The 57,369-nt window shown below is 61.3% G+C and carries 50 protein-coding genes and 2 tRNA genes (1 of these 52 only partly in view); 28 read left to right on the top strand and 24 right to left on the bottom strand.

All coding sequences use genetic code 11. The annotated features are described in order from the left end of the window. From GFJ39_RS05805 to sucB, 3 genes are all read right to left on the bottom strand, one after another. Nucleotides 1–794, bottom strand: a 794-nt coding sequence (locus GFJ39_RS05805; protein WP_153430441.1) for a TonB-dependent receptor plug domain-containing protein, incomplete at its 3' end; no start/stop codon positions are given. Between the two features lie 143 nt (nt 795–937). Beyond that, nucleotides 938–1,948 carry a L,D-transpeptidase gene (locus GFJ39_RS05800; RefSeq protein ID WP_153430440.1) on the bottom strand — a complete coding sequence of 337 codons (1,011 nt, stop codon included), beginning with the start codon at nt 1,946–1,948 and terminating at the stop codon, nt 938–940. Between the two features lie 115 nt (nt 1,949–2,063). After that, nucleotides 2,064–3,149, bottom strand: a complete 1,086-nt coding sequence (gene sucB, locus GFJ39_RS05795) for a dihydrolipoyllysine-residue succinyltransferase (RefSeq protein ID WP_153430439.1) — start codon at nt 3,147–3,149, stop codon at nt 2,064–2,066. A 168-nt stretch (nt 3,150–3,317) separates the two neighbouring features. Here sucB and GFJ39_RS05790 point away from each other — a divergent pair, with 168 nt between their 5' ends. The 3 genes from GFJ39_RS05790 to rho all read left to right on the top strand — a co-directional run bounded on the left by GFJ39_RS05790 (nt 3,318) and on the right by rho (nt 7,100). Further along, on the top strand, nt 3,318–3,965 hold the full coding sequence (locus GFJ39_RS05790; protein ID WP_153430438.1) for a gluconate 2-dehydrogenase subunit 3 family protein: 648 nt from the start codon (nt 3,318–3,320) through the stop codon (nt 3,963–3,965). A gap of 14 nt (nt 3,966–3,979) precedes the next feature. Further along, complete coding sequence (locus GFJ39_RS05785; protein WP_153430463.1) at nt 3,980–5,509, top strand: GMC family oxidoreductase; 1,530 nt, start codon at nt 3,980–3,982, stop codon at nt 5,507–5,509. A gap of 289 nt (nt 5,510–5,798) precedes the next feature. After that, on the top strand, nt 5,799–7,100 hold the full coding sequence (gene rho, locus GFJ39_RS05780; RefSeq protein ID WP_153430437.1) for a transcription termination factor Rho: 1,302 nt from the start codon (nt 5,799–5,801) through the stop codon (nt 7,098–7,100). 91 nt (nt 7,101–7,191) lie between these two features. Here the strand turns inward: rho and GFJ39_RS05775 are convergent, their stop codons facing one another. Continuing rightward, entirely contained in the window at nt 7,192–7,638 is a 447-nt protein-coding gene (locus tag GFJ39_RS05775; RefSeq protein WP_153430462.1) for a methylated-DNA--[protein]-cysteine S-methyltransferase, read from the bottom strand. A gap of 463 nt (nt 7,639–8,101) precedes the next feature. Between GFJ39_RS05775 and GFJ39_RS05770 the strand changes: the two genes are divergently transcribed. The 8 genes from GFJ39_RS05770 (at nt 8,102) to GFJ39_RS05735 (ending at nt 17,590) form a co-directional block, all read left to right on the top strand. After that, nucleotides 8,102–10,375 (top strand): PQQ-dependent dehydrogenase, methanol/ethanol family, encoded by a 2,274-nt coding sequence (locus GFJ39_RS05770; RefSeq protein WP_153430436.1) that lies wholly within the window; start codon nt 8,102–8,104, stop codon nt 10,373–10,375. 29 nt (nt 10,376–10,404) lie between these two features. Next, entirely contained in the window at nt 10,405–11,841 is a 1,437-nt protein-coding gene (locus GFJ39_RS05765; RefSeq protein WP_153430435.1) for a cytochrome c, read from the top strand. Between the two features lie 129 nt (nt 11,842–11,970). Further along, nucleotides 11,971–13,284 carry a tRNA uridine-5-carboxymethylaminomethyl(34) synthesis GTPase MnmE gene (gene mnmE, locus GFJ39_RS05760; protein ID WP_153430434.1) on the top strand — a complete coding sequence of 438 codons (1,314 nt, stop codon included), beginning with the start codon at nt 11,971–11,973 and terminating at the stop codon, nt 13,282–13,284. A 3-nt stretch (nt 13,285–13,287) separates the two neighbouring features. Further along, nucleotides 13,288–15,144: a tRNA uridine-5-carboxymethylaminomethyl(34) synthesis enzyme MnmG gene (mnmG, locus tag GFJ39_RS05755; protein ID WP_153430433.1), complete on the top strand. Its 1,857-nt coding sequence runs from the start codon at nt 13,288–13,290 to the stop codon at nt 15,142–15,144. Further along, nucleotides 15,141–15,722 carry a 16S rRNA (guanine(527)-N(7))-methyltransferase RsmG gene (rsmG, locus tag GFJ39_RS05750; RefSeq protein WP_153430432.1) on the top strand — a complete coding sequence of 194 codons (582 nt, stop codon included), beginning with the start codon at nt 15,141–15,143 and terminating at the stop codon, nt 15,720–15,722. Before mnmG ends, rsmG begins: the two co-directional genes overlap by 4 nt. Next, entirely contained in the window at nt 15,712–16,515 is an 804-nt protein-coding gene (locus tag GFJ39_RS05745) for a ParA family protein (protein ID WP_325062847.1), read from the top strand. Before rsmG ends, GFJ39_RS05745 begins: the two co-directional genes overlap by 11 nt. 6 nt (nt 16,516–16,521) lie before the next feature. After that, on the top strand, nt 16,522–17,397 hold the full coding sequence (locus GFJ39_RS05740) for a ParB/RepB/Spo0J family partition protein (protein ID WP_153430431.1): 876 nt from the start codon (nt 16,522–16,524) through the stop codon (nt 17,395–17,397). Between the two features lie 117 nt (nt 17,398–17,514). Next, nucleotides 17,515–17,590 (top strand) — tRNA-Lys (locus GFJ39_RS05735). A 109-nt stretch (nt 17,591–17,699) separates the two neighbouring features. Here the strand turns inward: GFJ39_RS05735 and GFJ39_RS05730 are convergent. Together GFJ39_RS05730 and GFJ39_RS05725 are read right to left on the bottom strand one after the other, a co-directional pair. Then, nucleotides 17,700–18,386, bottom strand: coding sequence for a histidine phosphatase family protein (locus tag GFJ39_RS05730; protein WP_153430430.1), 687 nt, complete (start codon nt 18,384–18,386; stop codon nt 17,700–17,702). Further along, nucleotides 18,383–20,431, bottom strand: a complete 2,049-nt coding sequence (locus tag GFJ39_RS05725) for a hypothetical protein (RefSeq protein WP_153430429.1) — start codon at nt 20,429–20,431, stop codon at nt 18,383–18,385. The genes GFJ39_RS05730 and GFJ39_RS05725 overlap by 4 nt, the downstream gene beginning before the upstream one ends. A 195-nt stretch (nt 20,432–20,626) precedes the next feature. Here GFJ39_RS05725 and rfbB point away from each other — a divergent pair, with 195 nt between their 5' ends. The 5 genes from rfbB to GFJ39_RS05700 all read left to right on the top strand — a co-directional run bounded on the left by rfbB (nt 20,627) and on the right by GFJ39_RS05700 (nt 25,184). Beyond that, nucleotides 20,627–21,682, top strand: coding sequence for a dTDP-glucose 4,6-dehydratase (gene rfbB, locus GFJ39_RS05720; protein ID WP_153430428.1), 1,056 nt, complete (start codon nt 20,627–20,629; stop codon nt 21,680–21,682). Nucleotides 21,683–21,702: 20 nt separating this feature from the next. Beyond that, nucleotides 21,703–22,569: a glucose-1-phosphate thymidylyltransferase RfbA gene (rfbA, locus tag GFJ39_RS05715; RefSeq protein ID WP_153430461.1), complete on the top strand. Its 867-nt coding sequence runs from the start codon at nt 21,703–21,705 to the stop codon at nt 22,567–22,569. A gap of 102 nt (nt 22,570–22,671) precedes the next feature. Then, nucleotides 22,672–23,235 (top strand): dTDP-4-dehydrorhamnose 3,5-epimerase, encoded by a 564-nt coding sequence (rfbC, locus tag GFJ39_RS05710; RefSeq protein WP_153430427.1) that lies wholly within the window; start codon nt 22,672–22,674, stop codon nt 23,233–23,235. An 8-nt stretch (nt 23,236–23,243) separates the two neighbouring features. Continuing rightward, nucleotides 23,244–24,134, top strand: a complete 891-nt coding sequence (gene rfbD / locus GFJ39_RS05705) for a dTDP-4-dehydrorhamnose reductase (RefSeq protein ID WP_194285304.1) — start codon at nt 23,244–23,246, stop codon at nt 24,132–24,134. A gap of 111 nt (nt 24,135–24,245) precedes the next feature. Beyond that, nucleotides 24,246–25,184 (top strand): glycosyltransferase, encoded by a 939-nt coding sequence (locus GFJ39_RS05700; RefSeq protein ID WP_153430425.1) that lies wholly within the window; start codon nt 24,246–24,248, stop codon nt 25,182–25,184. Here the strand turns inward: GFJ39_RS05700 and GFJ39_RS05695 are convergent. Further along, nucleotides 25,176–25,616, bottom strand: coding sequence for an HIT family protein (locus GFJ39_RS05695; protein ID WP_153430424.1), 441 nt, complete (start codon nt 25,614–25,616; stop codon nt 25,176–25,178). The genes GFJ39_RS05700 and GFJ39_RS05695 overlap by 9 nt on opposite strands. A 34-nt stretch (nt 25,617–25,650) precedes the next feature. Then, complete coding sequence (locus tag GFJ39_RS05690; RefSeq protein ID WP_153430423.1) at nt 25,651–27,135, bottom strand: sugar porter family MFS transporter; 1,485 nt, start codon at nt 27,133–27,135, stop codon at nt 25,651–25,653. Between the two features lie 151 nt (nt 27,136–27,286). Here GFJ39_RS05690 and GFJ39_RS14440 point away from each other — a divergent pair, with 151 nt between their 5' ends. Next, nucleotides 27,287–27,415, top strand: coding sequence for a hypothetical protein (locus tag GFJ39_RS14440; RefSeq protein ID WP_267902332.1), 129 nt, complete (start codon nt 27,287–27,289; stop codon nt 27,413–27,415). Here GFJ39_RS14440 and GFJ39_RS05685 read toward each other — a convergent pair. From GFJ39_RS05685 to GFJ39_RS05670, 4 genes are all read right to left on the bottom strand, one after another. After that, nucleotides 27,402–28,208, bottom strand: coding sequence for a metal ABC transporter permease (locus GFJ39_RS05685; protein WP_153430422.1), 807 nt, complete (start codon nt 28,206–28,208; stop codon nt 27,402–27,404). The genes GFJ39_RS14440 and GFJ39_RS05685 overlap by 14 nt on opposite strands. Beyond that, complete coding sequence (locus GFJ39_RS05680; protein ID WP_153430421.1) at nt 28,195–28,884, bottom strand: ATP-binding cassette domain-containing protein; 690 nt, start codon at nt 28,882–28,884, stop codon at nt 28,195–28,197. The genes GFJ39_RS05685 and GFJ39_RS05680 overlap by 14 nt, the downstream gene beginning before the upstream one ends. Continuing rightward, nucleotides 28,871–29,758, bottom strand: a complete 888-nt coding sequence (locus GFJ39_RS05675) for a metal ABC transporter solute-binding protein, Zn/Mn family (protein ID WP_228391815.1) — start codon at nt 29,756–29,758, stop codon at nt 28,871–28,873. Before GFJ39_RS05675 ends, GFJ39_RS05680 begins: the two co-directional genes overlap by 14 nt. Nucleotides 29,759–29,833: 75 nt before the next feature. Continuing rightward, nucleotides 29,834–30,241 (bottom strand): lytic transglycosylase domain-containing protein, encoded by a 408-nt coding sequence (locus tag GFJ39_RS05670; protein WP_153430420.1) that lies wholly within the window; start codon nt 30,239–30,241, stop codon nt 29,834–29,836. An 81-nt stretch (nt 30,242–30,322) separates the two neighbouring features. Between GFJ39_RS05670 and GFJ39_RS05665 the strand changes: the two genes are divergently transcribed. Beyond that, on the top strand, nt 30,323–30,826 hold the full coding sequence (locus GFJ39_RS05665; RefSeq protein ID WP_153430459.1) for an aminoacyl-tRNA deacylase: 504 nt from the start codon (nt 30,323–30,325) through the stop codon (nt 30,824–30,826). A 51-nt stretch (nt 30,827–30,877) separates the two neighbouring features. Here GFJ39_RS05665 and GFJ39_RS14485 read toward each other — a convergent pair whose 3' ends face one another. The 3 genes from GFJ39_RS14485 to GFJ39_RS05650 all read right to left on the bottom strand — a co-directional run bounded on the left by GFJ39_RS14485 (nt 30,878) and on the right by GFJ39_RS05650 (nt 32,480). After that, nucleotides 30,878–31,315 (bottom strand): YjjA family protein, encoded by a 438-nt coding sequence (locus GFJ39_RS14485; RefSeq protein ID WP_325062844.1) that lies wholly within the window; start codon nt 31,313–31,315, stop codon nt 30,878–30,880. 387 nt (nt 31,316–31,702) lie between these two features. Next, a tRNA-Ala gene (locus tag GFJ39_RS05655) sits at nt 31,703–31,778 on the bottom strand. 90 nt (nt 31,779–31,868) lie between these two features. After that, nucleotides 31,869–32,480 carry a Maf family protein gene (locus tag GFJ39_RS05650; RefSeq protein WP_153430419.1) on the bottom strand — a complete coding sequence of 204 codons (612 nt, stop codon included), beginning with the start codon at nt 32,478–32,480 and terminating at the stop codon, nt 31,869–31,871. Nucleotides 32,481–32,833: 353 nt separating this feature from the next. On the opposite strand from GFJ39_RS05650, the gene hemE reads away from it, so the two are divergent. Genes hemE through hemJ form a run of 3 tightly spaced genes read left to right on the top strand, consistent with a single transcriptional unit; the run spans nt 32,834 to nt 35,051 of the window. Beyond that, the gene (gene hemE / locus GFJ39_RS05645) at nt 32,834–33,895 is read left to right on the top strand and encodes a uroporphyrinogen decarboxylase (RefSeq protein ID WP_153430418.1); all 1,062 of its coding nucleotides are present in this window, start codon (nt 32,834–32,836) and stop codon (nt 33,893–33,895) included. Nucleotides 33,896–33,903: 8 nt separating this feature from the next. Further along, nucleotides 33,904–34,608, top strand: coding sequence for an HAD family hydrolase (locus GFJ39_RS05640; RefSeq protein WP_153430417.1), 705 nt, complete (start codon nt 33,904–33,906; stop codon nt 34,606–34,608). After that, the gene (gene hemJ, locus GFJ39_RS05635; protein ID WP_153430416.1) at nt 34,605–35,051 is read left to right on the top strand and encodes a protoporphyrinogen oxidase HemJ; all 447 of its coding nucleotides are present in this window, start codon (nt 34,605–34,607) and stop codon (nt 35,049–35,051) included. The genes GFJ39_RS05640 and hemJ overlap by 4 nt, the downstream gene beginning before the upstream one ends. Before the next feature lie 116 nt (nt 35,052–35,167). On the opposite strand, the gene GFJ39_RS05630 is transcribed toward hemJ, so the two are convergent. After that, a complete protein-coding gene (locus tag GFJ39_RS05630; RefSeq protein WP_153430415.1) occupies nt 35,168–36,139 on the bottom strand; it encodes an SDR family oxidoreductase in 972 nt (323 codons plus the stop codon). Between the two features lie 23 nt (nt 36,140–36,162). After that, complete coding sequence (locus GFJ39_RS05625; RefSeq protein WP_153430414.1) at nt 36,163–36,804, bottom strand: DedA family protein; 642 nt, start codon at nt 36,802–36,804, stop codon at nt 36,163–36,165. A 114-nt stretch (nt 36,805–36,918) separates the two neighbouring features. On the opposite strand from GFJ39_RS05625, the gene GFJ39_RS05620 reads away from it, so the two are divergent. Beyond that, on the top strand, nt 36,919–38,823 hold the full coding sequence (locus GFJ39_RS05620) for a S9 family peptidase (RefSeq protein WP_153430413.1): 1,905 nt from the start codon (nt 36,919–36,921) through the stop codon (nt 38,821–38,823). 19 nt (nt 38,824–38,842) lie between these two features. Here GFJ39_RS05620 and GFJ39_RS05615 read toward each other — a convergent pair whose 3' ends face one another. Continuing rightward, nucleotides 38,843–39,190, bottom strand: a complete 348-nt coding sequence (locus GFJ39_RS05615) for a hypothetical protein (protein ID WP_153430457.1) — start codon at nt 39,188–39,190, stop codon at nt 38,843–38,845. 395 nt (nt 39,191–39,585) lie between these two features. Between GFJ39_RS05615 and GFJ39_RS05610 the strand changes: the two genes are divergently transcribed. After that, complete coding sequence (locus GFJ39_RS05610; RefSeq protein ID WP_228391814.1) at nt 39,586–40,551, top strand: DMT family transporter; 966 nt, start codon at nt 39,586–39,588, stop codon at nt 40,549–40,551. A gap of 72 nt (nt 40,552–40,623) precedes the next feature. Here the strand turns inward: GFJ39_RS05610 and GFJ39_RS05605 are convergent, their stop codons facing one another. Further along, on the bottom strand, nt 40,624–42,009 hold the full coding sequence (locus GFJ39_RS05605) for an MATE family efflux transporter (protein WP_228391813.1): 1,386 nt from the start codon (nt 42,007–42,009) through the stop codon (nt 40,624–40,626). A gap of 168 nt (nt 42,010–42,177) precedes the next feature. Here GFJ39_RS05605 and flgE point away from each other — a divergent pair, with 168 nt between their 5' ends. The 5 genes from flgE to GFJ39_RS05580 all read left to right on the top strand — a co-directional run bounded on the left by flgE (nt 42,178) and on the right by GFJ39_RS05580 (nt 48,448). After that, nucleotides 42,178–43,464, top strand: a complete 1,287-nt coding sequence (gene flgE / locus GFJ39_RS05600; protein WP_228391818.1) for a flagellar hook protein FlgE — start codon at nt 42,178–42,180, stop codon at nt 43,462–43,464. 25 nt (nt 43,465–43,489) lie between these two features. After that, entirely contained in the window at nt 43,490–45,019 is a 1,530-nt protein-coding gene (gene flgK, locus GFJ39_RS05595) for a flagellar hook-associated protein FlgK (RefSeq protein WP_153430412.1), read from the top strand. Between the two features lie 2 nt (nt 45,020–45,021). After that, nucleotides 45,022–46,083, top strand: a complete 1,062-nt coding sequence (locus GFJ39_RS05590) for a flagellin (RefSeq protein ID WP_153430411.1) — start codon at nt 45,022–45,024, stop codon at nt 46,081–46,083. A 66-nt stretch (nt 46,084–46,149) separates the two neighbouring features. Further along, nucleotides 46,150–48,021, top strand: coding sequence for a molecular chaperone HtpG (gene htpG / locus GFJ39_RS05585; protein ID WP_153430410.1), 1,872 nt, complete (start codon nt 46,150–46,152; stop codon nt 48,019–48,021). A gap of 103 nt (nt 48,022–48,124) precedes the next feature. Next, complete coding sequence (locus tag GFJ39_RS05580) at nt 48,125–48,448, top strand: PfkB family carbohydrate kinase (RefSeq protein ID WP_325062843.1); 324 nt, start codon at nt 48,125–48,127, stop codon at nt 48,446–48,448. On the opposite strand, the gene GFJ39_RS05575 is transcribed toward GFJ39_RS05580, so the two are convergent. From GFJ39_RS05575 to GFJ39_RS05555, 5 genes are all read right to left on the bottom strand, one after another. Further along, complete coding sequence (locus GFJ39_RS05575) at nt 48,445–49,323, bottom strand: helix-turn-helix domain-containing protein (RefSeq protein ID WP_325062842.1); 879 nt, start codon at nt 49,321–49,323, stop codon at nt 48,445–48,447. The genes GFJ39_RS05580 and GFJ39_RS05575 overlap by 4 nt on opposite strands. Before the next feature lie 211 nt (nt 49,324–49,534). Further along, nucleotides 49,535–52,945, bottom strand: coding sequence for an ATP-binding protein (locus GFJ39_RS05570; RefSeq protein ID WP_153430409.1), 3,411 nt, complete (start codon nt 52,943–52,945; stop codon nt 49,535–49,537). Further along, entirely contained in the window at nt 52,945–54,183 is a 1,239-nt protein-coding gene (locus tag GFJ39_RS05565) for a metallophosphoesterase family protein (protein ID WP_153430408.1), read from the bottom strand. The genes GFJ39_RS05570 and GFJ39_RS05565 overlap by 1 nt, the downstream gene beginning before the upstream one ends. An 89-nt stretch (nt 54,184–54,272) precedes the next feature. Then, the gene (locus GFJ39_RS05560) at nt 54,273–54,791 is read right to left on the bottom strand and encodes a DUF892 family protein (protein WP_325062841.1); all 519 of its coding nucleotides are present in this window, start codon (nt 54,789–54,791) and stop codon (nt 54,273–54,275) included. A gap of 155 nt (nt 54,792–54,946) precedes the next feature. Continuing rightward, nucleotides 54,947–57,369: the 3' portion of a TonB-dependent receptor gene (locus GFJ39_RS05555; RefSeq protein WP_153430407.1), read on the bottom strand. Its footprint extends 94 nt past the window's final position; only the last 2,423 of its 2,517 coding nucleotides appear in the window; its start codon lies beyond the right edge, outside the window — the gene reads right to left on this strand; it ends in the stop codon at nt 54,947–54,949.

Raw genomic sequence — 57,369 nt, 5'->3', positions numbered from 1 at the left:
ACCCCCTGTCCGAAAAACCGGGACCACCTCTGATCAATCACATCCTTGAACATCAGATTGCTCCGGCGCTCGGCCGAATTGGTCAGATATCCGTTCGTCTCTTCATGCTGCATGTCGAGAAACGCACGACCAAAACGCGTCTTGCCGCTGTCGAATTCGATGCCACCGGCGCGCGTGTTGAAACTGCCATAAGTCCCGTAGAGCGACACCCCTCTTTTGGCCGAAGGCGTCTTGGACATGAACCCCATCGTTCCACCGAACGTGGCATTTCCGATCGTGGACCCCGTTCCGGGACCGCGATCAATCTGCGCTTCTCCCAGAAAGTGCGAGATGAACAGGGACGATGTCGTGTGATGCAGATCGCTGGCATCCCCGAACGGAATACCATCGAACGTCATGTTGTACTGGCCGTCCTGAAAGCCACGAAGGCTCATCGCCTCGGCCTTACCCATTCCGGGACCGTTAGGATTTTGCGAATAAACGCTCGGCTGGAACCGGATGATATCGTCGATGCTGGCAAGCGGAATAATGTTGTTACTCAGAAAGCCGGACTGGATTTTTGATGTCGGCTCCGTAATATCCAGCGGGACCGTCGCAGGCGCAATCCGCGCGGCATGACCAAGAACGGTAAGGTTTTCCACTCCCGGTGTCGCATCTTTTTCTTTTCTGGTTTTATGCTCTACATGCTTTTTCTGTTTTGAATCAAGAACATGAGCCTGCGCGCCGCCCCCCAGAAACAGAGCGCCGGCAAAGCATCCGGAAAGCAGAATATGGTTACGCATCTTGAACGTCATGGGGAGTGGGCTCCAGTGATTGGCGCGCACTCCATACGGAAGGCTTCAGGTCAGGAAAACCGCTTTACCGTTCCTGAAATAAAATATTCATATGCTTTACTTCAAATCTTCATACTTATTTTGAAATATTTCTTATTCTATACTTACGGTAACGGTCTTTTATCCGCAATCGGGTCGATCTTCGGCTCTGTCAACGGTCCTGAATCGATCACCACGACCAGATCCCCGGCAATCCGCGTCGGCTGCCGGTCTTTGGGAAGCAGCGCCTGAAAACGCGGATCATAACTCGCAGCCTGCTCATACAGCGCGTCGATCAGCCCGTAATGGTCCATGAATTTATTCATGGTCCCCGGAATACGGATACATCCTTCCGAAGCCGGATGTCCCAGTCGCCATTCCAGAAACTGCGGGTCCGTCGCATGGATCTCCAGCCGGATCTGTCCGGTTTCATGGCGCGGCAGCCAGCCCTTCATCGCCGTCTGCCATCCCATGTCCCACACACGCGATCCCTTGGCGCCGATCCCGCGGATTCCGTACTTGTTCTTCGTGCCTTCCGCCCGATACCCCAGACGATCCGCCGTGTTCTGAAATACACCAGTCGGTGTGATATAGTAATATTTGCGCCCCGTCGTCCCGGTCGAAACCGGCGTCCCTCCAAGAGATTCCCAAGGGGCATCCGGCAACGCCAGAACATAATCCAGATGCTGGATCTTCTCGTTACGATCCACGACCATGACAAGCTGCGGCCGCGAAACCGGCATATCAGCCTGCGTCACCGCATCCTTCGCAAGCGTCAGGAACGCCTTGCGACGCTCCGGCGTGTACGTGCTGAACCCTTTGACATTGTGCTTCATCAGCACCGCCAGCCGGGACGCCTCCTGCCGCGCCACCTCATCCGACACAACCGGCAGATCCGGAATATCGATCGGCGGCGGCGCAAGATCAGGCTGCGGCGGCGTATCCGTCGGCGGATTGCTGGCAGGCGGGGGTACTGAAGCGCCAAGCGATGGCGTCGTATCGGGCTGCTGTGTCGACAGTTCAGGCCCCGCACTGTCCGGCCGCGCACAGGCCACCAGCGGCGCAAACCCCATAACCATCGCCGTGGACGCAGATAGCAGGGCCACAAACCGCGTCAGTCTGGAAACATCACGCATCTTCAGAAAACCATCCCCGGGTTCAGAACAACAGACAGAACGCGAGGGAACAGTTTCCTGTCCGGCGTTCGGCATGACTGGTACGCTTTTCAACGCCCCAGCCACGCAAAAGGCATCACAGATCCAGAAGCAGACGCCTCGGATCTTCCACAAGCTGCTTGATCCGGACGAGGAAGCTCACCGCCTCCCGCCCGTCCACGATCCGGTGATCGTAAGACAGCGCCACATACATCATTGGCCGGATCACGATCTGTCCCTCCCGCACGACCGGGCGCTCCTGAATGGCATGCATCCCCAGAATGCCCGACTGCGGCGTGTTCAGGATCGGTGTGGACAGCAGAGACCCGAAAATCCCGCCATTCGTGATGGAGAACGTCCCGTGCGACAGCTCTTCCAGTTTCAGCCCGCCCGTCCGCGCCCGTTTGCCATAATCGGCGATCCGACGCTCCAGCTCGGCAAAGCTCATCTGATCGGCATCATGCAGCACCGGCACCACAAGTCCGCGCTCCGTCCCCACCGCAATGCCCAGATTGACGAAATCACGATAAACGATCTCATCACCTTCGATCTGCGCATTGATCGCCGGATAATCCTTCAGCGCCCCGACGACTGCCCGCGCGAAGAAGGACATGAAGCCCAGCCGGGCCCCGTCATGCTTCTTCTCGAACTCTTCCTTATATTGTGCCCGCAGCGCCTTGGCGGCGGACATGTCGATCTCGTTGAACGTCGTGAGAATGGCCGCCGTGTTCTGCGCCGCCTTCAGATTCCGCGCGATCGTCTGACGCAGGCGGCTCATGGGAACCCGACGTTCCCGCGCTTCATGCGAAGACAGCTTGGCGGCCGGGGCAACGGAGACAGGCTTCGGCGCTTCAGGAGCAGGAGGCGTGACGCGCGCAGATGACACGGCAGGTTCGGGAGTCGGAGCAGCAGGCACAGGAGTTGGTTCAGCCGCAGCAGGCGCCTCCGCCGTCTCATCGACAGACCCGAGCAGACCGCCGATCTCCACTTCCGTCCCCACCGCCACACAGTCTTCCAGACGCCCGGCGGACGGCGCGGTCACTTCAACGCTGACCTTGTCCGTCTCCAGTTCCACGATGGTCTCGTCATGCTGCACATAGTCGCCGGAGTGTTTGAGCCACCGCGCGACAGTCGCAGTCGTCAGGCTTTCTCCAAGCGCCGGAACCCTGATTTCGACCGTCATGCTGCTTCCCTGTCTTGCGTCCCGCCGCGAAGCGGGGAAATGTCTGTGCGGTATCCGGCATCCTGTCCGGACCAAGGTCAAGGATGCAGGATACCGCATCTTCGTCCCCAGCGGGAGGCGGAACCATCCCCGTCGCCGGACTTTGAAACCAAAACGCAGGAGGCCGCAATGTCCCACCCGCCCGACCGTCCTGAGATTCTGGACTCCGACCATCTTTCCGCCCGCACCCGCGAGATCCTGACAGCGCGGCTTTCCGTATCGGCCACACAGCCGCAGACACTCTCGTTTCAGGCCTATGCCGTCCTTGATGCGCTCCTGCCCGTCCTGCTCCCGCTGGACGAAATCCTGCCTGCCAGTACCGACATCGCCATGACGGCCCGGATCGACGCCGCGCTCTCCGGCCCCCGCGACGGCTGGCGTTTCGCGGACCTCCCGCCCGATGCCGAAGCCTGGGAATCCGCCCTCCTGACCCTCGACGACGTCGCAGCCGACCAGCACGGACTCCGCTTCATCCATCTGACCCCGGATCTGCGCGGCGCGCTGCTCGATGCCGTCATGGACGGACAGATTGGCCTCGACCGTGCAGGCCGCCTCACGGCATCCCAGATGAAACGCTGGAGCGGAGACCTGCGTGGCGAGATCGTGGACTGCATCATGAGCGACCCGCGCATCCAGCAGGCACTCGGTATTTCCTCCAGCCTCACCGGCGGCGACACCGTCTTCCAGGGCTTCACGAATGTCGGCCCTGACAGCCGCGAAGACTTCGAACCCAAAGCCACCGCCCCCCTTCTCCAGATGGCAGACTCCAGCGAATGAGCAGCAGTACCCTCATGAAGACATTCGCCGAAACGGACATCGCCGATGTCGTCATTATCGGCAGCGGCGCCGGTGGGGCCCCCCTCGCCGCGGAACTCGCCCGCAATGGCAAAAGCGTCGTTGTGCTGGAAGCCGGGCCCGCCTTCTCCGCCATGAGCCACACCCCCGATGAAGTAGCCGCCCGCGAACTCTACTGGCTGCACGAACGCCTCTCCGCCGGCACAAACCCACAGGCGTTCGGCGGCAATAACAGCGGCACCGGCCTCGGCGGCTCCCTGCTGCATTATGGCGCCTTCATGCCCCGCATGGACGCCCGCGACTTCCACCTGCACACCGAAACCGGCAAAGGCGTGGACTGGCCCTTCGGTCTGGACGAACTGCTCCCCTATATCGAGCGCGTGGAATCCTTCATCGGAGTTTCCGGCCCCGCCCATTACCCGTGGGACCCGGACCGCCGCTACGCCTATCCGCCCCCGCCCGCCAATTCCGCCGCCCTCAAGATGCGCGAAGCCTGTGACGCGCTCGGCCTGCGCCACGCAGACGGCCCCGCCGCCCTCATCACCCGCGATATCGAACAGCCGCATTTCGGCACCCGCCATGCCTGCGCGAACTGTGGCGCCTGCCATCAGGGCTGCCGCAACGGAGCCAAGTCAGGCACGGTCAACACCTGGCTCCCCATGGCCGTCGCCTATGGCGCTGAACTCCGCCCCGGCTGCTTCGCCCACACGATCGAACGCGACAGCTCCGGCCGCGTGTCCGGCGTGGTCTATCGCCAGGATGGCCTCGAACACCGCCAGAAATGCACGATCCTCGTCCTAGCCGCCGGTGCCGTCGAAACCCCGCGCCTGCTCCTGACCAACGGCCTCGCCAACAGCTCCGGTCAGGTCGGCCAGAACTACATGACCCATGTCTCCACCCAGGTCTGGGGCGAGTTCGACGAGGACATCCGCCCCAATCGCGGCTACCCGTCCCTGACCATCACCGAAGACATGATGCGCCCCAAAGACGCGGATTTCGTCGGCGGCTACCTTGTGCAGTCGCTGGGCATGATGCCCGCAACCTGGGGCCAGAACCTCGCCCGCGGCACCACGACACGCGGCCCGGCCTTCGCCCGCGCGCTTGCCGGATACAACCGCTCCGCCGGCATGGGCATTAATGGTGAATGTCTACCCCGCCCAGAAAACCGCGTGACCCTCTCGAATGAGAAGGACGCATTCGGTATCCCCAAACCCCTGATCGAGCACTCCTACGGCCCCAACGAATGGGCCATGCACCACCACGCTGCCCGCCTGCTGACGCAGATGTGGGAGGCCGTGGGCGCAAAGGACATCCGCGTCATCGACCGCGCCGCCCACATGATCGGCACCTGCCGCATGGGCACGGACGCAGGCAGCAATGTCGTCAATCCGGTCGGCCGCAGTTTCGATATCGACAATCTGTGGATCTCCGATCATTCGATCTTCCCCAGCGCCGCCGCCGCCAACCCCGCACTGGCCATCATGGCTCTGTCCCTGCGTACGGCGGACGCCATGCTCAAAACCTGACTCTGAAAAACCGCCCCCCGAAACTGACATGGATCAAAGTGTTCCGGAGCACGCGCACCAGCCTTGACACCGGCTCGCGCGCTCCGGTAATCGAAGGACGACTTTCCGGTGACGTCCTGTCACCCGGTCTCCCTTTCCATCCGGATGACGCCCGCTTCACTGTCCTGCGAAATCTTTACGGATCCCCGCCTGACACAAGAAGCCCCCGCCCAGTCGCCCTGTCTTCTGTGTGGTCGCGCATCCTCCCCTATCAGGTCTGCCACTACCGGCACATCAAGGCGCGTCTTTCATGCATCTCGCCGAACTCAAGAAGAAATCTCCCGCCGATCTGCTGGCTTATGCAGAGGAACTGGAGATCGAGAACGTCTCGTCCATGCGCAAGCAGGACATCATGTTCGCCATCCTCAAGACCCTTGCCGAACGCGATCAGGCGATCTACGGCGAAGGAACGCTCGAAATCCTGCCGGACGGCTTCGGTTTCCTGCGCAGCCCGGAAGCCAACTACCTTCCCGGCCCTGACGACATCTACATTTCCCCCACGCAGGTCCGCCGCTTCGGCCTGCGCCCGGGCGACACGGTTGAAGGCCAGATCCGCGCCCCGCGCGACGGCGAGCGCTATTTCGCGCTGCTGAAGGTCAACACCATCAATTTCGAGGCCCCGGAAACCGTCCGGACGCGCATCAACTTCGACAACCTCACGCCGCTCTACCCCGAGCGTCGCCTGAAGATGGAAGTCGAACAGTCCGAAGCCGCCGTCACGGAAACCTCCCCGCGCGGCAAGGGCAAGAAAGACCAGCGCGACTACACCCCGCGCGTGATCGATCTCGTGACGCCGATCGGCATGGGCCAGCGCGCCCTGATCGTCGCCCCGCCCCGCACCGGCAAGACCGTGATGCTCCAGAGCATCGCAGCGTCGATCTCCGCCAACCACCCCGAAGTGTTCCTGATCGTTCTGCTGATCGACGAACGCCCGGAAGAAGTGACGGACATGGCCCGCTCGGTCCGCGGCGAAGTCGTCTCCTCCACCTTCGACGAACCGGCAACCCGCCACGTCCAGGTAACGGAAATGGTGCTGGAAAAGGCCAAGCGCCTCGTCGAGCACAAGCGCGACGTGGTCATCCTGCTGGACTCCATCACCCGTCTCGCCCGCGCCTACAACACCGTCGTCCCCTCCTCGGGCAAGGTGCTGACCGGCGGTGTGGACGCCAACGCCCTGCAACGCCCCAAGCGCTTCTTCGGCGCCGCGCGTAACATCGAGGAAGGCGGCTCGCTCACGATCATCGCAACAGCCCTGATCGACACGGGCTCGCGCATGGACGAAGTCATCTTCGAAGAGTTCAAGGGGACCGGTAACGCCGAGCTCATCCTGGACCGCAAGCTGGCCGACAAGCGCACCTTCCCCGCCATCGATATCACCAAGTCGGGCACGCGTAAGGAAGAACTGCTGGTGGACCGTGCCGAACTGTCCAAGATGTGGGTCCTGCGCCGCATCCTGGCTCCGATGGGCACGATGGACGCCATGGACTTCCTGCTGGACAAGCTCAAATACAGCAAGTCCAACCACGACTTCTTCGAGGCCATGAACAACTGATCCACGATCAGCACGGCCGACATGAAAAAGGGGAGCTTCGGCTCCCCTTTTTTGTTGCCCGGTCACCCGGAATGACGGGAAAAGCCTCCCGTTACAGCACACCTTCCAGATGCAGCATGGCATGCTTGTCCGCGATGCCACCGAGCCCCGAATACCCGCCAAGCCCCGCCCGGCCGACAACCCGGTGACAGGGGATCAGGATCGGAATCGGATTCGCCCCAACCGCCCCCCCGACCGACCGTGCAGACCCGCCGACCTCAGCCGCGATATCCGCATAGGTCCGCGTCTGCCCATAGGGGATCCGGCGCAGCGCGTCCCAGACCTTCTGCCGGTACGGAGTCCCGTAGGGGCGATAGGGCAGCGTGTCGAAATCGACCGATTCCCCGTCAAAATAGCGCTCCAGAAGATCGCGGGCCTTCAGAAGGAGTGGAGTCTCCTCCTGATCGCGCCCCCAACCCCAGTCCAGAGCGACGATCTGGCCCTCATCTTCACTGATGGTAAGGGCCCCGAAAGGTGAGTGGCAGGATAGCTGTGGCATGAACGCCACGGTGCCCGAGCCGCTCAAAACCGTCAATCCGGCGATGTCACCATCAGGACGAGACTTTTTAGCCATGCTATAAACGCATATCGAGTCATAGAAACATGCAGAAAACACATACTGTACCGCTCCTGTAGGCTTTGCAGCAATATTCTGTAATGTGTTGGAAAACTGCCATTTTTTGTATTCGAAAAGCAGCCGGAAGATTTCCGGAACGGCAGTGTAATTATTCGGTGAGCCGCATCACGCCCCGTTTCTGAGCAATCCTGTCCCTTCCCTCACGGAAACGTCAGAAGCCGTGTTTGTCTTAAGCAATAGAATAGGCTCAGTAAGTTCTCATGCTGCCGATGTCTGGTACTGATCGCTGGCTTGAGAGGAGGAAGATGTCCTTCGTTCCTTTCAAGACTTCACAGGTCCAGAATATCACAGCGGAAACAGTCTTTACAAAAAGGACAGTTGGATCATGACTTCTGGTCTACTGACGCCGATCAAGGTTACGAAAAAGCGCCTCCTCAGCTGCGCCGCCGCACTGGCATTCTCAGCAGCTGTGCCCGTCGCTTTCGCCCAGGAAGATACCGGCGCAGCAATCACAAGCGCCGACAATGGCGGCCATCCCGGGGACTGGATGTCCTATGGCCGTTCCTATTCCGAGCAGCGCTACAGCCCGCTCGACCAGATCAATACGAACAACGTCGGCAAGCTGAAGCTTGCCTGGCACTATGATCTGGACACGAACCGCGGCCAGGAAGGCACTCCCCTGATCGTCAATGGCGTCATGTACGCCACGACCAACTGGAGCAAGATGAAGGCGCTGGATGCGGCGACCGGCAAGCTCCTGTGGGCCTACGATCCGAAAGTTCCCGGCAACATCGCCGATCGCGGCTGCTGTGACTCCGTTAACCGTGGCGCGGCCTACTGGAACGGCAAGGTCTATTTCGGCACGTTCGACGGACGCCTGATCGCGCTCGACGCCAAGACCGGCAAGCTGGTCTGGAGCGTCTACACGATCCCCAAGGAAGCCCAGCTCGGCCATCAGCGCTCCTACACGATTGACGGTGCTCCCCGTATCGCCAAGGGCAAGGTCCTGATCGGCAACGGCGGTGCCGAGTTCGGTGCCCGCGGCTTCGTTTCCGCCTTCGACGCCGAGACCGGCAAGCTCGACTGGCGCTTCTTCACCGTTCCGAACCCCGACAACAAGCCTGACGGCGCGGCATCCGACGACATCCTGATGTCCAAGGCCTATCCGACCTGGGGCAAGAACGGCGCATGGAAAAAGCAGGGCGGCGGCGGTACCGTCTGGGACTCGCTCGTCTATGACCCGGTGACCGATCTCGTCTATCTGGCCGTCGGCAACGGCTCGCCGTGGAACTACAAGTTCCGCTCCGAAGGCAAGGGCGACAACCTGTTCCTCGGCAGCATCGTCGCGATCAATCCTGATACCGGCAAGTATGTCTGGCACTTCCAGGAAACGCCCATGGACGAGTGGGATTACACCTCCGTCCAGCAGATCATGACGCTCGACATGCCGGTCAACGGCGAGATGCGCCATGTGATCGTTCATGCCCCGAAGAACGGCTTCTTCTACATCATCGATGCGAAGACCGGTAAATTCATCACCGGCAAGCCCTACACCTACGAGAACTGGGCCACGGGCCTCGATCCGGTCACGGGTCGTCCGAACTACGTGCCTGACGCCCTGTGGACGCTGACGGGCAAGCCCTGGCTCGGCCTTCCGGGCGAACTGGGTGGCCATAACTTCGCTGCCATGGCCTACAGCCCGAAGACGAAGCTGGTCTACATCCCGGCACAGCAGATCCCGCTCCTGTACGATGGCCAGAAAGGCGGCTTCAAGGCGTATCATGACGCCTGGAACCTCGGCCTCGACATGAACAAGATCGGCTTGTTCGACGACAAAGATCCGGCACACGTCGCCGCCAAGAAGGACTTCCTGAAGGTTCTCAAGGGCTGGACGCTCGCCTGGGATCCGGAGAAAATGGCACCGGCCTTCACGATCAACCACAAGGGTCCGTGGAACGGCGGTATTCTCGCCACGGCCGGTAACGTGATCTTCCAGGGTCTGGCGAACGGCGAATTCCACGCCTATGACGCCACGAACGGCAACGATCTGTATTCCTTCCCCGCACAGAGCGCGATCATCGCTCCGCCGGTGACCTATACGGCCAACGGCAAGCAGTATGTCGCGGTCGAAGTGGGCTGGGGTGGCATCTACCCGTTCCTGTACGGCGGCGTTGCCCGGACCTCGGGCTGGACGGTCAACCACTCCCGCGTGATCGCCTTCTCGCTCGACGGCAAGGACAACCTTCCGCCGAAGAACGAGCTGGGCTTCACCCCGGTCAAGCCGGTTCCGACCTACGACGAAGCCCGCCAGAAGAACGGCTACTTCCTGTACCAGACCTTCTGCTCGGCCTGCCATGGCGACAACGCCATCTCCGGCGGTGTTCTGCCTGACCTGCGCTGGTCCGGTGCGCCGCGCGGCAAGGAAAGCTTCTACAAACTCGTTGGTCGCGGCGCCCTGACAGCCTACGGCATGGACCGTTTCGACACGTCCATGACGCCTGACCAGATCGAGGATATCCGCAACTTCATCGTGAAGCGCGCGAACGAATCCTACGACGACGAAGTCAAGGCACGTGAAAACTCAACTGGCGTTCCGAACGATCAGTTCCTCAATGTCCCGCAGTCCACGGCCGATGTTCCGACCGCGGATCACCCCTGAGGCAGCGGTTTGCATAAGGAGCACGTGACATGCTGAACGCATTAACTCGGGACAGGCTGGTATCTGAGATGAAACAGGGATGGAAACTCGCGGCCGCTATCGGCCTCATGGCGGTGTCTTTCGGCGCCGCCCATGCCCAGGACGCCGATGAAGCCCTGATCAAGCGTGGCGAATATGTCGCCCGCCTGTCGGACTGCATCGCCTGCCATACGGCCCTTCACGGACAGCCCTATGCGGGCGGTCTGGAGATCAAGAGCCCGATCGGCACGATCTATTCGACCAACATCACGCCGGACCCGGAACACGGTATCGGCAACTACACCCTGGAGGACTTCACGAAGGCCCTCCGCAAAGGCATCCGCAAGGATGGCGCAACGGTCTATCCGGCCATGCCCTATCCTGAATTCGCCCGTCTGTCCGATGACGACATCCGTGCGATGTATGCCTTCTTCATGCATGGCGTGAAGCCGGTGCCCCGTCCGAACAAGGCACCGGACATCTCCTGGCCCCTGTCCATGCGCTGGCCGCTGGGCATATGGCGCGCCATGTTCGTCCCGAGCATGACGCCGGGCGTGGACAAGAGCATCAGTGATCCGGAAGTCGCCCGCGGCGAATATCTCGTCAACGGCCCGGGCCATTGCGGCGAATGCCACACGCCCCGTGGCTTCGGGATGCAGGTCAAGGCTTACGGCACGGCTGGCGGCAACGCCTACCTCGCCGGCGGCGCACCGATCGACAACTGGATCGCCCCGAGCCTGCGCAGCAACAGCGACACGGGTCTGGGCCGCTGGTCCGAAGATGACATCGTCACCTTCCTCAAGAGCGGCCGTATCGACCACTCCGCCGTCTTCGGTGGCATGGCCGACGTGGTGGCCTACAGCACGCAGCACTGGACCGATGACGACCTGCGCGCCACCGCCAAGTACCTCAAGAGCATGCCAGCCGTGCCGGAAGGCAAGAACCTCGGTCAGGATGACGGTCAGACGACCGCTCTGCTGAACAAGGGCGGCCAGGGCAACGCAGGTGCGGAAGTCTATCTGCACAACTGCGCCATCTGCCACATGAACGATGGTACGGGCGTCAACCGCATGTTCCCGCCGCTGGCAGGCAACCCGGTCGTCATCACCGACGATCCGACGTCGCTCGCCAATGTCGTGGCCTTCGGTGGCATCCTTCCCCCGACCAACAGCGCGCCTTCCGCTGTTGCCATGCCCGGGTTCAAGAATCACCTCTCCGACCAGCAGATGGCCGATGTCGTGAACTTCATGCGCAAGGGCTGGGGCAACAACGCACCAGGCACCGTGTCCGCTGCTGATATCCAGAAGCTGCGTACGACGGGTGCACCGGTCTCCACTGCGGGCTGGAACGTCTCCAGCAAGGGCTGGATGGCTTACATGCCGCAGCCTTATGGCGAAGGCTGGACCTTCTCCCCGCAGACCCACACCGGCGTGGACGACGCACAGTAAGCGTCCCCCCCCCTGTCAGTCTGAGAGAAAGGGCGGATCGGAAACGATCCGCCTTTTTTCATGCCTGCGCTTTTCATGTCTGTCCGCAGGGCATTTCACCGCGGGGCCACCTGCACTACATAGAAACCCATGACGCGCTCATCCCTTCCGGACGCCCCTGACAACACACCACAGGTCATTTTCGCGCTGGCCACGGGTCCCTCCTGCGCTGCCATCGCGATCATGCGTGCCAGCGGCCCAGGCAGCGATGCGATCCTGAAGGCACTCTGCAACGGACGCCTGCCCGAACCCCGCCGCGTCAGCCTGCGCACCCTGCGTCATAACGGAGAGGTGCTCGATCGTGCCGTCGCCCTCTGGCTCCCCGGCCCCAATTCCTACACCGGCGAAGACGGCTTTGAACTGCATCTCCACGCCGGCCCCGCCATCATCGCCCGCGTCGCCGACGCCCTGACCGATCTGGGCGCCCGCCCTGCCGAACCGGGCGAATTCACCCGCCGCGCCGTGCAGAAGGGACGACTGGACCTGCTTCAGGCCGAAGCCATTGCCGACCTCGTGGACGCCGAAACCGAAAGCCAGCGCAAACAGGCACTCCGTCAAGCCGACGGTGCCCTGAGTCGCCTGTATGATGACTGGGCCCAACGCCTGCGCCTCGTCCTCGCGCATCAGGAAGCCCTGATCGACTTCCCAGACGAAGAGCTGCCGCAGGATGTGGAAGACGGCCTGATCGAAGAACTCTCGAAGCTCCAGATCGAGATGTCCGCCCATCTTCAGGACAACCGCGGCGAACTCATGCGCCAAGGCCTGACCGTGGTAATCGCAGGCTCACCAAACGTCGGAAAATCCAGTCTTCTCAATGCGTTATCCGGAACAGACGCCGCCATTGTCACCCATCGCGCAGGCACCACACGTGACGCCATTGCGCTCGACTGGGTTCTGGACGGCGTGCGCCTGCGCCTGATCGACACGGCCGGCCTGCGCGAGACCGAAGACGAGATCGAAGCCGAAGGCATCCGCCGCGCACTGTTTCACGTGAAACAGGCCGACGTCGTGCTGCATCTGATCGGCCCGGATGAGAGTCTCGAATCCCTTTCCGGAGAGGAAATTCCCATCCGGACGAAAATCGACATCGCGCCCGCCCCGCCCGGCATGTTAGGGATCAGCACGCAGTCCGGCGAAGGTCTCTCTGCACTGCGTCAGGTCCTGTCCGAACGGGTGGCAGAACTTATGGCCGGTTCCGCCGCGCCGCCGCTGACCCGCGCCAGACACCGCGCCGGAATCCAGGAGGCCGCAACCCATCTGGAACGCGCGCGAACCGCAACCTGGCCGGAGCTTCGGGGCGAAGAACTCCGCCTGTCCATGCTGGCTCTGGGGCGTCTGACGGGACGTGTTGATGTTGAATCCCTGCTCGATGCAATTTTCGGGCAGTTCTGTATCGGGAAGTAGGCTTTGAGCGATTTCGATGTCATCGTGATCGGCGGCGGTCATGCCGGATGTGAAGCCGCAGCGGCATCGGCCCGCTTCGGCGCGCGCACCCTGCTGCTCACCCATCGGCTTGAGACGATCGGCGCCATGTCCTGCAACCCGGCCATCGGTGGGATCGGCAAGGGCCACCTCGTGCGCGAAATCGACGCGCTCGATGGCCTGATGGGCAAGGCCGCAGATCGCGCGGGCATCCATTTCAAACTGCTCAACCGCTCCAAGGGCCCGGCCGTTCACGGCCCCCGCGCCCAGGCGGACCGTTCGCTCTACCGCGCAGCCATTCAGGATCTGCTCGCCGCCACACCCAACCTGACGATCCGCGAAGGCGCTGCCGGTGACCTGATCGAAGAAAACGGCCACATCACTGGCGTTATCTGCGAAGAGGGCCGCGCGTTCCGCTGCGGTGCCGTTGTCCTGACCGCCGGAACCTTCCTGCGCGGCGTCATCCATGTCGGCCACACCCAGACGGAAGCCGGACGCATCGGTGAAGCTCCGGCAAAACGTCTGGGCGAACGGCTCTATGCGCTCGGTCTCCAGATGGGGCGCCTCAAAACCGGCACACCGCCGCGCCTGGCCAAAGACAGCATCGACTGGGAAAACCTCCCGGCTGATCCTGGCGATGCCGAACCCGAGACGTTCAGCCCCATGACGACGGCCATCACCAACCCGCAGGTCGTCTGCCGCATCACCCAGACCACCGCCGAAACCCACAGGATCATCACCGAGAACCTGCACCGCTCGGCCATGTATGGCGGCGCCATCGCTGGACGCGGCCCGCGCTACTGCCCGTCTATCGAGGACAAGGTCGTCCGCTTCGCCGACCGCAGCTCGCATCAGGTCTTTCTCGAACCCGAAGCCCTGCCCGGCAATCCGGGCGGCGATCTGGTCTATCCCAACGGCATCAGCACCAGCCTGCCCGCCGACGTGCAGGCCGCCATGATCGCAACCATGCCCGGTCTGGAAAACGCCCGCATCGTCACCGCGGGCTATGCCGTCGAATATGATTACGTAGACCCCCGCGAGCTTCTGCCGTCCCTGCAACTGCGCCGCCTGCCGGGCCTGTATCTGGCCGGACAGATCAACGGCACGACCGGCTACGAAGAAGCAGGCGCACAGGGGCTCCTCGCAGGCCTGAACGCCGCCCGCTCCACGGCTGGAAACGAACCCCTCACGCTGGATCGAAGCGACGCCTATCTCGGCGTCATGATAGACGATCTGACCCTGCACGGCATCAGCGAACCCTATCGCATGTTCACGTCCCGCGCCGAGTATCGTCTCACTCTGCGCGCCGATAACGCCGACCTGCGCCTGACGCCCAAAGGCATCGCCGCAGGCTGCGTTCTGTCCGAACGCGAAGCCGCTTTCACCGCCCAGAAAGCCAAACTCGACGCCGCCATGGCCCGCGCCGCCGAGACGACCTTCCTGCCACAGACCCTGCGGGATGTCGGTTTTGAGGTCTCTCTGGACGGTCGCAGACGCACGGTTCTCGATGTCCTCGCCAGCAATGGCGACCATACGAAACTGGACACGCTGGCCCCCTGGTTCGCCGAACTCCCCCTGCGTGTGCGTCGTCATGTCGAGACCGAAGCCCGCTATGGCGGCTATCTTCACCGGCAGGATCGTGAAATTCGACAGCTCGCATCGGAAAGTGCCATCGCCCTTCCGGCAGATCTGGATTACACTGCCATCGGTGGCCTGAGCAGCGAAATGCGCGAGCGTTTTTCCCAGGCCCGCCCGACCAGTTTCGCCGCAGCACAGCGCGTGCGCGGGGTCACACCTGCCGCGCTGGTCGTCCTGCTGGCCCATGTAAGGACCCTGTCATGACCACCGTTTCACGTGAAACACACGAAAGGCTGGAGCGCTTCGCCGACCTGCTCGTGCAGTGGAACGCGAAAATCAATCTCGTCAGCCCGCGTGACATTGCCCAGCTCTGGCCCCGCCACATCGAAGACAGCCTCCAGCTCGCCGAACTGATCCCCAAAGGTGCCACCATCACCGATCTGGGTTCAGGCGGCGGTTTTCCGGGTATCATTCTGGCCATCGCCACAGACAGCCCGGTGACCCTGATCGAATCGGACCAGCGCAAATGCGCCTTCCTGCGGGAAGCCGGGCGCATCTGCTGCGCGAAGGTCACGGTCATCGCCAAGCGTATCGAAGCCGCCAGCCCGCCTCCGGCCGACATCATCACGGCCCGGGCGCTGGCTCCCCTCAATAAGCTCCTCGACTGGGCGCGGCCATTGCTGAAAGAAGACGGGTTCTGCCTGTTTCTGAAGGGTCAGAAGGCACAGGCCGAGTTGACCGAGGCAAGCGCAGACTGGCACATGAACCACAGCATGTTCCCCAGCCGCACCGACCCCGACGGAGCCATCATCAAGGTCAGTGATTTCAAGCGTGTCGCCTAAAACCGAATCCCCCACCACCCGGATCATTGCCGTCACCAACCAGAAGGGAGGCGTCGGCAAGACCACCACCACCATCAATCTGGCCGCAGGTCTGGCCCGTCAGGGGCAGCGCGTGCTGCTCGTGGATCTGGACCCGCAGGGCAACGCTTCCACCGGCCTGGGCATCGACTACGACCAGCGCAACACAGGCACCTATGCCGCGCTGATGGTGGAAGCCGAACCCCACGCCCTGTCCCAGCCGACCGCATTCGAGAATCTCTCGATCATCACGGCCAACAACGAATTGGCCGGCGCTGAGCTGGAAATGATCGGGGACGAGCGTCGCGAATACCGTCTACGTGACGCCCTGCATGCGCTGCAAGGCGATTACGACACGATCCTGATCGACTGTCCGCCAAGCCTCGGCCTGCTGACGCTCAACGCGCTGGTGGCGTCCGACAGCGTGATCGTGCCGCTGCAATGCGAGTTCTTTGCGCTCGAAGGCATCAGCCAGCTCGTCCGCACCATCGACCGCGTCCGCCGCGCCTTCAACGCAGACCTGCATCTCGAAGGCATCATCCTGACGATGTACGACCGGCGCAACAACCTCTCCGAACTTGTGGCGCAGGATGCGCGCGGCTTCTTCGGCGATCAGGTGTTCGAGACGATCATTCCGCGCAACATCCGCATTTCCGAAGCCCAGAGCCACGGCAGCCCGGTGCTGGATTACGACGCCCGCTCCACAGGCGCCATCGCCTATCTGGCGCTGGCGGACGAGCTGATCAAACGCAACAAGAACAAGACAAAGGCGTAACCGGCGATGGCCAAAAAGGACAGTTCCCCGCGTCTTGGTCGCGGCCTCGCAGCCCTTCTGGGCGATCAGGCGCCGCAACTGGCCCGCGCCACACGCGCAAACGCCCAACCGCAGCAGCATTCGTCCCTGCCCGTGGATGTTCTGGCTCCAAGCCCCTTCCAGCCGCGACAGGACATGAACCCCGAGCGCCTGTCCGAACTGGCCGATTCCATTCGCTCACGCGGCGTCCTGCAACCCCTGCTCGTCCGCCCCGATCCGGAAAAGCCGGGTCATTACCAGATCATCGCCGGTGAGCGCCGCTGGCGCGCCTCACAGCTCGCAGGCCTGCACAGCGTCCCCGTCCATATCCGGGAACTGGATGACACGGACGCGATGGCCGCAGCCCTGGTCGAGAACCTCCAGCGCGCGGATCTCAACCCGATCGAAGAAGCCGAGGGCCTGCAACGCCTCGTCACGGACTATACCCTGACGCAGGAAGAACTGGCCGGTGCCGTCGGCAAGTCCCGCCCGCACATCACCAACACCATGCGCCTGCTGAACCTGCCGCCGGAAGTCCGCGCGCATGTCCGCAACGGCGACCTCACAGCCGGTCACGCCCGCGCCCTGCTCACCCATCCCGATCCGATCGCCGCCGCCAAACTCGTCATCGCCCGGGGCCTGAACGTCCGCCAGACGGAAGCCCTGACCGGCGGCAAAACTGAGCAGGCCCCGGCCAAAAAGGCGCGGGACGCGGAAATCCTCCAGATCGAAAACGACCTTTCCTCCCGCCTCGGCCTGAAAGTCCATATTTCCTATAACGGCAAAAAAGGCGGCTCCCTGAAGATCGACTATACGTCCCTGGAGCAGTTCGAAAGCGTCATGCGCCTCCTCAACCGGAAATAAAGCATTGAAAAGAAAGGCTTTTCTTCTTTTTCAGACCAGACGCGAAGAAAAGAAAAAAACCTCTTGCAGCTTCCCGATGAATCCCGCTATAAGCCGCTCCACCGGTAGACGGGCCATGGGCACATAGCTCAGTTGGTAGAGCAGCTGACTCTTAATCAGCGGGTCCAAGGTTCGAGCCCTTGTGTGCCCACCATGCCCGTCTCCGGTTATTCCCAGAAATTTCATACTGAATTTCCAAAGCCCGCCAAGGGTCTTTTCGTGCTTTTCGGCAGCCCCGGAAATCCAGAGGCTGCCCCACAAGTTCAGCCTCGGAAATCTGGCAGTTCGTTAACCGTCACGACGCGCCACAGGCAGTCAATACGCTCCAGAATGGTGATGGACAGGTTCTGGATCGAAAAACGCAGCGCCGTATCGGGGTGAACGCTCAGCGCATGCGCCAGAGCCGCGCGGATGGCCCCCCCATGACTGACGACGACCATGTCCTCACCTTCATGGGTATTCGCCAGATCCTCCAGACCATGCGCCACACGCGCACAGACATCCAGCATGCTCTCCCCGCCCGGCGGCAGTTCACACGCGGAAATGGACCAGAACGGATTAGGCGGCAGTCGCAGCAGAGACATGAACTCCGTATGCGGCGTGCCATGCCATTCCCCGATCGACTGTTCGATGAAACGGCCGTCAATCGTCACATCCTGCGAAAATGCTCCCGCCTTACGGATCTCGCTCGCCGTGTCACGCGCGCGCTGGAGCGGCGAACTATACCACAGCGCATCCTTCGGCAGACGCCGCGCCAGCGTGGCATAGCCGCCCTGCTGGCTCGCCATCGCCTCCCGGCACAACGGCACATCGAGCGCCCCATACATCGTCTTGCGCGCACTGGCTTCCACGACCGCATGGCGGATCATCCAGAACCGGGTGACGCCTTTCGGCAGTTCCGGCGTATCGAGAAAATGCCCGTGCGGGACCGCTTTGTCTGTCTGGGTCATACTAATGGGGCGTAACGGGGGACGGGGTTCACGTCCAGCAGAACATCCCAGTGTTTCAGGATCAGTTCCAGTTTTCCAAGTACCCGGCGCGCATCCATGCATTCGCGCTGAAGCCGGCGCTCCTCGTCCAGCCCTTCATGCGACGGCTCACCCGACACAAGCCGCGCCCCCGCACACAGACGCAGCGCTCCCGCCGGCCCATCCACCAGCGGATGCGGCACCGGGACGGGCTGTCCCAGAACACAGAGCAGACTGCCCTCCCCTTCCGTCACCCAGGGCGACAGATCCGCATTCAGCCAGCGATGCAGCCGTCGCGCATCTTCCAGCGCAAGAGGCAGGCCGGGCGCATGCGGGTCCTCCACCAGAAACGACAGGATGGTCGGAACCGCATCCCAGCGCCCGTCATCGAAAGGCGTTCCCATGGGCAGCATGGTCAGGACGGGACGGGCCTTAACCATCGCCACGGCTTCCGTCATGAACCGGGTCAGACGTCCATGAATGACAGGATCGGGCAGCGCAAACAGTGCATCCATTTCCGCCAGAGCCGCATACCAGCGCAGCGCCAGTCCGATATTGTGACCGTTATTGAGCGCTGACGCATCCGCACCCTCCGGCCACTCATCCCGGTTGCCATAGGCTCGCAATCCCTTGGGGAGTGACAGGGACGGCAGGCGGCGGCGAATTGCGGGGGGAAGAAGAATGGCCCCGCAGAACGGTGGGCCGGTAAAGAACTTGGAGCCGGTCACCATGACGATGATTCCCCGCTCCACCCAGTCCGCCACCCGCGACGGACTCAGTCGCGCCTGACAGACATCCACAACCACGCTGAGCTGATCGCCCAGCTCGCTACCCAATTCCCAGACAAGATCCATGTCCGGCGCCGCAAGCCCGGTCTTGGACTGATCCAGCCGATGCAGCAGCACATGCCGCCCCTCGGCCGCTTCGCGTCGCACAAGAGCCGCACATTGCGCATTGATCTCCGCGACAGGCCGCGCCGTGCCATCAGCCGCACGGATATCAACACCAATCAGCCGCGTCTCCGGAGAAAACCCTTCGATCACCTCGCCTTTGCCCACCAGCATGGAACAGGCACTGTCCGTCGCGAAATGCCGTCCACAGGCCGCAAGAGGCACCCCGCTGCCCGTTTCATCGGGGGCCAGAAGGATGGACGTTACCGGACGCTCTGTCCCCGCCGCGACAAGCGCCAGAACCGCAAGCTCACAGTCCGTCCCGGACGCCGACAGCAGAACCGCATCTTCCGGCAGCTCATAATGGGCCCCGATCGCCGCGCGGGCCCGGCGCACAACACCTTCCTGCACCAGATCCGGGTCCTGCTTGGCCAAAAGCGCACTCATCATGGTGCGTCGGGCGGATTCCGCGCCTCCGAAACCGCGTTCGGACAGCGAAGACGCCGTCGATGACCCAAAAGTGATCGCCCAGGGCCGGGGACGATGGGAGCTGGAATACCGGTTCAGCCCGGTATGCGGATCAACGGCCAGCCGGGAATCTCCGCCACCGCTCATCAAGGTCTCGGCTGGCGCGAGAACAGGCCACAACCGGGTCAGAACCCCTTGCAGACGCTCGGCCTCATGCTGCGTGAAGGACGGCACATCCGGCAGGAACGCACTGAGCGTCTCCCAGCTCTGCATAAGACCCCGTGCATCCGGCACATCATCACTGAAAACGACAAGCCAGGCCGGAAGCGGCGCAACATCTCCTGTATCCAGAGCATGAAACAGTGCCGCCACCCGCGCTGCGGCAAAACTGGCCAGATACGGATTGGCACCCGGTTCCAGCAGCCGCATCAGTTCGACGGCATGCCGCAGGAAAGTCGGCGCCAGACGCGGCGCCTCAAGACACAGCCCGCCAAGCTTGAGCGTTGCCGTGCGCAGACAGAAAGGCTGCCCCGGTTCCAGCGCTCCCTCGATCCTGAACGGAAGTGGCAGTGACACATCCAGGATCGGGACCAGCCCATCCGCAATCACCCGCAGATCGGGCCGCTCCAGAACATCCGTCAGGGAGCGTGTCAAAGTATCAGCCAGCATGTCTGCCTCTCCTGCCTCCGCACGCCTGTGGGATTAGCCCATCAGCCCGGTTAGCGCGAGAGTGAAAGCATTCCCCGACACCCTCTCTCAAGTATGGAAAGAAACATGCCGGCGTTGTTTGCGCTGTTTCAACAACACTGTAAGATAAATTTACTCTGCCGGGGTCTAACCCAGATATTAACCAATGAGGTTCAAATGCGGATTTTGCTGACAGGCGGCTGTGGCTTCATAGGATCGGCCGTAGTGCGCCATCTGATCCGGAACACTGAACATTCGGTTCTGAACGTCGACTGCATGACCTATGCGGCGTCGGAAGACACGGTCAGCGAAGTCGCAGACGATCCCCGGTATTCCCATGCCCGCGCGAACATCGTGAACGGCGTGGAAATGCAGCGCCTGTTCGAGGAATACCGCCCGGACGCCGTCATGCATCTCGCAGCGGAAAGCCATGTGGACCGATCGATCGACGGACCCGGCGTCTTCATCCAGACGAACATCGTCGGCACGTATTCCCTGCTCGAAGCCGCCCGGAAATACTGGAACACACTGGGAGACGCCGAAAAGAAGACCTTCCGCTTCCATCACATTTCCACGGACGAAGTATTCGGCCATCTCGAGCCGAATGACCCGCCATTCACTGAAACCACACCCTACGATCCGCGCAGCCCGTATTCGGCGTCCAAGGCCTCGTCCGACCATCTGGTCCGCGCCTGGTTCCACACCTACGGCCTGCCGACCTTCGTGACCAACACCACCAACAATTACGGCATCTGGCACTTCCCCGAGAAGCTGATCCCGCTGGTCACGATCAATGCCATCGAAGGGCGTGAGCTTCCGGTCTATGGCAAGGGCGAGAATGTCCGCGACTGGCTGTTCGTCGAAGACCATGCCGAGGCACTCGTCAAGGCTGTCGAAATCGGCAAGCCGGGCGAGACCTACGCCATCGGCGCCCGCCAGCCCCGCACCAATCTTGAAGTCGTCAAGAAAATCTGCGCCGTTCTCGACGAGCTTCAGCCGGACCCGGCCGGCCCGCGCGAACGCCTGATCCGCTTCGTCACCGACCGCCCCGGCCATGATTTCCGCTACGAGATCGACCCATCCCATGCCGAGAAGGAACTCGACTGGAAAGCGACGCATGATTTCGAAAGCGGTCTGCGCAAGACCGTTCAGTGGTATCTCGACAACCGCGCCTGGTGGGAAGGAATCCGCTCCAAGCGCTATACCGGCCAGAGACTGGGAGCCAGCAAGTGAGCACCATCGAAACCAAGCCCATGAAGGGCATCATCCTCGCCGGCGGTTCGGGCACACGCCTGTATCCGATGACGATGGCAGCCTCCAAGCAGCTGCTTCCGGTCTATGACAAACCGATGATCTATTACCCTCTTTCCACGCTGATGCTGGCGGGAATCCGGGACATCATGATCATCACGACGCCCCATGACATGCCGCAGTTCCAGCGCCTGCTGGGTGACGGTTCCCAGTTCGGCGTCACCTTCGAATATCGCGTCCAGCCCTCCCCGGACGGTCTGGCGCAGGCCTTCCTGATCGCCGAAGACTGGATTCAGGGCGCCCCCTGTGCCCTGGCGCTGGGCGACAACCTGATCTTCTCCGAACATCTGGGCGTTCTTCTGCGTGCCGCGTCGAACCGTCCGCAGGGTGCCACGGTCTTCGCCTATCAGGTCCGTGACCCCGAGCGTTACGGCGTGGTTTCCTTCGACGAGAGTGGCCGGGCCCTGAAGGTCGAGGAAAAGCCGACCCATCCGGACTCCAACTGGGCCATCACGGGTCTGTATTTCTACGACAACCGCGTCGTGGACTTCGCCAAAAAGGTGAAGCCCAGCGCCCGGGGTGAACTGGAAATCACCGATCTCAACCGCATGTATCTCGAAGAAGGCACCCTTCAGGTGGACCGTCTGGGCCGCGGCTGCGCCTGGCTCGATGCCGGAATGCCCGACAGCCTGATGCAGGCCGGAACCTTCGTGCAGACCATCCAGTCCCGTCAGGGCATGCTGGTCGGCTCCCCCGCAGAAGTGGCTTTCCGCAACAAGTTCATCACGGCCGACCAGCTTCGCGAACACGCGAAGGAAATGGGCAAGACCGAACTCGGTCGCCTTCTGCGGGAACTGGCCGACAGCTGATTTCTTCATACGGTTCCGGTTTTCTGCATCTTTTTGCATCCGGAACCATTTTTTCGTGACCATTTTTCACGACATGATTTTCGAAACAGGGATTTTCAGAGCATGAAAGTCGAACGTCTTTCCATTCCAGAGGTCATTCTCGTCATGCCTCCCCGTTTTGGTGACAATCGCGGCTTCTTCTCCGAAACCTACAATGTGGAGAGCATGGGCGAGGCCGGCATCGACCTGCCTTTCGTCCAGGACAACCAGAGCCTCTCCCGCCCGAAAGGCGTCGTGCGTGGCCTTCACTGCCAGCTTGCCCCTTACGAGCAGGGCAAACTCGTCCGAGTCACCCGTGGCGCAATCTGGGACGTGGCCGTCGATGCCCGCATGGGGTCGCCGACCTACGGCAAATGGGTCGGCGCCGAGCTTTCCGCCGACAACTGGTCCCAGCTCTGGATTCCACCCGGCTTCCTGCACGGCTTCGTCACGCTCGAAGAGAACACCGAAGTGCAGTACAAATGCACCTCGCTCTACAGCAAGGCTTCCGAACGTGCCGTCATCTGGAACTGCCCGGAACTGAAGATCGACTGGCCCGTTTCTGAAACTGACGCCATCCTGTCCGACAAGGACAAGATCGCACCGCATTTTGCAGAATCCAGGAGCTGGTTCTCGTACGAAAAGTGAGCATGACGATGTCCAGCACAGGTCCCATTCTCGTCACGGGCGGCAACGGCCAGCTTGCGACGTCCTTTCAGAATCTCAGCAATGAGCGCATCACCCGCGTCGGCCGTCCGGAATTCGATTTCGACCGCCCGGAAACCATTGCCGCCACGATGGAGAAGTACAAGCCGTCAGTGGTCGTGAACGCTGCCGCCTGGACGGCTGTTGATCTGGCCGAAACCAAGAAGGATGGCGCCGAACGCGCCAACAACACCGGGCCGGCCGCGCTTGCCGCAGCCTGTGCGAAAGCGGACATCCCGTTCATCCACGTCTCGACCGACTATGTCTTCTCCGGCGACAAGGGCACGCCCTATACCGAAGACGATGCCACCTCTCCCGAGACGGTGTATGGCCGCACCAAAGCCGAGGGCGAACAGGCCGTCCTGACCGCCAACATCAAGAGCATCATCCTGCGTACGGCCTGGGTCTATTCGGCCCACGGCAAAAACTTCGTGCGCACCATGATAAATGCGGGCGCGAAAAATCCCGTGCTCAAGGTCGTAGGAGACCAGAAAGGCAACCCGACCAGTTCGGACGATCTGGCCGAAGCCATTCTCGCCATCATCGCCCTGATCGAGCGCGATGGCTGGAAGCCGGAATATCGCGGCATTTTCCACGCCAGTGGAACCGGCGAAACCACATGGCACGGCCTGGCCGTCGCGGCACTGGAAGAAGCCGCGAAACATGGCCAGACCATGCCGCGGGTCAACGCCATCCGCACCGAGGACTGGCCCACGCCTGCCAAGCGTCCGCAGGACTCCCGGATGGACAATTCGAAACTGCATCGCATTTTCGGCATAAAAATGCCAGATTGGCGTCACAGCGTGAAAACCATCGTTCACAGGCTGTTTTCCGAAGCCTGACCTGTTACCGCCCTTTTCAAACAGAAGGGCAACCAACTGCCACCCTTTCTTTCGTTGCGTCCGAATGATTCCCTTTTCCCCTCTTTCGGCCTCATACCCAGGTGCCGGAACATGACACAGAAAAGGGCGGAATTTTCACGTCAGGTCGCCATTCTCCTGTCGCTCTACAATGGCGAGACCTATCTGGACGCGCAGCTTTCGAGCATTCTGGCCCAGACCCACCCTGACTGGACGCTTTACTGGCGCGATGACGCCTCAACCGATTCCTCTCGGGAGCGGATGCGTGCCTTTGCCGAAGGCGCCGGAAAGGGGCGATGCGTCGAAATCACGACCTCTCACCGCCGTCTGGGCGTCGCGGGATCCTACACGCATCTGCTCGACGCCATCCCCACCACGCCGTATGTCGCCTTTGCCGATCAGGACGACATCTGGGAACCACGGAAGCTGGAATGGGCCCTCGATGCCATCAGCCGTCGCCCGGCCGAAAAGCCGACCCTGTATTGCGCCCGGCAGTATCTGACAGATGCGGATCTCGTCATTTTCCAGGAATCCGCCCCCCTGCGCCGCAGACCCGATTTTCCGGCGGCCCTGACGCAGAATATCGCAACCGGCCACACCATCCTGCTGAACGCCGCAACCCACAGCCTGATGCGGAACACGCCGCCCCCGCCTTCGGTCCTGCATGACTGGTGGGCCTATCTCCTGACGGCCGCAGCCGACGGAGAGATCATTTTCGACAACCGCTGCGTCAGCTACTACCGTCAGCACGCCCACAACACCGTTGGTGCAACCGGTTCCTTCATCAGACGCGCCTGGGCCGCCTGCCGTCGTGGACCGAAAGTCTTCATGACGATCTTCCACTCCAACGTGACGCATCTGCTGAACAATCCGGAAAACCTGTCCGCTCCGGCCTTGAGCCTGCTGAAAGACATTGCAGCCGCGCGGACATTCGCGGCCCGACTGCGCATGCTCGTCAAGCACCGCGATCTCAGGCGGCAGAGATTCTCCGAAACCACCGTCTTCCGGATCTGGTATCTGCTCTCACGCTAGATCCAGATAACGCCGCATGGCCTCCATGAACGATCCGTCCTGCTCCAGACTGAACGGCCGCGCTGCATCGTAGTCATAGACCGTCCCCGCCGGGCGCGTGGCTTTCTCCGGATCTTCGGAGGCATAGCGCGGGACAATGTGGGTGTGCAGGGACGGTGCCAGATTGCACCAGGTCTCGTAATTGATCCGCACGGCGTCGGTAACGGCCAGCAGCGCATCTCCAATCGCCGCCATGTCCGCGAGATACTGTGTTCTGGCTTCACCCTGAAGATCATTGATCGTCGGCACGACCGGGTCGGCCAGAAGCTGGCAATATCCCGGCAGCGGCTGCGTCTCGCCAATCACGAGCCAGCCCGATTTCATACGCCCGATAACAGAAGGGTTGCTGCCACATCGTGCGGCAGCAACCCTTTGCGCGATAACATCCGTCATAGCCACTCCCCTCCGTTATGAAGGGGAAAGCCTATCATGCAGCGGCTTCAACGTCCTCGTCCTCGCTCTGCACGATACGCGTATTCCCCCGCGTCGGACGGAAACGCTTTTCGATCAGCGCCTCCTCAATGTCTTCCAGAGACGCTCCGGCCGTCTCCGGTACGAAGAAGAACACGAAAACCACAGACGCGATATTGACGAACGCATAGAACCACATCGTCCAGCTCAGCCCGATGGCTTGGGCCATGCTCAGCGCCGTGCTGGTCACCAGCAGGTCAGCCCCCCACAGCGTCGCGGCATGAAGCGACGTCGCCTGTCCACGCATCGAGAGCGGGAACATCTCCGCCCCCAGCAGCCAGCCACAGACCTGAATGCCACCGGAATTGAACATCATGAACAGCAGCAGGAACACGACGATCATGTAGGCGCCTACACTGCCTGGAGCCGGATGGCTCAGGAACATCACGCCAAGCCCCACGAGCGACAGCGCAGCACCCGGCCCCATGATGAGCATCAGGCGGCGACGACCAATCCGGTCCACGAACATACAGCCCAGGAACGTCATGATGCAGTAGATCACCGCCACACCCAGCGATGCCAGAAGAGCCGAGGACGTGCCAAAACCCGCATCATTCAGGAAGGTCGGCGTATAGTAGATCATCATCTCCAGCCCGCCGCACTGCGTGAAGAACGCAACGCCAAGGGCCGCCACGAGCGCAGGCCGTACCCAGGGCTGGAACAGACCGCGCCAGCCACGGTTCTTCTGCTCGATCCCTTCCGCATTCTCGCGAATGGTTTGGACTTCCCGGCGGATGGCCCGCTTGGTCGTACGAATGCGCCCAAGCTGGATGATGGCATTCTTCATGCCTTCATTTTCAGCCACCCAGCGCGGGCTCTTGGGCATGAAGAACATGGAAACGAACACGATCGCCGCCGGAATAGCCGCAATGCCCACCATTGGGCGCCAGCCCCAGGCCACGCGTTCCGTAAAGCCGATAATGTTGGCGATCAGAATGCCCAGGCCAATCGCCACATTGAACATCGTGACCAGCGTGCCACGACGCTCCTGCGGCGCCAGTTCGGAAATATACATCGGTACGACCTGCGTCGAACCACCAACAGCCAGTCCCAGCACAAAACGCGCCGCAATCAGGCTCCAGACATCCGGCGCCAGCGAACAGGCCGTTGCCCCTGCCACGAACACGCCACTGACCAGACAGGTTGTATTCCGCCGTCCGAATTTCTCCGACAGGCTGCCCGCCCCGAATGCCCCGAAGATCGCTCCCAGCAGAATAGCCGATGCAACCCATTCCTTCATGGCCGCATTCAGGTGGAAATCATCACCGATCAGGGGCAGGGTTCCGGAGATGATGCCGGTATCATAGCCGTAAAGACCGCCACAGATCGCAGCGACCACGGCAGCCAGAATCAGCATCAGCTTGGCATTGGGAGAAACTTCGACGGAAGCGGGATCAACTGTCTCCCGTCCGGTTCGGACTGTTTTCGTATCGTTTTCCATGACGACATAACATATCACGAAACGGATGGTTTTTCAGTCCCGCCGGAAAAACGTCCGAAAACCACCTGGAAAATATCGGAAAACAGTACAAAATGATCCAGTGATGCGATCAGGATTGACGCAACCACCCCAATCCCGTCAGGATAGGGTCATGCAGACGCCCGATACCACCAACGATGTCCCGGTCATTGGCACCAAAGCCCTGATCATCATGCATGTGCTGCTGGTCGCCTTCATCCTGCTGGTACATTTCAAGCTGGCGCATCTTACGAACTTCTGAAACGCCCCCACAGATCGGCCAGAGCGTAAGACAGGGCAGCACCAAGCCCGATCCAGAACGGGACAGGCGCGTCCGTTACCCAGGACAGCATCAGTCCACCCCAGGACAGCCCCAACGCCAGCCCGACAGAAACCGATATCCCGGCCAGCGGTCCCAGCCCGAGCCTGAGAGCCGTTGCCGCCGGGCCAATCATCAGGCTGAACGCCAGAAGTGCTCCGGCCACTTCCGCACAGGCCGCACAGGCCAGCGCCGCCACGGCCATGAACACCACCGACACCAGCCGCGCCGGAACACCCCGTGCCCGCGCCACCTCCGGCGCCAGACTGGCAAACAGCAGCCTGCGTCCCAGGAACGCCAGCACCCCCAGACACAGCACGGCCACCCCGCACAGCGCCTCCAGCGTCGGCACATCAATGCCCAGAACATCCCCGAACAGCAATGTGGTCGCAAGGCTGGAGCCCCGGTTGCTCATATGCAGAAACCACGCCCCAAGCCCCAGACTGGCCGCGAGCACAAGCCCGATCGTACTGTCGCGCTGGGCGGGAATCCCGCGCTCGCCTTCGCGTTCGGCCCCAATGACGAACCCCGCCATCAGGCTGAACACCACCATCCCCGAAAGCGGCGGAAAGCCTAGCCAGACCGCTCCGGCAGCCCCGCTGAAGCCGATATGCGACAGCGCATGCGCCGCGAATGCCTGACGCCGCAGCATCAGGAACCAGCCCACCGTCCCCGCCAGAACCGACACAACCGCTGCCCCCACAAAGGCATGGCGCATGAAATCAAACTCGAACATGCAGCCCTCCGTCCGCAAGCTGCACAACCCGCGTCACAACCCCGGACAGGGCCTCGGTCTCATGAGACGTCAGGACAATCCCGATCCCCAGACGCGCCGTCAGATCCGTCAGCAGACGCACCGTCCGCTCCTGACCCGCCTGATCGAGCGCCGCCAGCGGCTCATCCAGCAGCAGCAGATCCGGATTCCCCGCCAGAGCCTGCGCCAGCCCGACCCGCTGACGCTCCCCGCCGGACAGCAGTCCCAGCGGACGATGCGCAAACGCCGAAGCCCCCGTCAGCTCCAGAAGCCGGTCCGCCTCCTCCCGCCGTGGCCGCAGACGCAGCGGCAGCCCCCAGCGCAGACCGTCCACCGCCGCCCGCACATGACTGACCGCCGGAAGCAGCAGCGCCGCATCCGTGATACTCTGGGGCATGTAACCCATATGCTGCCGCGCCTGCGCCGGTGGCAGACCATGCGTCAGGATTTCGCCAGCCTGAAGCGGGATCAGCCCCAGCATGGCCCGCAGCAGCGTGGATTTCCCCGCTCCGTTCCTGCCAGACAGAAGCGTGATGCCGGAAAGCGGCACCGTCAGCGAGACATCCCGCAACACGCAGGTCGACCCCGCCGTCAGGGTCACATCCCGCAAAACCAGCCCGCGTTCCGGCTGACAGCAGACCCGCTTATTTTCCGCCATCACCCAGTGCCTGCTCCACCGTCTGAAGAATGCCATGCACCCAGCCCTGCCAGGACTGGCCCGGTGGCAAAGTCTCCCCAATCGCCACAACCGGCAAGCCCACAGCCTGCGCCCGATCCACCAGCCGGTCGATCTGCGGCGAATGAATCGCAGGATTGGTAATCAGCATCCGCACCCTGCGCCCGTCAATCAGCGTATCGACCTGCGCCACATCGCGCGGCGACGGCTCCGCATGGTTCATGATCGCCAGCGCGAAATTCTCATCCAGAACAGCCAGCCCCGCATCCCGCAGCAGCATTTCCCCAACCGGCTCCACCGCCGCCACAGGCACGGCATCATGACGCGCCTTCATCGCCGCCAGACTGCCCGTTACCCCGGCAAGTTCCCTCATAAACACCTCCAGCCGCGCCGATACGGCCGAAGCCGAAATCCCCGGCTGATGGGACAGCATATCCGCAAAGACATGCGCGACCTTTCCCACCGCCACCGGATCGAGAAAAAGATGCGGATTATCGCCGGGCTGCCACCCTGCCACGGAAGCGACCACGATCCTTGAGGGCGCCGAAGCCGCGAATGGAAGCGCCCAGTCATCATAGGTCGCGCCATTCACCACCGCGATGGTCGCGCCCGCCATGGCCCGCGCCATGGATGGCGAGGGCGTCAGATCATGCGGATCTATCCCCGGCGTCGCCAGAAGAGCCTGTGTCTGCACATCCGCCCCTCCGATCTGCGCCACCACATCGCACCAGGCCGCTTCGACACACACCACACGCACGGATGGCCGAACCGGGGCCTGCGAAGATTCGGCCTGAGCGGTGGCGGCACCTCCTGAAATCAGTGCCGCCAGCAGAAAAGCCGGAAAAAAGCGCATCATATTCCTCGGGAAGGGGTCAAGGCTCAGGCGTTATAAAGTAACATATCCCGCCTGACCACCTCACCGGAAAGCCCCTCACCCCTGACGCAGATAAAGCGCCGCAGCCGCAGCCACCACCTTGCGCTGATAATCCAGATTGAGCGGCAGTGTGCGGGAATGATAATCCCCGATCGCCTTCATCAGATTGCCATGCTCGTCATTCAGCGCCCTGTGCAGGATCATGGCCGCCGCCGCGATGTTGAAACACGGATCAAGCGCCAGTCGTGCCGCAACCTGCGGCACAGGCTGATGAATCATGGATGCAATGGGCAAAATCCAGCGCGAATTGATCTGCATGAGCCCGATATCGACCGACCCGTCCGTATTCGTGCTGACATGACCCATCGTCCCGCCCTCGACCCGCTGGATCGCAAGCAGGATGCGCGGTGGCAGCCGGTAATGCAAGGCCGAAGCCAGCATACAGGCCAGAAGACCGCCAGCCATCGTTATGAACGGACCATACGTTGAATCATGATCCTGACCCTAGCATCGGACGCCCGCGCCTGCCATCCTGAACACTTCAGGATGAGCGCACAGGACAGGAGAACAAGCGTGCAGAACACATCCGCGACCCTGACACTGGACGCGCTCGGCATCTCCTATGAACGCCATGTCTATGACTACGATCCCTCGGCCGGAAAACTCGGTGTGGCCGCTGCCGCAGCACTCGGCCTGTCGCCGGATCACGTCCTCAAGACCCTGATGGTGCAGGTCGACGGCCGCCCCGCCTGCGTCGTGCTTCCCGCGGACCGTGAACTCGATTTCGCCCGCGTGGCGCAGGCTTTCGGCGGCCGCAAAGCCAAAATGCTCTCACGCCCCGACGCCGAACAGCGCACAGGCTACCGCATCGGCGGCGTCAGCCCCTTCGGACAGCGCAGCGCCGTCCCCACCGCCTTCGAACAATGCGGCATGGACGGCCCGCCCGTCGTCATCAACGGAGGAAGTCAGGGCCTCCTGATCGAGCTTTCACCCCAGGACGCCCTGACCGCCACGAATGGCATCACGGCCGACCTCGTCAAACCCCTTTAAGCCATCCCAAACCGGACGGTCGCGAACGCGACCACGCGGACCATCAATGCCTCAGAGCAGGTTCTTCGCGCGGCTGAGGACCATGTTGCAGACTTTCTGCTTCATCTGCCCCTTCAGGCTCGACAGCGAGAACGCATTGCTGCCCCCCGTCAGAATCTGCCCCTGCTGACCGGCCTTATAATCGCTGGACGATGTCATGTCCTGCTTGCCGGTCAGGCTGCTCAGGGCCGAGGTCGCGCCACTGCCGCTCAGATAGTTGTTCTGCACACAGTAGCTCAGCACGCCAGCGACATTGCCCGTGCTGGCGGAAGAGATGTTCGGCAGCATGCTGCTCATCATGCCGGTGCCACCGGTCATGCCACTCATGCCCGACATGCCGCTCATGGCATTACCCGCGCTGCCAACACCCGGAATGGACTGGGCATGCGCCGAGGACACAACAAGACCAACTGCCGCAAGAAGCGCGAAAATACCGTTTGAGTAACGCACCGTATTTCTCCTTCAGAGAACATTCAGGGCAGCACCTGCCAGAAGTCGGAAACCGTCGCTGCCAGAATTCATACCGACCCGGGGTTACGCTAACATAGCTGAACAGCAGGTCCACCCTTACCGTCTCAGCAGAACTCCCGCCCCACGCCATAGATATGGTAAAGCGAACTGGCCGGCACGTCCGAAATGCTCGCCTTGCCGGACATATCAAACCGGTCGATCCGCAGAGTCCGCATGGGCAGCATCCATGAAGATGGGCAAGGGAGTGTGGCGCGTTCCAGTCTGCACCCGACCGCCGTATGAAAGCTGAATGCCCGCGTCAACAGATCGCGAGCAGCTTTCCTGAAGCGGAAGCAGAATTTTCTGATTTTCAGGACTCGGGGAAACTGGTGGAGCCAATCGGGATCGAACCGACGACCTCCTGAATGCCATTCAGGCGCTCTCCCAACTGAGCTATGGCCCCACATGTTTCAAGCGGCCCCTTTGGGACGGGGCCGGATGAGGGCGGTATATCGTCATGATTTCGCCCTGACAAGCCTGAAAAACAGATTTTTTAGGCCGCAAGGACCTTCAGTTCCCGCAGCTCTTCCAGCAGCGGCAACAGCGGCAGACCCATCACGGCATCCTGCGCCCCTTCGACAGCCGAAAAAAGCTGTATCCCCGGGCCTTCAAGCCGATACGCCCCCACACAGGACAGGATCGCCGACCCTTCCCGCTCCAGATAGACCTTCAGAAAGTCGTCGGAGAAATCCCGCATCGTCAGACGTGGCGACGCCAGATGCTCCCAGACCTTCTCGCCCCCCTTATAGAGAACCACAGCCGTGCGCAGGACATGCGCCCGCCCCCGCAGCCGGCGCAGATGCTCCGCCGCCTCGGCCACAGACCCCGGCCTGGCAAACGCCACCCCCTCCAGATCAAGGATCTGGTCCGCCGCGACCGTCAGCTCATCAAAGCCCACATCCCGCGTCGCAAGGTTCGCTTTTGCATCCGCCAGAGCGATGGCCGTTTGGGAAAGCGTGTGCCCCTGCTCTTCGTAGGACCGCCGCAGCGCCTCCTCGTCGAGATCGACCGGTCTGACCTGCACGGCCAGCCCCGCATTTTCGAGCAGCATGCGCCGGGCCGAAGAGCCGCTGGCAAGAATGAGGGAAGTACTGAAAGACATCATGAAGTACGACTCCGTACTATCGACTGTTGGAACAAGGACGAGTACTGCGGATCACCCGGTGAAGAGATTGCGTCAGTACTGGGGTACATGGGGATAGTACCTGCCTCTGCGAAAGGAGTACCGAGTACCGTGGATTGTACGGTACACCAGCCGGAACTGGGGGTTGTACACAGGCTCTCTGTGGGCAATTCGGGATTGAATCAACGACTCCCTTGCAAAGTGCGGCTTCCGGAGTTGTACACAGTGTGAACAAGATGGGGTACATTTTCAGAAAGCCGGGTACCCCGGTATCCACAGGGATCATCTTAACCTCCAGCATTTCTTTCTTTTTTCTTTTATGATTAGTGGGCGGCATGATTTCGGAAAACGCACCTTCCTCACCCTCGTCGAAACCGCTTCTGCGGGCCCTCCGTGGTGAAGCCGTCTGGCCGCCACCGGTCTGGCTCATGCGTCAGGCAGGCCGATATCTCCCCGAATTCCGCGCCATGCGGGACAGGGCTGACTTCCTGACCCGGTGCATGACCCCGGACATGGCCACCGAGCTGACGATCCAGCCGATCCGCCGCTACGGCATGGACGGCGCCATCCTGTTTTCCGACATCCTGATCCTGCCCTGGGCCATGGGTCAGTCCCTTGAATTCATTGACGGGCGCGGTCCCGTGCTCGGCGCCATCCGCTCCGAAGCCGACCTCGCCAGACTGGACCCGAAGCGCGTACAGGACGCCGTCGCACCCGTGCGGGAGACCTTGTCCCGCCTCACAAAAGAGCTTCCGGACGTCACCACGCTTCTGGGCTTCGCGGGCAGCCCGTTCACGGTGTCCTGCTACATGGTCGAGGGCAGTGGATCGCGGGATTTCGCCGAAACCCGCCGCATGATGCAGACCAACCCGGCCCTGTTCGATCGCCTGATCGACACCCTGACCTCGAGTACCGCCGAGATGCTCTGCGGTCAGATCGAAGCCGGTGCGGAAGCCGTGATGCTGTTCGATTCCTGGGCCGGAATCCTGCCCCCTTCCGCGTTCCGCCGCTATGTGATCGAACCGACGCGCCAGATCGTCGAGTACATCCGTGCCCGACATCCCAAAACCCCGATCATCGGTTTCCCGCGTCTTGGCGGCATCATGGTCCGCGAATATGCGCAGAAAACCGGCGTCAACACGCTCGCTCTCGACACCGTCGCCGATCCGGCCCAGATCTCCGAACTGGTCTCCGAAATCCGCCCCGGCCTGACGCTTCAGGGCAACATGGATCCGATGATCCTGTTCTCCGGCGGCGAGACAATGGTGCGCGAAGCCCAGGCCATCCGGGACGCGATGCGCGGAAAACCGCATGTTTTCAACCTCGGACACGGCGTCATGCAGCACACGCCTCCCGAGAACGTGGCGGCCCTCGTCGAGGCGGTACGGTCCGTATGAAGGGCGGCATGACAACCGCCCTGGATTCGGCAGGCCAGCTGAAACTGGTCATTTTCGACTGCGATGGCGTTCTCGTGGACAGCGAAGGACCTTCCTGCCGGGCCACGGCGGAATTCGCCCGTTCCAAAGGGCTGTCCATTTCGGATGACGAGGCGCATACGCGGTTCGCAGGCATGGCGCTCCCTCAGGTCGTCAGGGAACTCGAGACTGAACTGGGTCATTCCCTGCCGGACAAAACGGCATTCATTCTGCGCGAAAATCTCGTACAGATGATGAAGAAAAGCGCAGAACCCGTAAGCGGAGCGCTTGAAATGCTGTCAGGAATCCGGTCCTTGGGACTGCCGGTTCGTGTCGGTTCCAATTCTTCCGTCCGGGAGATGGATGCCAAGTTCGAGCGCACCGGAATGACGCAGTTTTTCCCCGAAAACCGCATCCATTCCGCCAATGACATGGGCTGCCCCAAACCCGCTCCGGACGTCTATCTGTACGCCGCAAAGGCCGAGGGCGTCCTGCCAGAAAACTGTGTCGTGATCGAAGACAGTAATACCGGTGCGGAAGCGGCCTGGAAGGCCGGCATGGCCTGTGTGCTTCTTCGCCCCGATGATGTGCCCCTGCCCCCGTTCTGGCCCGTCGAAGGCTCTGTCCGCATCACGCATCTGGACGAGCTGGTACCCCTGCTCCGCCGGACGCTGGAAAGCCAGAAACACGCATGACCGACTTTCTCGCGACCTATCAGAGCTGGATCCTGTCCCTGCACATCATGGCGTTCATCGCCTGGATGGCCGGGACGTTCTACCTGCCGCGCCTGTATGTCTATCACTGCCAGGTGGTACCGGGTTCGGCCGAGAGCGAGCGGTTCAAGGTCATGGAGCGCAAGCTCCTGCGCCAGATCATGACGCCCGCCATGATCGTGACCTTCCTCGCCGGCGGCGCGCTGGCCTCCATTCCCGGTCTGATCGACTGGAACGCCGGCTGGTGGTGGACGAAGCTGATCTGCGTCTTCGGTCTCGCAGGATTTCACGGCGCGTGTGGCACATGGCGTCGCGGTTTCGCCGAAGACCGCAACCAGCACTCGGAAAAATTCTACCGGATTGCCAACGAGGTCCCCACGATCCTGATGATGGTCATCGTCATCATGATCATCGTCCGTCCCTGAAAAGCGCCCTGATAAAAGTTTTTGGTGAAGCTTTTTCCAAAAAGCTTCATAGCCAGGAAGCGTCAAGGAACGTCACCTTTTTGAAAAAAGGCGACACCCAAAAACTTTTATTCGTCTTAGAGAAGTCCGTATTTCACGCCTGTCATCTGTTCGGAGACGGTCCACAGACGCTCCGCCAGTTCGGGTACATGCGCCAGAGCAGGCAGCCCGGCGATCCCCGGCACGCCACGGCGCTCTCCCGGCCCCTGCGGCCCATAATAGCCCCCGTCACGCGCTTCCGGACTGGCCAGCGCATAAAGCAGCGGCCAGGCGCCTTCCTCGACCGTCTGGCCCATCGCATGAAACACCGGCCCGGCCACACGTCGCGCCAGCCCCCGCATGAGCCGCGCCGCCCTGTTGGCGGACTGATCCAGACTGCCGTTATTGGCGACGATATCGCTCGCCGCCCAGCCCGGATGCGCGGCCCGCGAATGGATGGGCCAGGGCGCCCTGAGCGCCCGGCGGTTCAGTTCCAGCGCAAACAGCAGGTTGCACAGTTTGCTCTGCCGGTAACGCACCATCGGATTGTAGGAATGCCGGGCGTTCAGATCGCCGAACGGGATTTCCCCCTTCAGCGCCGCCAGAGACGCCACCGTCATGACCGTTGCATTCCCGGCTGCCAGTAGCGGCAGAAGCCGTCCGGTCAGCGCAAAATGCCCAAGATGATTGGTCCCGAACTGAAGCTCGAACCCGTCTTTCGTCGTCAGCCGCGTCGCAGGCCCCATGACCCCGGCATTGTTGGCCAGAAGATGGATCGGCTCGCCCCGGCTGCGCATGGCAGACGCAAACGCCTCGATCCCGGCCAGTGACGCCAGATCCAGAAGCTCGAACCGCGCCTTTACGAACGGCACCCGCTCATGCAGCCGCGCCAGAGCCGCCTGTCCCTTGTCATGACTGCGACCGCTCAGGAGGATCGCGGCGCCCTGCTTCGCCAGCCCGCAGGCGAGCTCGAAGCCCAGACCCCCCGTCGATCCGGTAATGAGCGCCGTCTTCCCGTCCAGACGCTCAAGGGAATCCGTGGACCAGGCGGGTGCGGCGGTCTGTGTCATCGGGTCTGTCCTTCCAGTGTGGGTCAGCTCGGTTTCGTATCTGCGCGGGTCTCGTCGTATTTTTCATCCGCTTCGGCTTCCCTGAGCGCTTCTTCCGTCAGGCGTTTCTCATTCTTTTTGAGAAAAATGAGCGCCCCGATCAGGCAGATCACCCCCAGAATGGCCATGCCCACCCCCATGGGGCCCGAGATCTTCTCGATCTGCTTGCCCAGTTCATAGGTCACGAAAGCATAGCCTCCCGCCCAGCAGATGCCGCCCAGCGCATTGAAGAACAGAAACGAATGCCAGGGCATCCGGTTCGCTCCCGCCAGCAATGCAACGAACACCCGAAGCACCGCGACGAAGCGTCCGAGGAACACGACAATGCCGCCATGCTTGCGGAACAGATACCGTCCCAGCATCAGCCGCTCTTCCGTCATGCCGACCTTGTGGCCGTGCTTTTTCAGGATGCCGTAACCGAAGTGATGGCCGATCAGATACCCGATATTGTCGCCCATGATGGCGCCCAGCACGGCGGCCAGCGCGATCCAGTGGATTTCCAGATGATGGGTGCTGCCCGCATAGAGCGAAGCAGCGATGATGACGCTCTCCGCCGGGAGTGGAAGGCCCATGCTCTCGAACATGACGATGATGCCGACGACGCCATAGCCGTAATGAACCAGCATCTGGTCGAGAAAATGACTGAGATGAAACTGAAACAGTGTCCTGGTCCCGTTCAAGCTGTGGCGAAAGAAAATGCCACCGGTTACGATACTAGGGCATCGGAGACAGGATGAGAAATGACGACATCACCTTCCCCCCGCCGGCCCGCATCCGGAAACTGGCCATCCTGGGTCACGCCCGAACTCGTGGCCGGCCGTACCCTGTCCTTTTCCGAACTGCGCACGGCTGGAAACTGGATCTTCTGGCTTGAAAGCCGCCCGGATGAACAGGGCCGCTCCGTCATCACCGCCCGTGATCCGGAAGGCCATATCCGCGACCTGATCCCGCCCGGATACTCGGTCGGCACCCGCGTTCATGAGTATGGCGGCGGCGCATGGGATGTCCGCCTGAAGAACGGCGCCCCGCAGGTCGTTTTCAGTGACCGCAAACTTGGTGGACTCTGGTTCAGCGACGACCCCTGTGCCACACAATGGGCACAGGCGGGCGAAGACCCCGAACACCGCTACGCCGATCTTGCCTTCGATCCTGTCTCCGATGCCGTGTTCTGCGTGCGCGAAAGCCACGGCGAAGGCGTGCCCGTCGCAACCCTCGTCCATATTCAGTCTGACGGCCGCGAAACCGTTCTGGTCGAAGGCGCGGATTTCTACGCCGCCCCCCGCCCCTCACCCGACGGACACTTTCTGGCCTGGTTCAGCTGGAACGACCCGGCCATGCCCTGGACCGTCACGACCCTTTCCGTCGCCCCCTTCGACCGCACAACCGGCACACTCGGCCCCGTGACAGACCTGACCGGACCCGAGCCATGCAGCATCATCGAACCCTGCTGGTCCCCCGACGGCACGCTCTACGCCACGTCCGACGCCTCAGGACGCTGGACCCCCATCCGCTTTTCCCATGACGGCATCGGCTGGCACCCGCACAGCCTCGATGGCGCCAACGCGGAAATTGGTCTGCCGCACTGGGTCTTCGGTCAACGCAGTATGGCCCCGCTGCCTGAAAACAGACTGCTGGCCCTCGGTATCCGCCACGGCCTCAATCACGTCCTGCTGGAAGAACACGGACACTGGACGGACATTTCCCTTGGCACTCCCGTCAACGTCCCGCAACCACTCAAAGACGGACGCTTCGCCTGGATCAACGCCCCGACCGACGTGCCCGCCGCCATCGCCGTCGGCCATCCCGGCGAACCGTATGACCGCTTCCGCACCAGCGTCACCCTCCCGCCCGGCGTGACGAAAGCCGATATAGCAACCCCCACCCCCCTGATCTTCCCGACCGCCAACGGCGCCGAAGCCCACGCGCTTTTCTACGCCCCAGCCAGCAGCACCAGCGCGCTTCAGGACGGCGAAAAACCCCCGCTCGTCGTCATGGCCCATGGCGGCCCGACCGGCCGTGCAAATCCGTCCTTCGCCTTCAAAGTGCAGTGGTGGACGTCGCGCGGTTTCGCCGTCCTCGACGTAAACTATCGCGGCTCAACCGGCTTCGGCCGTGCCTATCGCGAAGCTCTGGACCGCCAGTGGGGCGTCGCGGACATCGAAGACTGCCTCGCAGGCGTGCAGGCCGTACTCGACCGCGGCCTCGCCGATCCCGCCCGCTGCGTCATCCGTGGCAGCAGCGCCGGCGGCCTGACGGTCCTCGGCGCTCTCGCACAGTCGGATCTCTTCGCCGCCGGAACCTCCCTCTACGGCGTTACCGATCTACGCGCTCTGGCCGAAGAAACGCACAAATTCGAAGCCCGCTATCTGGACGGCCTGATCGGCCCATACCCCGAAGACGAGGCCGTGTATCTGAAACGTTCTCCCATCACGCAGGCCGAGGGCATTGCCGTTCCTGTCCTGTTCCTGCATGGCGGCGCAGACAGGGTCGTTCCCCTGTCACAGGCGGAGTCCATGCGCACAAAACTCGAACATTCCGCCCTGCACGTCTATCCGGAGGAAGCCCACGGCTTCCGCGTCCGCGAAACCATAGAAGACGCCCTGCAACGGGAACTCGCCTTCTATCAGCAGGTTTTCACTCCATAGATTCCGGCAGATCCCGGATTCAGTTGTCCGAAAGTCCGAACTGGCTGGGATACGGCATCGCATTCCGGCCAAGCTTCTTCTTTTTCCACTCCGCCAGCGCCCTGTCATATTCGACATGGCGCAGGGCGAACTGCAACGCTTCCACATGCCGCTCGTCGGCCGGGTTCATCATGTTCCGGCGCCAGCCCGCTGCAATCAGCCAGTATTCCCCGGCCAGACGCCAGTCCCCGGCCTCATGATGCTTCAGTGCCAGCCGCTCAAGCCCATGATATGTGTTCTTCGGATTGGCGAGCGCTTCGGGCGTGAGAATGAAATCATCCCCTTTCCAGAGGAACGTCGATTTCATGTAGGGAAACTGCCGGGTCATCACACCCGGATCTCCGAAATGTTCTTTAATCAGCATCGGAACCAGCCTGTCGTAAGACCTACGCCATTCACACTGCACAGACCGTTCCCCTGAAAAGCAGTATTGAAGAATACCGCTTCTATAACGGGCAGCTTCTCCAGAGTCGATTTCGCCAGCCGGCCCGGAACACACCAAACCCATCATCTGGTGTGAATTAATAACCTTTACAGTGTTATATATAAATAATTATTTGTTATAATTAAATATATCATCCGTTATGAAAGAAAATACTCTCCATTTCGGAAACGGGTTTGAATTTCCATAATACTTCTTCTAAGAAGCCTCACCGAAATTACTGGTGCCCTGTCTCAGGACTGCACGTTTCCTTCTTTCTTCCGTCAGAGTCCCCGCGCCTTATGGACACCAAAACCCTCTTCTCCGGAATGGCCCTGGCCTTCGGAGCATACTCCGCGTTCGCCATCAGCGACGCCTTTTCCAAACTGCTGGACGGAAGTCTCGACCCCTTCGAGGTCGCGTTTTTCGGCGGTGTGTTCGGGTTTCTCATCCTTCCCTTCATCCGCAAACCGACTGAATCCTATCTCGACATCGTGCGTCCGAAGCTTCGCGGCATGTGGCTGTTGCGGGCCGTCTGCGTCTTCGTCGCCACGGCCGCCAGCGTCGAAGCCTTCATGCTGCTCTCGATGCCCGAGGCCCTGTCGATCACCTTCCTGATGCCGCTGTTCGTCACGATCCTCTCCGTCGTGCTGCTCAAGGAGAAAGTGACGTTCTGGGCCTGGCTTGCGGTTGCTTTGGGCTTTGCGGGCGTTCTGATCGTCCTGCGTCCCGGTGTGCGTCCGCTCAATCTGGGCCATCTGTGTGCGCTTATGGCCGCCTGTGCGAATGCGGGCAGCGTGATCGCCTACCGGATCGCCAGCAAGGAAACCGTTCGCCTGTCGCTCTTCGGATCGAGCCTGATGGGCGCTCTGGTCGGCAACGGTCTCCTCATGATCGCCCACGCCACATGGCCGTCCAGCACAAAGATCTGGTTCTACCTGTTCGGCTATGGCTCCCTGGCCGCCCTCGGACAGCTCTGCATGATGCTCGCAACCGCCAGAGCACCGGCAAACCGCGTCGCCCTGCCGCAATATAGCCAGATGGCCTGGGGCGTCGCGCTGAGCTACTTCCTCTTCAAACAGCCGCTCGACCGCTGGACTTTCGTCGGCATCGCGGTCCTGACAGCATCGGGCATGCTGAACTGGATTCGCCAGCGCATCCGCTACGAGAAAATGGCGATGAAAGAGCGCCTCGAACGCCTCAAGGCGCGCAAAATCGCCAAGGGCAACTTCAAAGCCGGAAAGAAAACGGCTGTCTCCGCCCAATAAAGCCAGCTCCCGCCGCTGCACATATGGTCAGAACACTGGCCTCAGAGACGCAGCGGCCACCCCAGCAACCGCTTACGGCTTCACAATCCCCGGCTCCAGCTTCCGGATCACCCGGAATGCCGTCACCACAGCCAGACTGCCAAACAGCACCACGCCCAGCGACTGCCCGACCAGAATCCCAACCGGTCCGTAAGCCGACCCGAACCACACGAACGGAATGGTCCCCAGCGTCGCCCGACCCCAGTTGAACCCCGTGGAATAGAATGGGTGCCCCAGATTGTTGAACGCCGTATTGGCCACAAACAGCAGTCCGACGAACATATAACTCAGCACCAGCCAGCAGCAGAACAGCCGCACGATATCCACGCCGACGCCCTGAAGCTCGAAAAGCTGGATGATGTAAGTGTGTGCGCCCGCCAGAACCAGCCAGGTCACGCCCACACACAGCGCCGTCAGCTTGAGCGCCGCCAGAAGCGCTTCCTGCACGCGATGGATCTGCCGCGCGCCAAGATTCTGAGCCATGATCGGCCCGACCGACCCCGTCAGCGCGAAAACGAGCGAAAACGCTACCGGCACGATCCGGTCAATCGTCGCCTGCCCCGAAACGGCGTTGAGCCCGAACCGGGCCATTGCATGCGTCACGAACAGCGCCCCCGTCGGCGTGGCCAGATTGGTCGCAATCGCCGGCACCGCAATCCCGCCAATCAGCCGCGTCGACGGCCCGAAAGCGGAACGCTCCGGCCATTCCAGCATGGCGTGACCGCGCAGATTCAGGAATCCGCTCGCCGCAATCGCCAACCGTGCCAGAACCGTGCTGATCGCCGCACCCTCAAGCCCCAGATGCAGCCCGAAAATCATGACCGGATCCAGGCACGCCGAAACAACCGCCCCGGTCAGCGTCACCCGCATCGAGCGTTTCGCATCCCCGACCGCCCGCAAAAGCGAAGAAAGCGCCATCCCCAGACAGACCAGCGGCAATGCCGGCGAGACGATATGCAGGAATGTCGCCGCATGCTGCTGTGCCTCGCCATGAGCGCCCAGAAGCCCGAGCAGAGGCATCGCGAACGTCGCCGTCAGCAGCCCCAGAACAGCGGCGATCGCCACCATGACCACCAGAAACGCCGAGGCCAGACGTCGTGCCTCGTTATGCTGCCGCGCCCCGATCAGCCGTCCCGTGCAGGCGCCAAGCCCGATCGTCATGCCAATGGAAACAGACACCTGCACGTAACTGACCGCCGTCGCAAATGCGATCGCCGCCGTCAGCGTCCTGTCATGCAGATGGGAAATATAGCCGTAATTGAGCAGATCGACGGCAAACACCGCCATCAGCCCGATGGCCCCCGTTCCGGCCATGGTCACGACATGACGCATGATGCTGCCATGAACGAATCTGGCGGGTCTGACCGGAGAATCGTCAGGAATACTGGGCTTTTTCGGGTCGTCGTCTGGCTGGGGCATGCCCGCCCATCATGCCCCGTCCGGAACCGGAGAACCAGAGGCCAGCGGCGTTTTTTCGCCCTTCACCCTGCCGTTACAGCCTGCGAACCCAGTGCCCGCAACGGCGAATCCGTTCTTTTCAGGCTTGTAAGGACTTCCTTAATATCCGTCGTGGAATCCTTGCCCGTGATGCTCGGGCATACGACCCGCAGCCTGTTCCATGTCCGGGAGTATGCCATGTCCTCGATCATCAACGCGGTCCACACCGCCGTCAGCGGCCTGAACTCGCAGGCCCACGCCTTCAGCGACCTGTCCAACAACATCGCCAACAGCCAGACCACGGGTTACAAGGCCAGCACCACCAGTTTCGAGGACTACGTCACCAACAACGAACTGGCCAATGATGGCGAATCCCTGAGCGACAGCGTCGCTGCGACCACCCAGCAGCACACCGACAACCAGGGGATGGTCACGACTTCGACCAACAGCACGGCCCTCGCCATTTCCGGCAATGGGTTCTTCAACGTCGTGCAGGCCACCGGCCAGAGCAACGACAGCACTCCCGTTCTGGGAACACAGCAGTATTACACCCGCAACGGTGACTTCTCGCAGGACAAGAACGGCTATCTGGTCAACACGTCCGGCTATTACCTTGAGGGTTACAATGTCGACGCCAGCTCAGGTACCCTGGGCACGTCTCTCGACCCCATTCAGGTTCCTTCCACCGTCGCCTTCCGGCCGACCGAGAGCACGAAGCTGACCGCGACCGGTACTCTCGACAGTAGCACGGCCAACAATACAACCCTTTCCTCGCCAATGTCGGCGACAGCCTATGACAGCACAGGCAAGAGTTCGACGGTTGATCTGACATGGACGAAAGTCAACGATACGACCTGGACCGTCAGCAACGCCAGCGATACCACCAACAGTGCGACCGTGACGTTTGATTCCACTGGCGCCGTTTCCTCCGTGACGTCCCAGAACAGCACTGGAACCAGTAGCACGTCCAGCACAAGTTTCGACTATACGGGCGCGCCGCAGGACATGACCGTGAGCCTTAGCGGCGTAACCCTGGGTTCGTCAAACAGCCTCTCCATGACATCGGACAGCGTGACCAGCGGCACGTTCTCCGGCATTTCCATGGAAACCGACGGTTCCGTCATGGCAACCTTCGACAATGGCTATTCCCAGCTTGTCGCCAAGATTCCGCTGACGACCTTCGCAGACCCGAACGGCCTGTCTGCCCAGAACGGGCAGGCCTATACCGCCACGGCGCAGTCCGGCAGCCCACAGGTCAATACCGTCAACACCAACGGTGCCGGCACCCTGACGACCGGCTCCGTCGAGGAATCCACCACAGACCTGACCGGCGATCTCAGCAAGCTGATCGTGGCGCAGCAGGCCTATGGCGCAAACACAAAAGTCGTTTCCACGGCCGATCAGCTTCTTCAGACCACTCTGGCGATGATCCAGTAAGCCGAATTGAAGGGATATCTGCCTCATGGGACTGAACAGCGCACTCTCGATTGCAACGTCCGGCCTGAACGCCGTCCAGAACGCCATGGCCGTTGCGTCCAACAACGTCTCCAATGCCGGGACAAGCGGCTATATCAAGGAAAACGCCAATGTTCAGTCCACCGTGGCTGGCAACATGGGCACCGGTGTCCGCACTGCCGCCACAACCCTGGCTACGAACGAGCAGGTCCAGAAGGCGCTCTACGCCCAGAACGCGGACGTCGCGGCCTACACGGCCACGAGCAACTCCCTGTCCAATATTACGGCTCTTCAGGGCTCCACCAGCGCCACATCCGGCAGCAGCGGAACTCTTTCTGACGAACTGGGCAATCTTCAGTCCGCCCTGACGTGCCTGACTTCCACGCCCGACAGTGCCACGGCCCAGAGCACGGTCATTTCCGCCGCCTCCACCTTCGCGCAGTCCGTCAACACCCTCGCCTCGGCCTATCAGACCCAGCGCCAGACGGCCCAGGATACTGTCGTGTCCTCGGTTTCGGACATCAACACGGATCTCACCACGATCGGTAGCCTGTCCACCAAGATCATGAATCTCAAAAGCACCGGTCAGGATACGGCCGCGCTGGAAAACCAGCGCTACACGGCCCTGTCGTCGCTTTCCTCGGAACTCTCCGTCTCTTGGTCCGAGTCCGCAAATGGCGACATGACCATCTCCACCGCAAATGGCGTGACCCTGCCGACGCGGGATACCAGCAGCACCCAGGGCGCAACCGTCTCCTCCACCTGGCCCCTCAGCACGTCATCAGCCCAGATTTCGGTCAGCTCCACCTATTCCGCCACGTCTACCGACAGCAGCATTCCTGCCATCACCCTGAACGGCCGGGATGTCACTGCGGATCTGACCGGTGGAACGCTGGGCGCGAACATCACTCTGCGCGATACAACGCTCCCCACCATGCAGGCCCAGCTGGACTCCCTGACATCAACCGTTGCCACCCGCCTGAGCGATCAGGGCATGCCCCTTTTCACATCCGGCGCGGATGGCGACGTTCCGGGCTCATCGCAGACGGACCTCACGCCGACCGGAAGCGTCGGCTTCTCGCAGGTCATGAGTGTTTCGAGCACCTATTCCAATGACCCGTCCAAACTGCTCGACAGCAGCACATCCGGAACACAGACCATCCAGAAGGTTCTGAGCTACGGCTTTGGGACCACCTCCAATTCCGCTGGAACCGCCCAGGCAGCGGCACCGAGCACAAACCTCGGAATGACCGGAACCCTGTCCACGGGCTATACGGGGAATCAGGGGATTATCTCCCTTGCGACATCCCTGACGGCAAAACAGGCGGCTACAGCCAGCGATGCAAGCAGTGGTCTCGCCCTTTCCAAGACCACACAGGCCAGTCTGACGTCCAATCTTTCCGGAACATCCACGGTCTCCGTGGACACGGAAATGGCCAATATCGTCACCCTGCAGAACGCCTATGCGGCCAATGCCAAAGTCGTATCAACCGTCCAGACAATGTTCAGCGCCCTGCTGAGCGCAATCGGAACCTGATCATGACCGGAACCATCTCCAGTTTCGGCTTCGGAGGAATCTCCAGCCAGCTTCTTTTAGGTGTCCAGAATCTTTCAGAAACCAAAGATTCACTCCAGCTCCAGACTTCGACCGGTGTCCTCTCCAGCAGTTATTCCGGCCTTGGCGCATCCCGGACACAGGCCCTCGCCCTTCAGCCGGCGATCACGCAGGTTTCCGCCTGGAAGAGCAATGTCACGAACGCCCAGAGCACCCTGACCACGACACAGACCGCCCTGTCGCAGATCTCCACCATTGCCCAGGATCTGACGAGTTCGCTGTCCACGCTCGGCAGCACGCTGACCTATTCAACCGTCACGACGGCCGCGACCGCCGCCCAGTCGGCTCTGACATCGCTCGGCAACCTGCTGAACACGAAACAGGGCGATAGCTATGTTTTCGCCGGGCAGCAGAACACGACCGCCCCCGTAAGCACCGACCTGGGCACATCGGATCTCGCCACCCAGATCGAACAGGCCGTCAGTCAGCTCGGCTCCAGCACCGCAGACGACGTGCTCGGCACGACCGAGAATCTGGCCAGCAATACCGCCGCCGGGCAGCCCTTCTCCGAAGCGGTGTCCACCTCCCCCGATCAGGCCTACCAGCAGAAAATGCAGGTCATCGTCGGTCAGTCCGAAACGGTCTCCGTGGGCATGGTCGCCACCCAGAGCGCAACCTCGACCTCCACCAGCTCGCCCATCCGCGACTTGATGCGCAACCTCATGGTGGTTGCTTCCCTCGGTTCGTCTTCCACCAGTGCAAGTGACTATTCCAGCCTGATTTCCGGGCTCCAGAGCTCCATGGAAACCGTAACGAGCGGCCTGGGAGACATGAGCGGGATTCTCGGCGTTCAGCAGAACAGCCTGACAACACAGGCCTCCATGCTGAGCCAGATGTCTTCTGCCCTGACCACCCAGCTCGGGCAGGTCAAGGATGCCGATCTGGCGCAGGTTTCCACGCAGGTGACGGACACCAACAACCAGCTTCAGGCGTCCTATTCCCTCATCGCCGACATGAAGGGCATGACCCTCGCATCTTACCTCTGATCATGGTTGAAAATCCGTTTGTGACACCGCATATCGAAGTCACTTTCCTGTATGGAGACTGATGAGATGAGTGAAACGAACACCCAGAAGGCAGCCGAAAAGCACGAGTTCAGTGCCGAAGTCGGACGTCTCCTGGACCTGGTGGTCCATGCCCTTTACTCGGATCGTGAGATCTTTCTGCGTGAGCTCGTCGCCAACGCGGCCGATGCCACGGACAAGCGCCGTTTCGAGGCCCTGACGGACAGCGCGCTGGCTCTCCCGGAAAATGCGTCCATCCGCATCAATCCGGACAAGAGCCAGAAAGAGCTGACCATTTCCGATGACGGTGTGGGCATGACCCATGACGAACTGGCCCAGAACCTCGGCACGATTGCCCGTTCTGGCACACGCGCCTTCGGTGAGAAGCTGAATGCCGCAAAACCGGAAGACCGTCCGAGCCTGATCGGCCAGTTCGGGGTGGGTTTCTACGCGGCTTTCATGGTGGCGGACCGTGTGGACGTTACGTCCCGCAAGGCCGGTTCCGACGAAGCCTGGACCTGGTCGTCTGACGGCAAGGGCGCCTTCACGCTCACCCCTGCCTCCCGCTCCACACCGGGCACCGACATCGTCCTGCACATGAAGGACGATGCCGACGAGTTTCTCGACAGCTGGCGTTTGCGCTCGATCATCCGCAAATGGGCAGACCACATTTCCTGGCCCATCACCCTGCGTGAAACCAAGGAAGACGGCACCACCGAAGATCAGGCCGCCAACGAAGGCACGGCCCTGTGGAGCAAGCCGAAATCCGAGATCACGCCGGAACAGTATGCCGAGTTCTACCGGCACGTTTCCCACGCTTTTGACGAACCCTATGCGACGCTGCACTGGCGCGCGGAAGGTGTGACCGAGTTCACGGCCCTGCTGTTCCTGCCCAGTGCCCGTCCGTTCGATTTCATGGAGCAGTCCCGCGAAAGCCGGATTCATCTCCATGTCCGTCGGATGTTCATTACCGACGAAGCCGAACTGGTTCCGAACTGGATGCGCTTCGTGCAGGGCGTGGTCGACACCGAAGATCTGCCGCTCAACGTCTCGCGTGAAATGCTCCAGGCCACCCCGGTTCTGGCCCGCATCCGCAAGGCCGTGACCAAACGTGTCCTGAGCGAGATCAGCAAGCGCGCGAAGGAAGCGGATAGCGGTTTCAACACGTTCTGGGAAAACTTCGGCGCCGTCATCAAGGAAGGCCTGTGGGAAGACGCCGAACACCGGACGGAAATCGCCGGTTTTGCCCGCTTCCACTCAACCTACAGTGACGACCTGATCACGCTGGACGATTACATCTCCCGCATGAAGGATGGTCAGGACGCCATCTATTACCTGACCGGCGACAGTCTCGACGCGCTCAAGTCCTCGGCCCAGCTTGAAGGCTTCCGCGCCCGCGGCCTCGAAGTCCTGCTGCTCTCCGATCCGGTGGACGGCTTCTGGCCGGAGCGTCTGTCTTCCTATCAGGAGAAGCCCCTCCGCTCCGTCACCCACTCTCATGGTGATCTGGAGAAGTTCGAGTCTGTGGAAGCAGACACGACCGAAGCCGCGGATGTCGAAAAGCTGGTCCCGGCTCTCAAGGACGCGCTCGGCGATCAGGTCAAGGACGTCCGCAGCACCGTGCGCCTGACGGGGAGTGCCGTCGTCATCACGTCCGATGGTGGCCCGGATCTGACGATGCAGCGTCTGATGCGCCGTTCAGGTCAGGCCATGCCCGCCATGCCACCGATCCTCGAGATCAACCCGAAGCATCCGCTCATCAAGGCCCTGGCCGAGCGCGTCGCAAAGGGCGAGAGCGTCAAGGACTATGCGACCGTTCTGCTGGATCTGGCCCGCGTGCAGGAAGGCGAGCCCCTTCCCGATCCGACCGGTTTCGGTCGTTCGCTTGCAACGCTGCTGGCCGGTCCTGCCGCAGAGTAAGCAAAGACCCGGAGCAATCCATGTCTCCGGTCCGGTTCGCAAAAGGCGAGGGTGTCATCCCTCGCCTTTTCTTTTTGCGCGTCCCGGTGAAATATGAACTGTCGTGCATGACGGTCTGCGCTGTGTGCCGGGCGGTGCGGCCAATGTGGCGCTCAGCGCCGCTACCCTGAGGGCGCGGGTCCATCTCGTCGGTTTCATGGGCAAGGATGATGCAGCCGCGCGGCTGAAAGAAACCCTGAAACTCTGGCCCACTATCGTGACGCAGCAGGCCAGCGGATTTCCGGCGCGTACGGATGGCGAGGTCCTGAAAATCCCGGAAATCCTGTCCGCTCAATTCGGCGGCAATGTTTTCGTCACACGATCGAAAGACGGCGTGACGCCAGATCGCTCCATGTTGCCACCCGCTTCCTCCGCGGCATGCAGTTAGCGTCGACCAAAGGATCCTGTCTGTTCCAGCCGCCCCTGCCGCAAGGCGGAGCGCTGCCGGATTTCCCGCGGGGACGCCCCGAATTTCTGTCGGAAACGCCGGGAGAAATGTGCGGCATTGCGGAAACCATGGTTCAGCGCGATCCGCGCGATCGGCAGCGCATCATGGGTCGGGTTCGTCAGATCCGCATGGATCCGCTCAAGCCGCCGGTTGAGGATCCACCCCGCGACCGCCCCGTCCTCGCCATCGAAAAGCTGATAGAGCGCGCGGGTCGAGATCCCTGATGCTTCCGCAATGCTCTGCGGTGTCAGATCATGCTCGTGCAGGCGCGTCTCAATGTAGTGGCGGATATGCTTCTGCCGATGCCGGCGCCGTCCCGCGACACTGACTTCCAACTCCAGACAATCCAGGATCGTCGTGATCAGCAGATCCGTGACATGCTGCATGAGGCGCTGGCGTGTCTGCGGAATCGTGCCTTCCAGCACACCGGCTTCAAGCATGGACCCCGCGGAAAGCAGGAACGCCCCTGGCCCCTTCTCCATATTGAAAGACAGGGGCGGCAGCCCCGCGAGCATCGGAAGATAGCGCAGCAGTGCGTTGCGGGTGACGCTCAGAAGAAAGACATCCGCCGTAGGCTCGACACGCGGTGGCGCGGCCAGCGTCGAGAACTGGTGTCGATCCAGATAAAGCCTGCCCGTGGACCGCCGTGACAGCACCAGAACTGCTCGTTCCTGCTCCAGGATCTCCGCGATACCTGCTGACAGGGCCGTGTTGAGACGAACGACGATCGGGTCCATTCCACGAGGCGGTGTCGCAAGAGTCGCGAGCGGGATAATCCGCTGCGCATTCAGGCTACCGCGGGGGCTTTCAGTCACGACGGTACTCCGTGAAGGAAAGTGGGAATGCCGTTAAACACCATTTTTAATAGTAAACCAGTCAAAATGCCCATATCAGGATGGCTATATGGAAAATCACATCAAAGGAAAATAGCCAGACGGTATTTCATACTATTTCGTCACCCGGTGTCATTTATAAAACCTGGGAACATCGGAATGTTATAAAGTAAATATTTTTTTATAAACGGAATTATAGTTTCGTCAGGAAACCAATTTCTTTAGATTGATTTAATATATGCCCATGATGGGTAAAAAACAGAACCTGCGTCTTCTCCGAAACCTCCGCCAGAATCTTCAGACCCGCTTCCGTGCGCTCTTCATCAAACGTCACGAACAGATCGTCCGAAAGGAAAGGCAGACGGATTCCACGCTCCAGCGCCTGCTCGACCGAGGCCAGGCGCAACGCCAGATAAAGCTGGTCGCGCGTGCCCTCGCTCATGGTATGAACCGGAACAAGCGCCGTATTCCCGGGCCGGCATCCCGCTAGAACCAGACCGTCCGACCCGTCCTCTTCTGTCGCAAGCCCCACATAACGCCCAAGCGTGAGCCGCGAAAACAGCGCTCCGGCGCGGGACAGCAACGGCCCATGAGCCTGCTGCCGCCCCTGCTCCACCAGCCGAGACAGCATCAGTTGCTGAAGCCTGAGTGAGACATAGCGGCTGGCCCGCTCGGCAATATCCGCTTCCGTCTCCTGGATTTCCTCGGCCGTCTCATGAACGCCCCGGGCATTTTCCAGATCATCCAGAACCTTGCGCGCGGTAAACAGACGCTCGTCCACCTCCGACCTACGGGCGTTCAGTGCCATTATTTCCGCCTCGATGGCCTCGAACTCCTCTTCAAGCTGCGCCGGAGCCGTCTCGCGAGCCTCTTCCAGAAGAACATCGATCGGCCGGCCATTTCCGGCCTGAAGGATCTGATCGCGCAACTCGTCACGCCTGTCGCACAATGCAGCCCGCTCGCACGCCCGAGACAGTGCATGACGCAGATCATCGTCCGGCCCCAGAGCCAGCGTTGAGCGCACAGGCGTCAGTTCCGCCACCAGCGCCGCAATCTTCAGATTCTTCTGCGCAATCTCGGCCTCAAGCGCCGCATGAGCCTGAACCACATTCTGCCGTTTCTGCTCGCGGGTCAGCGCCTGCGCCAGGAACGCCTCCAGTTCGGCCGCCGACCCCTGCCCGTGGCGCTGAAGGAAAGTCCCCAGTTCCGTGCGGAACGCCGCAATATCGCGCGTTTCGGCGGCCTGTTCCTTCTGCTCGCTTTCCATCCGCGTCTGGATCACCCGCGCATCATGCACATCCCGCAGATCCGCCCGGTCCGGCCGCCCCGGATAACGACAGGCCTGACAGGCCAACGCCCAGTCTTCGTCCCACTGTGCAAGTTTGCGTTCCAGTCCGGCCAGCGCCGCCCTGTCTTTCGCCACGGCCTCCTGCAACCGGCGCTGATCCGCATTCCGGGCCTCATTCTGCCTTGCCAGGGCCTCGTCGCGTTCCAGAACCGATGCGGCCTGCCGGATCTGAACCGCCAGCCGTTCGGACGGACATGCCGTCACGAAAGCCTGCAATCGCCGGCTCATATCCGCCCGGGTCTGCATGGCGGCCTGCAACTGCGCCCGCGCGCCCTGCAAATGCTCCTCGGCCGCAAGTGCCGCCTGACGGCGCGTAATCCAGACCTGAAGCGGAGCAGGAGGCAGGACCGGCGCGCCCAACGTCCCCAGCAGAGCCGCCCATGCCGCATCACGCCGATCCAGTTCCGCTTCCGCATGCGCTGCCCTGCGCCCGGCATCTGCCGCCTTCAGCGCCAGATCCTCAACCTGACGCGACAGCGCCGCAAGCTGCGCCGACTGCTCGGCATGGTCATGACGCCGATCCGCCAGACCATCCGCGTTCTGGACCAGAACGCCAAATGCCTCCCGCATCGCCGGAGGCGGACACGCCCCCGACTGGAAATGACGCTCCATTTCCTGCCACAGCAGGTCACGTTCCTGCCGTGCCGCGGAAAGCTGCTCCCGTGAAACGGCCTGTCCGCCTTCCTCAAGCCGCCGACGCTGCTGTTCCAGATGCGCGCGTTCCGTCTCCGCCGCCTGCTCGTCCTCGCGCGCCATCCGGCGCTGCTCTTCCAGCCCCGCCCGGAGCCGCGCTTCCTCTTCGAGTGCCGCCATGTCCGGCAATGCAAGCGTCGTCAGTTCGGCCTTCCGGTCCGCGCCTGTCGTACGCCAGGGCAACAGCGCCCCATAAGCAGAAGCCGTGACGTCTTCCTGCCGCGCAATCGCCTCCGAAAGACTGTCGATCCGCTCATCCAGCGGACCAAGGCTCCGCGCCTCATCCAGTTCCAGCCGGAACAGACGCAGACGCTCCCCATCCACATTTTCATCCGTTTCCGAAACGGACTTCGGATGAAGCGCATTCAGCGCCTGCTCCGTCTCCCGAAGCCTGTCCCGCAGATCCTGCTCCTGCGTGTGCAGCAGCGCGCGCTCCTGAAGCCGCCGGTCCAGATCATCCAGCTCCGACAGGTCTGGCAACATACCCGGCTCATAGTCATGTCGCGCCCAGAACTGCTCAAGCCAGATTCCGTCCCGCGTCAGCCGCGCCTGACGATCTCCCGCCGCCGTCTCAAGACGCTCAACCAGAACACCCCGACCCAGAAGTGAGCGGATGGCATGCTGCTCCGCCAGAACGGGATGTGGTTCGCCACAGTCCCGGACCTGCCCGGACACCGCCGCAAGTTTCTGGCGCGCGGCCGAAAGCGCTTCCTCTTCCCGGTGCAGATTTTCCAGGATTTTTTCAATCCGCGCGCAGTCCTGAACCGTCAGATCCCAGTGCGGAAATGTGGCGATCTCCGCTTCCGTTTCCATAAGTTTCTGAACCGGAACGGATGTCATTCTCAGGCGCGAGTTGGTTCTGCGACGCACCCCAAGAGCCTGCGCTTCCTGCTCACAAGAAAACCGTTCCGATTCAGAAATTGAAAGCGCCCGGTTCGCAGTGGAAAGCTGCCGCGCCGTCGTCGTGTCCTGACGCAGCGTCTGCTGCAACTCCTTCAGCTTCAGTTTCGCCTGCTGCAACGCCGAGCGCGCGCGTCCGGATTTCCATTCCGAATTGACATCGTCCTGAAGCGTCGCAGCCAGCTTCCCGACACCCTCAAGACCCAGACCAGCCGCCAGGATCTGAAGCCCCGCATCGTCCTTCAGCCGACGCATTTCCTCGCCGCCGTCCCGCAACCGCGCATGATCCAGCGCCCAGGCCGCCTCGAACCCCTTTGCATCCAGTCCGCCCAGCCAGGTCCGCAGCGGCAGATCATCCAGAGGCGTTTTGTCATCGGCGGCAAAAAGCGTCTGGTTCCGCCCCCGACGTCGCACACCTTCAAAAACCGTCCCGTTCTGCTCCAGACACGCCCCGACCCGCAGCAGCGGCGCCGCCGTCATCCAGTCCCCGGCAATATGATGCGGAAACCCGAACAGGAAATCCCGGATCGCACAGAGCGTCGTCGATTTCCCAGCCTCGTTCGGCCCGTAAATGACATGCAGGTCCTGCTTCCCTTTCGGAAAGCTCAGCGTGACATCCTGAAACCCGCCATAGCGCAGAAGATCGAGACGTTCGAAACGCATTATTCCGTCTCCCCCACCAGTCTCGCCCGCAACGCCGCCCGCGCCTCTTCAAGCGGAAACTGTCCGTCCGGCATCAGACTGTCCCGCTCGACACAGGAGGGCAGGGCGGAGAAAAATCCTTCAAACGCCTCGGGCAGGGACGCCAGAAAATCCTCGTCCTGCATGAGCCCCTCAAGTGCCAGATCCAGCTCTCGCGTCTCCGCCACTCCGGCACGATGCACCGGCGCGGACGTTTCGTTGCGGATTTTCTCCAGACCGATCTGTGTTCCTCCCGGTGTCATCGACGCCGCAATGACACGCAGATCCTCTTTCCACGCCTGCGACGCGCACAGCCGGTCATGCAGGACGCTCCGCCCCGTCAGCACGATCCGCGCAATGACCGTCCGGCCGCCTGCATCGGAAAGCGCGTTTTCCATCGCCTGACGCGCCGTGCCCAGAACCGAATCCATGGTCTGCATCCCGCTGATATCCAGCTCCAGCCGGGCCCAGCGCACGACGTCACATTCCACGAATTCAACGGACCGGACGATCCCGTCCTCAACCGTGACCAGCTCACAGCCACACGCCCCGGTCTCCCGCGCATGACGTCCCTGAAGCACGCCCGGAAATACGATCCACGGATGCTCGCAGACGATTTCGCGCGCATGGACATGGCCCAGCGCCCAGTAATCATACCCCTTGGCCGAGAGCGTCTCGACGGAGCAGGGGGCATAGGTTTCATGTTCTCCATATCCCGAGAGCGACGTATGCAGCACCCCGATATTGAAACACCCCGCCATCGGCGCGGGATAGGATCGCGTCATGTCCTGCGTGACATGCCGGTCCCGGAAACTCTGCCCATGCAGCGCCACGCCCAGTTCGGGCCAGTGCAGCGTCTGCGGCGCATCATAGGAGAAATGGTCGATCCCTTCCGGCAGCGGCAGTTCGCGCGCAATGACCGACTGGGCATCATGATTGCCCGAAAGCGTCACGACCCGGATGCCCGCCTGAACCAGCCGGCTCAGCGCCCGGACCATGTAAAGCCCGGTCCCCACATCCTGCCAGGTCCCGTCATACAGATCGCCAGCCAGAACGACGAAATCAACCTTCTCCGTCAGCGCCGTCTCGACCAGCCGGTCCAGAGCACGTCGTGTGGAGCCCCGGATTTCCGCTTCCGGAAGACCATCGTATCGGCTCAGCCCCCGTAAGGGACTGTCGAGATGAATGTCAGCAGCATGCAGGAAGCGGAATGAAGACATACGGGAAGTTTACGCCGTCACGGATGTCTTGCAAGCCGGTTCGCCGATCCCGGCCGGTCACTCTCGAAAGACCGGATCCCAGGGCAGTTTCAGGATGCCGTCTTCTGGCTCGCAGACAGATATTGCGACACGATCTCCGGCATCAGGCCCGCAAGAGCATCAGAAGAAGCCGTTTCCTCATCCTTCAGGCAGTCCAGAACGGCCGCGTCCTGCGTAAAGCCAAGCTGGCGTGCCATGACGATCAGAGATCGCAGGGAAGCGATCTGATGCGCGCGATACCCGCTCGCCGCCAGAACGTTTTTCAGGACGTCATGATCTTCGCCGCCATGCAACAGGCCCGAGACCGTGCTGAGAATGGACGAGACCGTTTCATGAGGAACCGGGGCAGGGTGGCCGTGTCGGGACAAAAGCGTCGTGATTTCCCGAGCATGGTTCCGGCTCATGGCCAGATCCTCTTCCATGCGGTGGCACAGTCCCGGATACTGCTCGCAGACAAACAGCTCCGACAGCGTCGTCTCGATCGCCTTGGACTCAATGGACAGGTGATTCCGAAGGGCGCCCAGATAGATATCCGGACCTGATCTGACCGTCGTTCTCGTTCTGCCCACCGTTGATCCTTTTCATCTTTGGTGCAGTGTAAATGGCCATATCGGCAGGGGGAGTGCAAGAGGGCTATCAGCGCTCCAGACGTGCCTTTTGGACATGAAAAACCCCATGCCGAAGACCGGCATGGGGCATTCAGGTTCAGCAGGATCTGAAGAGATCAGAAACCGGCGCTGATGGTTCCCGTGACGGCAAACGGCGCAGCGATCATGTAGGTCGGAGCCGTTCCTTTGACCGTATTTCCGAAAATGCCGCGCTGTGTCTGCGCGTTGGTCTGAACGCCGGTTGGGAAACCGAGATAGTGCTTGTTTGTAATGTTGGTCAGGTTGAACTTGATGTTTGGCGACTGAAGGAAGCCAAGATTGTGGAAGCGGTAGCCGACCGCGATATTCATTTTCACATAACCGGGGATGTGCTGGTCATCCATGAAAGTCGAATACTGTTTGGCAACGTATTTCAGGCTATAGGTGCCGAAGATATTGCCATCATCGTAGTCGAGGTTGAAGCCGACCTGATATTTGGGTGTTTCAGGAGCAAACTTGCCCTTGGTGTGCAGATAATCGCTCGATGATCCGCTGCCGGCGCGCAGGTTGCTGGTTGTGCGGGCGTCGACATACTCGAATGAGGCATAAGGACGGATATGATAGAAGATCGGACGCGTTCCGATTTCTGCATCCACACCGTTTGTGCTCTGGCCACCCGCGTTGATGTTTGTGGTTGCGTAGTTGCTGCACGATGCGTTCAGACACTCCGTCTGGGAAAAGAGACGGTTCGTGAAGTTGTAGTGGAAGTAAGTCACCGACGCCATGACCGTGGGGCCCGTGTATCGCCAGCCGGCTTCTTCCGAGATGGAGATTTCAGGTTTCTGGTTGGCATTGGCCTGCGTGCTGTAGCCACCGTTTTTGTAGTAGGTGCCGGCGTCATAGAGAGAGTAGTTCGTCGGCATGCGGAAGTTCGTCGCACCCGAGACAAAGACCTGCATTTCAGGGTTGATCTGATAGCGGATCGATGCGGTCGGCAGAGGTTCGTAATAGGTTTTGTCGATGTAAGGACCTGTTGACGTGTCAGGCAGCATGTTGTGACCGTCACGGGTGACGATCGCATATTTCAGACCGGCATCGATGGTGAGTTTGTTGTTCAGCAGGGAGAGGCTGTCACCGATGAACATGACATGTGTGCGTGTCTGGGTCAGACTGGCCCGATATTGATAGGTCGTACCGTCGTTAAAGACATAGTTCGGACCGCTGCCCCAGATGTTCCATGGTGTTCCGTTCGAGGCAATGCCAGTTGCCGGAGCTGTCTGGAGCTGCTTGGCGTATTCGAACCAGTAACCAACCATCAGACGGTTGACGCCGGTGGTCAGCGTCAACTTCGTGACCGCACCGGGGCGATAGGTTGTCGTGAGAGACGGTTCGTAAAGCAGGGTGCTTTTGGACGTCGCCTTGCCATTGAGGGTGCCGCTCATGCTTGTGGCGCCCCAGCTTGTCGGTGTGGTGTAGGCACCACCACCGCTACCATCACCATACCAGAAATACGGCGTTTCTGTCAGAACAAGATGGTCTGTAAGTTTGAAAGTGGATGGCGCACTGGCATAGATATTGGTAAAAGGATTTTGGTGAAGTTTATAGTAGTTACTATTTCCTTCTTTGTAAACGCCATTATAAACGGTATTATTTATTGTGGCATTGCTTGTGTTCTTGAATGTTGTGCCATTCGCGCCGGTACAGGTGGCTCCAGAATAACACGGAGCGATATACTGATCCTTGACACCGAAACCATAGGCATTCCAGGAAGCCAGGTTCACGCTCGGCGACAGGTAATTGTAAAGACGGTTTCCGACGATGGCGAGCGAAATACGGTTTCCATCACCCCAGTCATTCACGAATTTCGCTTCGGCGTGCAGTTTGCGGTTCGTGGCCTCGGAATGGATGGCGTCTTCCGTGGCATAGGAGCCGGAGAAGTAGGCACGCAGATTGGTGTTGCCAATCTTGCCGGTATCGAGGCGCATGAAGCCGCGTGTATAGGCGTACGACCCGTAGGACACGTCGAACGCGCCGCCCTTCTTCATCTTCGGGTCGATCATATACATATCGACCACGCCACCAGTGGCGCTCAGATGTGGGCTGTCGAGATCGGCGGAACCCTGTGCGAGGCTGACTTTGCGCAGGTTCTCGGAGTCTGCGATTTCCTGGGAATAGACCGCGAAATTGCCGATGTCGTTGATCGGGAAGCCTTCAAGCGTGAAGCCCATCTGCGACTGATCGAGGCCACGAGTGCTCATGTGGCTTCCCGTCAGGCCGGCCGGGTCGGAAGACGTAACGTTTGCACCTGGGAGAAGGGCGATCAACTGCATCGGGTCCTGGCCCGGAGCCTGTTTTTCGATGTAATCGCGGGAGATGGCCGAAACGGACTTTGCCGCGTCCTGCTTCTGCATCAGTCCGCCGCCGACATCGCGACGTGTTACGCCATCGAAATAGGAGCGGCGACCGCTGACGGAGATATGTTCTTCGTGTTCGTCTGTTGGAGCCGTGTTGCCCATCATGGACGGGGCGGCGGCGGCGACTTTCGTAGGGCTCTTCTTGG

It is taken from the genome of Gluconobacter aidae (assembly GCF_009547075.1).
GTDB lineage: Bacteria > Pseudomonadota > Alphaproteobacteria > Acetobacterales > Acetobacteraceae > Gluconobacter > Gluconobacter aidae.
Note: the sequence above shows the minus strand (reverse complement) of the source record. Positions and strands in the feature narration are given on the sequence as shown.

Excerpts from the sequence above, each read along its gene's own strand:
- GFJ39_RS05765 (WP_153430435.1), top strand. The coding sequence starts at position 10,405 with ATGCTGAACGCATTAACTCGGGACAGGCTGGTATCTGAGATGAAACAG.
- hemE (WP_153430418.1), top strand. The coding sequence starts at position 32,834 with ATGATTTCGGAAAACGCACCTTCCTCACCCTCGTCGAAACCGCTTCTG.
- rfbA (WP_153430461.1), top strand. The coding sequence starts at position 21,703 with ATGAAGGGCATCATCCTCGCCGGCGGTTCGGGCACACGCCTGTATCCG.
- GFJ39_RS05610 (WP_228391814.1), top strand. The coding sequence starts at position 39,586 with ATGGACACCAAAACCCTCTTCTCCGGAATGGCCCTGGCCTTCGGAGCA.
- flgE (WP_228391818.1), top strand. The coding sequence starts at position 42,178 with ATGCTCGGGCATACGACCCGCAGCCTGTTCCATGTCCGGGAGTATGCC.
- GFJ39_RS05785 (WP_153430463.1), top strand. The coding sequence starts at position 3,980 with ATGAAGACATTCGCCGAAACGGACATCGCCGATGTCGTCATTATCGGC.
- GFJ39_RS05725 (WP_153430429.1), bottom strand. The coding sequence starts at position 20,431 with ATGCTGGCTGATACTTTGACACGCTCCCTGACGGATGTTCTGGAGCGG.
- flgK (WP_153430412.1), top strand. The coding sequence starts at position 43,490 with ATGGGACTGAACAGCGCACTCTCGATTGCAACGTCCGGCCTGAACGCC.
- sucB (WP_153430439.1), bottom strand. The coding sequence starts at position 3,149 with ATGACGGTCGAAATCAGGGTTCCGGCGCTTGGAGAAAGCCTGACGACT.
- GFJ39_RS05570 (WP_153430409.1), bottom strand. The coding sequence starts at position 52,945 with ATGCGTTTCGAACGTCTCGATCTTCTGCGCTATGGCGGGTTTCAGGAT.
- GFJ39_RS05685 (WP_153430422.1), bottom strand. The coding sequence starts at position 28,208 with ATGTTCGAGTTTGATTTCATGCGCCATGCCTTTGTGGGGGCAGCGGTT.
- rfbD (WP_194285304.1), top strand. The coding sequence starts at position 23,244 with ATGTCCAGCACAGGTCCCATTCTCGTCACGGGCGGCAACGGCCAGCTT.
- GFJ39_RS05640 (WP_153430417.1), top strand. The coding sequence starts at position 33,904 with ATGACAACCGCCCTGGATTCGGCAGGCCAGCTGAAACTGGTCATTTTC.
- GFJ39_RS05590 (WP_153430411.1), top strand. The coding sequence starts at position 45,022 with ATGACCGGAACCATCTCCAGTTTCGGCTTCGGAGGAATCTCCAGCCAG.
- GFJ39_RS05690 (WP_153430423.1), bottom strand. The coding sequence starts at position 27,135 with ATGGAAAACGATACGAAAACAGTCCGAACCGGACGGGAGACAGTTGAT.
- GFJ39_RS05670 (WP_153430420.1), bottom strand. The coding sequence starts at position 30,241 with ATGGCTGGCGGTCTTCTGGCCTGTATGCTGGCTTCGGCCTTGCATTAC.
- GFJ39_RS05620 (WP_153430413.1), top strand. The coding sequence starts at position 36,919 with ATGACGACATCACCTTCCCCCCGCCGGCCCGCATCCGGAAACTGGCCA.
- hemJ (WP_153430416.1), top strand. The coding sequence starts at position 34,605 with ATGACCGACTTTCTCGCGACCTATCAGAGCTGGATCCTGTCCCTGCAC.
- GFJ39_RS05675 (WP_228391815.1), bottom strand. The coding sequence starts at position 29,758 with ATGATGCGCTTTTTTCCGGCTTTTCTGCTGGCGGCACTGATTTCAGGA.
- GFJ39_RS05730 (WP_153430430.1), bottom strand. The coding sequence starts at position 18,386 with ATGACCCAGACAGACAAAGCGGTCCCGCACGGGCATTTTCTCGATACG.
- GFJ39_RS05790 (WP_153430438.1), top strand. The coding sequence starts at position 3,318 with ATGTCCCACCCGCCCGACCGTCCTGAGATTCTGGACTCCGACCATCTT.
- rfbC (WP_153430427.1), top strand. The coding sequence starts at position 22,672 with ATGAAAGTCGAACGTCTTTCCATTCCAGAGGTCATTCTCGTCATGCCT.
- GFJ39_RS05605 (WP_228391813.1), bottom strand. The coding sequence starts at position 42,009 with ATGCCCCAGCCAGACGACGACCCGAAAAAGCCCAGTATTCCTGACGAT.
- GFJ39_RS05615 (WP_153430457.1), bottom strand. The coding sequence starts at position 39,190 with ATGACCCGGCAGTTTCCCTACATGAAATCGACGTTCCTCTGGAAAGGG.
- GFJ39_RS14440 (WP_267902332.1), top strand. The coding sequence starts at position 27,287 with ATGCAGACGCCCGATACCACCAACGATGTCCCGGTCATTGGCACCAAA.
- GFJ39_RS05680 (WP_153430421.1), bottom strand. The coding sequence starts at position 28,884 with ATGGCGGAAAATAAGCGGGTCTGCTGTCAGCCGGAACGCGGGCTGGTT.
- GFJ39_RS05625 (WP_153430414.1), bottom strand. The coding sequence starts at position 36,804 with ATGCTGGTTCATTACGGCTATGGCGTCGTCGGCATCATCGTCATGTTC.
- mnmE (WP_153430434.1), top strand. The coding sequence starts at position 11,971 with ATGACGCGCTCATCCCTTCCGGACGCCCCTGACAACACACCACAGGTC.
- GFJ39_RS05630 (WP_153430415.1), bottom strand. The coding sequence starts at position 36,139 with ATGACACAGACCGCCGCACCCGCCTGGTCCACGGATTCCCTTGAGCGT.
- htpG (WP_153430410.1), top strand. The coding sequence starts at position 46,150 with ATGAGTGAAACGAACACCCAGAAGGCAGCCGAAAAGCACGAGTTCAGT.
- rho (WP_153430437.1), top strand. The coding sequence starts at position 5,799 with ATGCATCTCGCCGAACTCAAGAAGAAATCTCCCGCCGATCTGCTGGCT.
- GFJ39_RS05565 (WP_153430408.1), bottom strand. The coding sequence starts at position 54,183 with ATGTCTTCATTCCGCTTCCTGCATGCTGCTGACATTCATCTCGACAGT.
- GFJ39_RS05665 (WP_153430459.1), top strand. The coding sequence starts at position 30,323 with ATGAGCGCACAGGACAGGAGAACAAGCGTGCAGAACACATCCGCGACC.
- rsmG (WP_153430432.1), top strand. The coding sequence starts at position 15,141 with ATGACCACCGTTTCACGTGAAACACACGAAAGGCTGGAGCGCTTCGCC.
- GFJ39_RS05700 (WP_153430425.1), top strand. The coding sequence starts at position 24,246 with ATGACACAGAAAAGGGCGGAATTTTCACGTCAGGTCGCCATTCTCCTG.
- GFJ39_RS05695 (WP_153430424.1), bottom strand. The coding sequence starts at position 25,616 with ATGACGGATGTTATCGCGCAAAGGGTTGCTGCCGCACGATGTGGCAGC.
- rfbB (WP_153430428.1), top strand. The coding sequence starts at position 20,627 with ATGCGGATTTTGCTGACAGGCGGCTGTGGCTTCATAGGATCGGCCGTA.
- GFJ39_RS05740 (WP_153430431.1), top strand. The coding sequence starts at position 16,522 with ATGGCCAAAAAGGACAGTTCCCCGCGTCTTGGTCGCGGCCTCGCAGCC.
- GFJ39_RS05775 (WP_153430462.1), bottom strand. The coding sequence starts at position 7,638 with ATGCCACAGCTATCCTGCCACTCACCTTTCGGGGCCCTTACCATCAGT.
- GFJ39_RS05770 (WP_153430436.1), top strand. The coding sequence starts at position 8,102 with ATGACTTCTGGTCTACTGACGCCGATCAAGGTTACGAAAAAGCGCCTC.
- GFJ39_RS05650 (WP_153430419.1), bottom strand. The coding sequence starts at position 32,480 with ATGATGTCTTTCAGTACTTCCCTCATTCTTGCCAGCGGCTCTTCGGCC.
- GFJ39_RS05800 (WP_153430440.1), bottom strand. The coding sequence starts at position 1,948 with ATGCGTGATGTTTCCAGACTGACGCGGTTTGTGGCCCTGCTATCTGCG.